Source organism: Deinococcus fonticola, assembly GCF_004634215.1.
Taxonomy (GTDB): Bacteria; Deinococcota; Deinococci; order Deinococcales; family Deinococcaceae; genus Deinococcus; species Deinococcus fonticola.
This window is the reverse complement of record NZ_SMMH01000005.1, coordinates 1-54,262: the sequence shown is the minus strand read 5'-3', so window position 1 is coordinate 54,262 and position 54,262 is coordinate 1. Positions and strand designations below refer to the sequence as shown.

Genomic DNA, 54,262 nt, shown 5'->3' with positions numbered 1-54,262 from the left:
GCGCGGCCGTGCAGCCCCTCCACGTCGTACCTGTTCACGCCGATATGCCGCAAATCGGCAGGGTTCACATGTAGCCCTGTCTCCTCGCGCAGTTCACGCGCCGCCGCGTCGGCCACTTTCTCCCGGGTTTCCACCGCGCCGCCCGGCAGGTTCCACCACCCGCTGGCAAAGCGCGTACTCTCACGTCGCCCCAGCAGAATGCGACCTGCCCCATCCTGAACGATGACCCAGACGATTAAATCCACAGCCATGCGCTTATTAGAGCATTTGACAAAAGAACGCAGTGCTTTTGGCCGAGCAAATCGAGTCAATTCAGACGAGCAGAACCGAGAATGGAGCGCTCTGGGGTGTCCTTCCTCAGAGCGCATAATTCGCAGAACTGCTCTAAACGCCAGGAGCACAAAAGAAAACCGGGACGCTCAGGCTTTCAGAGCTTGAACACGCCGCGTTGCTGTGGGTGAACCAGTTCCGTGTACTCCGGGTGCCTGCGAATGTACCCGGCAATGAAAGGGCACATGGGAATCACCCGCTTGCCCTCGGTCTTCACGTTATCCAGGGCGAATTTCGCCAGTTGACTGCCCAGGCCTTCCCCTTCGTGGCCTTGCTCGATTTCGGTGTGCGGCAGCATGACCGCGTCGCCGACAGGGCGGAATTCCGCAAAACCCACCACCTGCCCGCCTTGCAGGATTTCGTAACGGCTTTTCTCGTCGTTTTTCCTGAGTTCAGTCATGCTTGCTCCTCACGCAGTGTTGAGTTTCTGGCCGCCTTCGGCCTGGAAGCCGTTGCGGTGCGTGCCATCACAGAAAGGCTTGTTGCTGCTGCCGCCGCAACGGCACAGGGCCGCGCGGGTGTCCTTGACCTCACCGCCGGGCGTGGCTGAGTCAGGTGCGGCAATGGTCAGGTCACCCCGCAGGAACAGCGGGCCGTTCTCGCGCGCCTCCACGCTGGTGGGTTCGGGTGACTCGGCGGGGCCGTTCTTCAATTCGTAATGCAGGGCGCCCGTGGGGCAACGGCGCACCACCCCGGCAATCTGCTCGGCTGGCGCAGCGTCCGCCCTGATCCACGGTTTTGCCTTCGGGTTGAACACTTGCGGCAGACCACGCACACACGCGGCAAAGTGAATGCAGCGCCCAGCGTCGTAGTAGACGGTGATGTCGTCGTCCGTGTACGCCTTGCCCCAGTGTGACTTCGGGTCAGTCATGCCGTAGTGTAAACCCCATATAAACCCGGTCATGCCACACAAAATGGAAGGCCTCGGGGAGGCATCAACCTCAGGTGAATTCCCGGCTGGCCCACAGGCCCGTGACCAGCATCAGGGCGGTCAGGGCCAGGTGCAGCAGCAGGGGGGCGTGCCAGCCGTGGGTGAGGTCGTGAACCGCGCCGAACAGCACGGGGCCCGTGGCCGCGAACAGGTAACCGCAGCCCTGCGCCACCGCGGACAGGTTGGGGGCTTCGGCGGCGCTCCTGGCACGGTGCGCGATCAGGTACAGCGCCAGCGGAAAGGCGCTGCCCGAGCCGATGCCCAGCAGCAAGGCCCACACCAGCGGGGGAGCACCCGGCGCGAGCAGCAGGCCCAGCAAGCCGGCCGCCACGCAGGCGCTCAGGGCCACGACCAGCGGGCGCACGCTGGGCAACCTGGACGCCAGAATCGGCACGTACAGGCTGAACGGCAACTGCACGATGTTGCCCACCGATAGCAGCAACCCGGCCTGGGTGCTGCTGAGGCCCTGATCGACCAGCAGGCGGGGCAACCAGGTCATCCAGATGAAGAACACCATGCTCTGCGCGCCCATGAACGCCGTGACCGGCAGGGTGGCCGGGTTGTGCCAGATGCTGACGCCCGCAGCGGTTTGTAAGCCCGACCGCTCCGGGCGACCGCGTACCGCGGGCCACCACGCCGCCGCGCCCAGCACGGCCAGCAGCACCCAGAACCCCAGCGCCGCCCGCCACGATCCCTGAAAGGCGTTTCGCAGCGGCACCGAGGCCGCCGACGCGATGGCCGCCCCGCCCACCACCGCCGTGGTGTACAGGCCCGTCATCAGCCCCAGCCGTTCCGGAAAATCGCGGCGCAGCAGGCTGGGCAGCAGCACGTTCACCACTGCAATGCCCGACCCGACCAGCACCGTGCCCACCAGAATCCACGCGAAACTCGGCCCGGTTCGCAGCAGGGCGCCGGTACCAATGACTGCCAGGCACCCCAGGATGACCGCCTCGGCACTGCGCGAACGCACGAACAGCGGGGCCAGCAGCGCGAAGGCGCCCCAGCACAGCAGCGGAACGGACATCAACAGACTGACCGTCGCCGCGTTCACGCCCAGCTCGGTCTGAATCTGCGCCAGCAGCGGCTCGAACGCCGCGATCACCGGACGCAGGTTAAGCGCCACCAGCAGCACGCCCGTGATCAGCAGCAGGGGAGTGGCGCGGTTGCGGGGCGTCACCACCTCGCCCAGCTACAAATCGACATACGCTCAGGGTAAGCGATTTCACGCGCCCAGACGTGGGTTATCTAAATTCAGCGTTCTGCTGGGCCGAACAGCGCAGGTGAACTTCAGGGCCTTGCCACGGGCCGGGGAGGACGTTCCCCCTGACCGCCAGCTTGAGCACCGTCGAATTCTGGCGGTGTCAAAGGCCCGGGACGGTCTGGTCGGGTCGCCTCCAGCCCTGATGGGAGCGAGCGGCTGCGCCACGACCGTCCTGGCCTCCGCCCCTGAATTGTCAGCCCAGCCGGACACACGCTGACACCCTCTGGTATCCTTCCCATTGCGTCACCTGGGGTGCCTTCTGCAACAAGGGGGCTGAGACCATACCCAAGGAACCTGAACCGGGTTATTCCGGCGGAGGGAGCGTGACCGGGCTGTAAAACGAGTGCCCACACCTCTTTCCTCTCGTGACGCGAGGGGGATTTTTTATGCGTAAACTGCTGTTTTCGGCCCTGCTGATGCTGGGCGTGGCAAGTGCCCAGACGACAAATGCCCAGACGACGAATGCTCAGACGACCCTGACGGTGATCACCCACGACAGTTTCGACGTGGACAAGAAACTGGTGGCGCAGTTTGAGAAGGCGAACAACGCGAAGGTGCGCTTCGTGAAGGGCGGCGATGCCGGGGAACTCCTGAACCGCCTGGTGCTGACGCGCCGCGCTCCGCTGGCCGACGTGGTGTACGGGCTGGACAACAGCCTGCTGGGCCGGGCGAAGCAGATGAACCTGCTCACCGCGTACCAGTCTCCGAACCTGAGCAAAGTGCCGGCCGCCTACCGTCTGGACGAGGCGGGGGCGCTGAACACCGTGGATTACGGCTTCGTGGCCCTGAATTACGACCGGGCGGCCCTGGCCAAAACGGGCCTGCCCCTGCCGAAAACGCTGGATGACCTGAAGAAACCCGAGTACGCGAAACTGACGGTGGTGCAGAGCCCCGCCACCAGCAGTCCCGGTCTGGCGTTCCTGCTGGCGACCGTCAATCACTACGGAGAGGCTGGCGCCTGGTCGTGGTGGCGCGAGGCGCGGGCGAACGGCATGAAGGTCACGCGCGGCTGGAGTGACGCCTATTACAAGGACTTCAGCAGAAACGGCGGCAAGTACCCCATCGTCCTGAGTTACGCCAGCAGCCCCGCCGCCGAGGTGTTCTACGCCGACGGCTACAACCCCGCGAAACTGCCGGCGCAGGCTCCCACCGCCAACCTGTTCCTGCCCGGCAGCACCTGGCTGCAACTGGAAGGCGTGGGCATCCTGCGGGGCGCCAGGCAGCCCGCCCTGGCCCGCAAGTTCGTGGATTTCATGCTCGGCAGCGCCGTGCAGGCCGACATTCCCACCCGCATGTGGATTTACCCAGCGGTGAAGGGCACGAAACTCGACCCGGTGTTCAAGTTCGCCGACGAACCCAGACTCTCCGAGGTGAAGCCGGGCCTGACGAGCAACCCGCAGCGCCTGGTCGACGCCTGGGTAAGTCACGTCCTGCGCGCCCGCTGAACCGAAGTGAAGAAGATGGGGCAGTTCTCCTGCCTCATCTTTTCGTCTGCTGTCCGGCTGTGACGTGCTCCGACCAATCCAGCTCCTTGCCTTCCGGAGCTTCTGAAAGGGGGGCGACGTACACCTTGGTGGTGGAGCTTGTTACACCGTGCTGATGAAGGAGACAGAAGGGCCTGGCTCAGGAGCCGCTGCATCGAATGTCCACTTGAACCTGATCCAGAAAGTAACTTCTTTTCCTATTAAGCTGGGAGAGAAGTCCCGCCTCACCTGCGTGCCCGTCCTTCTCGTCCTGTGGAGGTTCGTATGCCCACCCGTCAACGTGTCCAGTGGCTGGCCCTGTTTCCCCTTCCTCTGCTCCTGAGTGCCTGCATGTATATGAGTGGCCCGGCCACCATGCAGGGGCACTCCAGCATGCAGGCGTCCACCATGCAAGCACAGGGCAGCCCGTCTGCCGCGCCGCCACCCACGGCACCGGCAGCGGGTGGCAATCCGCTCGCGTTGAAGTTCGGGCCTCCTGACGCGGCGCGGGGCAAGGCCCTGCACGAGGGCGCTTGCCAGCAGTGCCACGGGGCGGGCGGCGTGAGTACGAAGGCGGACGTTCCCGGGCTGGCCGGGCAGATCACGCCCTACCTGCACCTGCAACTGGCGGCCTTCCGGGCGAAACTGCGGCCCAGCGCGGTGATGCAGGGCGTGGCGGCCAGACTGTCCGATCAGGACATCGCCGACCTGGCGGCGTACTACACGCCGCTGCAACCCGGCCCGGCCTGGAAGGCCGACGCGGACGCCCGCGCCCGGGGCGAGAAACTGTTCCTGAGTGGCGACGCTGGGCGCAACGTGGTGGCCTGCCAGGTGTGCCACGGCGCAGACGGGCGCGGCGTCAGCGACAACGAGGTCGCCAGCGTCACCAACCTCTCGCCCGGGTACGGCCTGAACATCCTGCACGAATTCCGTGACGCGCCCAGTTTTGGCGGCATCGTCGCGCCCGAAGCCATGCGCATTGTCCTGAAACCCCTTTCTGACGGCGACCTGAAGGACCTGGCGGCTTACCTCAGCAGCATGCGCTGACGCCCAGGCTGTTAGGCTGGTTGCTCCGCCCCCTGCCTGAAGCTGCTGTGGGGGCGGTTTTCTTGTGTGGCAGGCGCGGGGGCCAGTCGGCGGGTGACCTCCCGTGGACGCTGGGCCATCCGTCTTCTTTCGGCAAATGCGCTAGATTTTTTGTACCAGATTCAAAAAATTTGCCCTGTTCGCACAAGGAGACGGCCTTGACCCAGCTCGATACCCTGACTGACCCGCAGCGCCGCACGCTGGCCGCCCTGATGGACACCTTTCTGCCCGCCTTGAACCGCCGCGACGATCCGCACGGGTTCTACGCCCACTCGGCCCGGACGCTGGGCGTGCCGGCCGCCGCCGAGGGCGTGATTGCCGACCTGCCCGCCAGCGACCGCGCGGGCCTGCTGGAACTGCTGGACAAATTGCGCTTCGTTCAAAAGCTGGAGCGCACGCCCCTGAAAGTGCGCGAAGGTGTCCTACGCCTGCTGTCGCGCGACCCCCGCGCTGCCCGTGGCCTGGAGGCGCTGCGTCAATTGACGCTGATGCTGGGCTACGCGCAGGTGGGCGAGGACGGCCTGAACCCCACCTGGAAGCAGTTCGCCTACGCCGGCCCGACCTTCCAGGGCGCACAGACCCAGCGGGATTTGACCGTCACCGTGCCGCAAGCCGGGCAGGACATGCACGCGGACGTGGTGGTGATCGGTTCCGGCGCGGGCGGGGGGGTCATCGCCGGCGAACTGGCCGGGCAGGGCCTGAAGGTGGTGGTGCTGGACAGGGGCCGCCACTTTGCGGATGCCGAACTGGGCCAGTCCGAACTGTGGGCCTACCGCAACATCTACTGGCACGGCGGCTTCACCACCACCGCCGACGGCAACGTGTCGCTGATCGCCGGTCAGGCGGTGGGGGGCGGCACCGTGGGCAACTGGATGAACTGCGTCCCGACGCCCGCCGAGGTGCGCCAGGAATGGGCGGGGGCCGGCCTGAGCGGGCTGAACACCCCGGAATTCGAGGGCGACCTGCGGGCGGTGATGCGGCGGATTCAGGCGAACAACGACTGCAGCGAATCGAACGGCACGCACCAGCGCCTGATCGAGGGTTCGCTGCGCCTCGGGTACAGCTTCAAGCGCGCTTACCGCAACGCCGACCCGCGCCTGCACGACCCGCAGCACGCCGGGCACTGCGGGTTCGGGGACGCCACCGGCAGCAAGCAGAGCACCGCCAAAACGTACCTGAAAGACGCCCAGCAGCGCGGAGCCGTCATTGTCGAGGGCGTGAAGGCCGAACGCATCCTGACCCAGGAAGGCGTGGCCAGTGGCGTTCTGGTCGGGGGGCACGCTGCTGGCGAGTCTTCTGCCGACCGCACCCCGCTGTCCTTCACGGTACACGCGCCGCAGGTGGTGGTGGCCTGCGGCGCGTTGGAGACCCCCGCCCTGCTGCTGCGCTCGGGGCTGGGCGGGCCGGCGGTGGGGCAGCACCTGCACCTGCACCCATGCGGGGCGCTGGCTGGCCTGTTCGACCACGATCAGCGGGGCTGGTGGGGAGCCACGCAGGGCACCATCATGGACGAGTTTCAGGGCCGCGCGGGCGGGTACGGGTTTCTGGTGGAAACCATTCAGTACACCACCGGCCTCTACGCGGTGGCGGCCCCGTGGTTCAACGCCGCCGACCATAAGGAACGCATGGCGCAGCAGGCGAACGCCGTAAGCCTCATTCACCTGACGCGCGACCGGGGGGCCGGGCAGGTCACGCTGGGTGAAAACGGCGAGCCGGTCATCACCTACAGCGTCACCGATCCGGTCGATGTCGACAATTACTGGTTGGGTCAGGCGACGGTGGCCCGTATCCTGGAGGCGGCGGGGGCGCACACCATCTATCCCCTGACCGACCGGGCTGAACCGTGGCGGCGCGGCGAAGACCTGGAAGCCGCCATCGGCGAGTGGCGCACCCTGAACATCGGGCAGGGCGGGCACCCGGTTTTCAGCGCCCACCAGATGGGCAGTGCCCGCCTGGGCCGCGACCCGCGCACCAGCGTGGCCGACCCCAGCGGCGAACTGCACGGCGTGCCGGGCGTATGGATCGGGGACACCAGCGCCTTTCCCTCGGCCAGCGGCGCCAACCCCATGTTGACGGTCATGGCACTGGCCCGGCGCACCTCACGCTTCATCGCGCAGCGGGCCAGCGCCGGGCGCCCGTCAGCTTGACGGCCCGCCGCTTTCTGAGGAAACGTCTCTTTGCTGCTGATGGGCGGCCCAGCGTTCACGCAGCGCCCCGAAGTTGCGTTCCAGCTTCGCCTCCAGCGTCACGTACTGCCCGGTGCGGCCGGTGGCGATCAGGTCGCCCAGTTCGCTGGTGGCGCTGATGGTGCAGGTCAGGCGGCGGCCCTCCACGCTTTCTACCGTCGCCACGTGCGTGACCCGCATGCCCGGCAATGCCGAGGCCAGGTGCTGCACCTCCACGAACGTGCCCACGCCTTCCTCGCCCTCTTCCCGAAAAGGCAGCAGCAGTTTGCGCCCGGCTTCCTCGAAGTGCCGGGCAAGCCAGTAAGTCGAGTACACCGGGTGGCCGGGGCCCTGCCCCAGTTCATGAAAATGGACGGTCATGTCGTCGGTGACCAGGATGTCCAGCGTCACGCTGTGGCCCTCAGGGATGGAATGCATCGACGCCCAGTCTAAGGGAAGCCAGTCTAAGGGAAGCCAGTCTAAGGGAAGCCAGTGTAAGGGAAGAGTCCAAGAGAAGGCCGCGCTTTATGGGGGGTGCGTGAGGGGCCGGTGGGGGGAATTGGGCGGCGGGGCATATACGCCAAATGGCGGACATTGTATATTCACGCTGCTCACTACACGAACCGGTGCACGGCCAGCTCATTGGCCCGTGACATCCGGATTCATCCATAGGAGAAATAAGGATATGAAGAAACTGCTCGTTCTCAGTTCCCTGCTGTTCGCCGGTGCCGCCCTGGCCGCCACGCCCGCCGACACTTACGTCATTCAGTCGGCCGGGGACATCCCCACCCTCGACCCCGAGTCTGCTTACGACACGGCCTCCTCCGGCATTATTGCCAACCTGTACGAGACCCTGGTGTCCTACCCCGGGGCCAGCCTCACCAAGCTGGAGCCCCGCCTGGCGACCAAGTGGAGCATCACCAACAACGGCAAGACCTACACCTTCGACCTGCGCAAGAACGTCAAGTTCCACAACGGCGACACCTTCACCTGCGCCGACGCCGAGTACACTTTCCGCCGCAACCTGGTGATCAACGGCGGCGAGTCGGGCCAGTGGTTCCTGAGCGAAGGCCTGCTGGGCACCCCCAGCAACGGTAAGGACGACAAGAGCGTCACCTGGGCCAAGATCAGCAATGCCGTGAAGTGCAACGCTGCCGGCCAGCTGGTGTTCACGCTGCCCAAGGTCGACCCGGCCTTCCTGGCCAAGCTGGCCTTCCCCGGCCAGGCCATCGTCAGCAAGGAGTACACCACCAAACTGAACGACTGGAGCGGCACCGAGAAGGACTGGCAGTCCTGGGCCGGCAAGGAAATGCAGGGCAGCGACCTGAGCAAGAAGCCCAACGGCACCGGCCCCTACCGCATGGTGCGCCAGGATGCCAATACCATGCTGTTCACCGCGTTCGACGGCTACTGGGGCAAGAAACCCAGCATCAAGAACGTGATCCGCCAGAAGGTGCCCGAACTGGCTGCCCGCCAGCAGGCGCTGCTGCGCGGCGACGCCGACCGCATCGAGGGAGCCAGCCGCACCGTCGACGAAGCCCAGATCAAGGGCAAGCCCGGCATCACCTGGGTCGACGACCTGCCCAACACCTCCGCGCCCGCCATCTTCATGAACTGGAACATCAAGGGCAAGGACTACATCGGCAGCGGCAAGCTGGACGGTAAGGGCATCCCCGCTAACTTCTTCACCGACGTGAACGTGCGCCGCGCCTTCAGCTACGCCTTCAACTACGACCAGTTCGCCCAGGACGTCTACAAGGGCAAAGCCACCCAGCGCACCATGGCCCTGCCCGACAGCTTCCCCGGTTACAACGCCAAGGTCAAGAAGTACGAATTCGACCCCAAGAAAGCCGCCGAAGCCTTCAAGAAGGCCTGGGGCGGCGACGTGTGGAAAAACGGCTTCGTGCTGAACGCCGCCTACCGCGCCAACACCCCCACCTCGCAGATCGCGCTGGAAATCCTGAAGAAGAACGTCGAAGCGATCAACCCCAAGTTCAAGATCAACATCCAGCCCAAGCAGTGGAGCGACCTGCTCAAGGAACGCAACGCGGGCGAACTGCCCATGCTGTTTATCGGCTGGGCACCCGACTACGCCGACCCGGACAACTTCATCAACACCTTCTACGGCAGCAGCGGCTTCTACGCTTCGGGCTCGGCCATCAAGGACGCCCAGATCGACGCCTGGAACGAGCAGGCCCGCACCAGCGTGAACGCCACCATCCGCAACAACCTGTACACCAAGATCGGTAACCGCGCCTATGACCAGGCGCTGTACATTCTGATGCCGGCGCCTGTGGCCTGGATCTTCTACAGTGACCGCCTTAGCGGTGAAGGCCTGACCAAGGCCACCTATAACCCCATGACCGACCTGGAGTGGAGCGGCCTCACGAAGAAGTAAGCCTTAAGAAAGTCTGAGGCTTTAAAAGGCCAGGGCTTCACGACGTAAACTGACGTTTGTCCGCTCAGCGGGCGGGATATTCCGCAATGGGATTGTCCCCCCGCTGAACCCTTGCAAAACCCCATAAAAAGAGAGTGAAATTGAAACCGACATGCTGAATTTCGTAATTCGACGACTGGCGCAGATCCCGCTGGTCATGCTCGTGTTGTCGTTGATCGTCATCGGCCTCACCCAGCTGCTGACGCCCGAGCAACGCGCCGCCCCTTACATCCGCAGTGAGCAGCAGGCCACGCGCATGGAAGCCATCATCAACCAGTACGGCCTGCGTGACCCCTTTCCGCAGCAGTACGCCCGCTGGGCCAGCAGTACCCTGAAGGGCGACCTGGGCTTTAGCCGCGCCAGCGGCAAGGACGTGAACGAGACCATCAAGGAGCGTCTGCCCGCCACCGTGGAACTGACCCTGGTGACCGCCATTCCCATCCTGCTGTTCGGCATCTGGATGGGCACCCTGGCCGCTCTACATAAAGACAGGTTTTTGGATCAACTGATCCGGGTGTTCGTGACCATCGGTTACAGCGTCCCCACCTTCGTGCTGGGGATCGTGCTGCTGGCGGTGTTCTACGCCTACCTGGGCTGGGCACCGGGGCCAGGCCGGCTGGAAACCATGAACGAATTCCTGGTGGGCGACTATGATCTGGGCGGCGCCAAACGCATCACCGGGATGCTCAGCCTGGACGCGGCCCTGCACGGCGAATGGAAAATCACCTTCGACGTGCTGCGCCACATGATGCTGCCGGCCTTGACCCTCATTACGGTACTGAGTGCCAGCATCGTCCTGGTCATGCGCAACAACATGCTGGAAGTTCTGAACAGCGATTACGTGCGCACTGCCCGCGCCAAGGGCCTGGCCGAGCGCATCGTGAACAGAAAACACGCCCGCCGCAACGCCCTGCTGCCCATCGTGACCCAGGGCGGCCTGCTGGTGATCGGCCTGCTGGGCGGTTCCATCATTACCGAGACCATCTTCGCTTACCCCGGCATCGGGCAGTGGTTCGTGCAGTCCGCGCAGCAACTCGACCTGGCCGGCGTGATGGGGTTCACCCTGCTTTCCGCCCTTCTCGTTGTGGTCATGAGTACCGTCGTGGACATCCTGTACGGTCTGGTCGACCCGCGCGTGAGGTTCGACTGATGACCACTGCCCAAAAGCCCGTTTCGCTGCCCAAAGCCGACCGCTGGGCGAATTTCTGGCACAGTCCCGGCATTCGTAAGCTGCGCCGCAACCCGCTGGCCCTCAGTGGCCTGGCGATCATGCTGCTGTTCCTGCTGATGGCTATTTTTGCGCCGCTGATCGCCAAGCCCAGCGGCAACTGCCTGCGTGACCTGAACATGACCAGCGCCAATCAGGTGTACAACCCGCTGGGCGCCCCCTTCTGGAAGGCCGTTCTGGCCCCGCCGCAGAGCTGTTACAAGATGGAGCGCCTCAGCTTTTCGCAGGAACCCAGCCCGCCCAGCCAGCAAGCCATCTTCGGTACGGTCAACGGCTACAACATCTTCTACGGCCTGATCTGGGGCACCCGTACCGCCCTGAAAATGTCCTTCATCATCGTGGGCATTACCCTGCTGGTCGGCATCATCATCGGGGCCATCAGCGGGTATTACGGCGGCTGGGTGGACAATGCCATTCAGCGCCTCATCGACGTGATTTTCGCCATGCCTGGTCTGGTGCTCACGGTCGTCATCCTGACCATCATGCGGGCCAACAACCCTGGCGGAGACCCCACCCTGCCCATCATCGTGGCCTACACCGTGGCCGGTTGGGCTGCCTACGCCCGCTTCATTCGTGGTGATGTGCTGAAGACCCGCAAACTGGAGTATGTGGACGCTGCCCGTGGTCTGGGGGCCAGCGACTGGCGCCAGATCGCCAAGCACGTGATTCCCAACAGCCTGACTACGGTGTTCACCCTGGCGGTGCTTGACCTGGCGACCGTGCCGCTCGGCGTCGCCGCCCTGTCCTTCCTGGGCCTGGGCTTCGAGCCGGGCTTCAGCGAGTGGGGCCAGCTGGTGGACTTTAGCCGCCAGTGGCTCAAACCCGCCTACTGGTACACCCTGACCTTCCCGGTGGTGTTCATCTTGCTGTTCAGCCTGGCCTTCAACCTGTTCGGCTCGGGCCTGCGAGACGCCCTCGACCCGCGCACCCGCTAAACCACTCCGCGCGGCATTCCCCCCTTCTGGGGGGATTTTTCATTTCCTGGGGAGCCTCGCACATCCAGAGGAGTTCAAGAAGGGCCACCTGCTCAGACTTTTGTCTGGAACGCTTTTGCCTTCTCTTCCTGCTGCCTTTGCCCCTTCAGGGCCGCCACACTTACCTGTTTTTCAGCCAGGTGGCGAGGTCGTGAACCCCCAGGGGGGGGGTGAGGGCGTAGCCCTGCGCGGCGTTGACGCCCAGGTCGCGCAGGGCGTCGAGTTGCGCGTAGGTTTCGACGCCGACGGCGGTGACGCTCAGGCCCAGGCTGTGCGCGATGCTGACGGTGCCCTGCACCAGTTTCATGCCCGGGTTGTCGTCGGGAAGTTTGGCGGTAAGGGTGGGGTGGAGTTTCAGGCCGCTGAGGGGAAAGCGCGTCAGGGCGGTGAGGCTGCTGGCCGCGTCGCCGAAATCGTCCACGATCAGGCGTGAACCTTTAGAGCGCAGGCGCTCCAGAACACCCAGGGTTTCTTCGCTGTGGTCCAGCAGGCTGCCGGCGCTGACCTCCACGTCCAGGGCGTTGAGTTTGGTCATCAGGGGCAGCAGGCGTTCGGCGGCGCGGGGGTGGCGCAGTTCCGCCAGGCTGAGGTTGACGCTGGTGCGCCACTCGCCTTTGCGCAGGCTCTCGCGGATGATGGCGCGGCCCCTGCCGGCCTCGCGCAGCACCCACTCGCCCAGCAGCACGATCAGGTCGCTGCGCTCCGCGATAGGCAGGAAGCGGGCGGGGGAGATGTTGCCCAGCGTGGGGTGCGTCCAGCGCAGCAGCGCTTCGGCACCGATGGCCTGACCATCCTTGAGGCTCACGGCAGGCTGGTACAGCAGGTTGAACTGCTCGGGTTGCTGCTCGATGGCGTAGCGCAGGTCGTTTTCCAGCTCGAAGGTGCGGGCCTGTTCATCGCGCAGGCCCACGTTGAACAGTTGCACCTGCCCGCGTCCCTGGCGTCTGGCGTGCTGCAAGGCCATCTCGGCGTCGGTGAGGGCCTGATCGGGCGCGCCGGGGGGCAGGCCGGCGGTGCCGATGGCGAACGTGATGGGCACCAGGCGCTTGCCGACCCGCAGCGGTTCTTGCAGGGCCGCCTGGATCTTCTGAATGCCGACCTCGGCGCTGCCCGGCAGCAAGAGCGCGAAGGCGTCGTCGGTGAGGCGGGCCGCCACCCCGCCGTTGTCGCTGGCCAGGTCGTTCAGCCGCGCCGCCAGTTGAATGAGCAGCAGGTCGCCGGCGGTGCGGCCCAGCGCAGCATTCAGTGCACCGAAACCGTCCACGTCCACGGCAGCCACCATGCCGCCCGCGGCCTCGGGCCGGGTCAGGCGCTGGCGCAGGCCCACGCGGTTGAGCAGCCCGGTGAGCTGGTCGTGGTTGGCGTCGTGCTGCAACTTCGCGTGGGCGCGTTTCAGGGCAGTCTGGTCGCGCAGGGTCAGTAGCAGGCCGGCCTTGCGTCCAGGGGCCTCGGCATCCATGCGGGTCACGCGCATTTCCAGGTGACGGCGCGTGCCGCCGACAGTCACGCTGATGGCCTCCAGCGTGTAGGGCAGCGGCAGGGCTTTGAAGTCCGGCCAGGGCAGGAGGTCGCCATCCGGGGTGTACAGCTTCAGGCCCATCTGGTCCAGGGTGCGTGTCAGGGCCAGGCCGGCCACCTGCGCCGCGTCGATTTCCAGCAGATCGGCGGCCTGAGCACTGATCAGTTGCGCCCGCCCGGCATGATCCAGCACGATGGTCGCGGCCTCACTAAGGCTCAGCACCTGCGACACCATATGCCCGTTCACCTGACTGCCGGTGTACCGTGCCGGGCCTTCCACGATCAGCAGTTCCGGTGCGAAGGCGCTGTGGCGGGCCGCCAGCATCACCGCGCCGCCGCCGGCCAGCGTGACCTCGCTGCTGGCCGGCTGGCCGCCCTGCGCCGCCTGCACCAGCTCTTTAAGGGTGTCCTGGCCTTCCTCGGTAAAGCAGGGCCAGTGCCACAGCGGTGTGCCCGGCAGGGCCGCTTCGGCTGCGCAGGCGGTCAGGGCCTCGAACCCGCGGCTGACCTGCCTGACTTCACCACTCTGGGCCAGCAGGGCCAGCGGCAGGTCGGTGTCGAGCAGCGCCGCGAGTTCCCCGGCGCGGGCGTACTCGGGCGTCACGTCGTAGGCCGTCCACAGCACCCCCGCCGCCGCTCCACCGAAGTACGGTTTGGCGTCCCCGCGCACCCAGCGCCCCTCCGCGCCGGGCAGCCGCTCGTCTCTCAGGTGCACCGAGCGCCCCGAGGACGCGCCGGCCAGTTGCTGCGCCAGGCTCAGGCTGTCCGGCAAGACACTAGCCAGCGCCTGGCCCACCACGTTCTGATCGGTCAGCCCGAACAGTTCCAGGAAAGTGCGGCTCACCTGCCGGAAGGTCAGGTCCGCCGAGAGCCAAGCGGTGGCCGCTGGCAACTGCGTGATCAGCATGTCCGCCTCGCGGCTGCTGCCTTCCTGGCCGGCGGCGGACAGCAGCAGGGTCAGCACCTCGACGGCGCCGGGGGCCACCGGCGCGTCCGGTGACCACAGCAGGCCCAGCAGCGCCCCGTCACGCGTGAGCCAGGCCAGGTCACCGCCGGCCAGCCACTCGTCGGGCGGCACCAGGGCGCTGCCGGGCGTCACGCTCACGGGCGCGTCGGCCCGCAGACTCAGCACCCGTTCCCCCACGGTGGCCAGCAGCGTGGCGTGGGGTGCGTGGGCCCGCAGCAGGTCACGCAGGGCCAGGTGAAGAACAGGATCAGTTGCAGCGGAGATGGACAAAAGACACCTTTCAGAAGAAATTGTGAGGGCCAGGGGGCGGTGGGCCGGGAGCCAGGCGCGGGAGGGGCGCACACCTGGCATGAACTGAGTCCAGGGTGGCACGCGAACTCTTACGGCCTTCATGCAAGCGGCCTTCATCGAGGCCCCGCCGACCCGGCTTCATCAGTGGGGGCGGCAAAGGCCAAAAAGCCTTATACTTTCTCCTTATGACGAAGGAAAAAGTCCCCATGACCCAGCGGGGTTACGACAAACTCCAGGAAACCCTGCACCGCCTGAAAACGGTGCGCCGCGAGCAGATCAGCGAGTACATGGGCAAAGCCATCGAGGACGGGGATCTGCGCGAGAGTGCCGCTTACGACGAAGCCCGCATGCAGCAGAGCGAGAACGAAGCCCGCATTGCCGACATAGAACTGCAACTGGAACGCGCCCAGATCATCCCCGAGGACAACACTGGCGCCATCGGCCTGGGGGCAAAAGTCGTGCTGAAAGATGCCAAGGGCCTGGAGCGCCAGTTCGAGATCGTCGGCACCTACGAGGTCGATGTCCTGAAAGGCAAGGTCAGCGACGCCAGCCCCATCGGCGCGGCCCTGCACGGCAAGCGCGCCGGCGAGACGGTCGAACTTCAGGGGCCCAAAGGCGTCAACAGGTTCACAGTGGTCAGCGTCGACTACGATTGAGGCGCGGTTCAGAACGGTCTGGCTGAAGGCCCCCAGCGCCATGCTCAAAGTGAGGCTGACCTTCCAGGGGTCAGCTTTGCTGTTTTTCGTGCAGGACGCGCAGCACTTCACCCGCGTGACTGGCCGGGTTCACGCTTTTCCAGTGGTGCACCAGGATACCCTGCGGGTCGATCAGGAAGGTCTGGCGGGCCGCCACGCCCAGCAGGCCGTTCAGGCCGCCCAGCACCCCGTAGGCCTGGCAGATTGCCTTGTCGCCGTCGGGCAGCAGCGGAAAACTGAGCTGGCACTGATCGCGGAATTTCGCCTGGCTGGCTTCCGTGTCGGTGCTGACGCCCACCACCGCCGCGCCTGAACGCCCGAACTCCGGCAGGGCCTGCTCGAACCGCTGCGCTTCGATGCTGCACCCCGGCGTGCTGGCCTTCGGGTAGAAGTACAGCACCACCCAGCGCCCGCGCAGGGCCGTCAGGTCGAGGATTTGTCCGTCGTCACTGCGGGCCTGAAAGGGCGGGGCAGGTTGACCAACTCGCGGCGTCATGCCCTGCATGGTAGCGCTTCTATACGTAGCGCTTCTATACACTGCACTGATGTCCCGCGTGCTCCTTGAACCCCTCCAGCCCTTCGTGAATCAGCGGGTGGTCGTCGGCGTTTCCGGTGGGGCGGACTCGGTGGCCCTCCTGCGGGCGCTGCTGGAAGTGGGGGCGGAAGCTGTCGTCGTGCATTTTGACCATGCCCTGCGGCCCGATTCTGCCGGGGACGCTGGGTGGGTACGTGAACTGGCCGCGCGCTTGGACGTGCCGTTTCACGGCGTGCGCGTGGAGGTCGCGGCGGTTGCCCGCAAACGCGGCTGGAACATCGAGGACGCCGCCCGCCGCCTGCGCTACGACTTCCTGACCCGCGTGGCCCGGCAGACGGGAGCGCAGGCCATCCTGACCGCGCACACCCGCCGCGATCAGGCCGAGACGGTGCTGACCCAGCTGCTGCGCGGCGAAGCTGTTCTCAGCGGCATTGCGGCCGCGCGTGAGCGCATTCGCCGCCCCTGGCTCGGCATTGCACGCCAGGACATCGAAACTTACCTGCACGAACTGGGCCAGGACTGGCGCGAGGACGCCAGCAACGCCGACCCCACCTACAACCGGGCCTGGATTCGCCAGGCCGTCATGCCGGTGCTGCGGGCACGTTACCCCGCCGCCGAGGAAGCCCTGAGCCGTGTGGCCCGCTGGAGCGGCGAAGACGACCGCGCGCTGAGCGGCCTGGCCGCGCAGATCAGGGCGCACACGCCACTGGCGCAGGAACCGCCCGCCCTGCTGCGCCGCTGGGTCAAACAGCAACTGGAACGCGCCGGGCTGGAGGCCCATGTTCACCACCTCGAAAGCCTGACGGGCGCCATTCAGCGCGGGGAGACGCGGCACCTGACACTCCCCGGCGGTTCACAGGTCACGGTGAGCGGTGGACAACTGTACCTGAGCCCCCTGCGCTGGGCTGACCCTGACTTCCCCCTTCCAGCCGGCTGGACTTTGCGCCACAAACTGGACGGTGACCGCATCCGGCTGCCGGGCGGCACGCGAAAAGTGAGCGACCTGTTGACCGACTTCAAGATTCCGCGTGCCGAACGCGCCCGCCTTCCGCTTCTCGCCGTGGGCCAGGACGTGAAGTGGCTCGGTCTCGATCCGCCGGTGTGGGCCACCGGGGCACGCCAGGACGCCAGGCAACCCCTCCACCCGCTCGACGCCGCCATGCGCGAAGCCCTGACCCTGGCCCGCCAGGCCGCCGATGCTGACGAAGTTCCGGTGGGGGCGGTCGTCATGGACGCGCAGGGGAACATCATCGGGCGTGGGCGCAACACCAGCCGCGAGCACGGCGACATGACGCGGCACGCCGAACTGGCGGCCCTGCGCGAAGCCAGCACCGTGCACGGCGCCTACCTGATGGACTGCACACTGGTGGTCACGCTGGAACCCTGCCCCATGTGCCTGGGCGCGGCCCTCGAAGCGCGCGTGGGCCGGCTGGTGTACGCGGCCAGCAACCCGCGATCAGGCGCACTGGGCGGCGTGACCGACCTGCTCAGGGCACACTGGGGCCACCGGCTGGAGGTGCGGGGCGGTTACCGCGCCAGCGAAGCCGCGCGCCTCCTGCAAGGGGCATTCCGGAAATGGCGCGAACCCTAGACACCCGGTGACCAAAGCGGATTGCCGCGCCGCCGCAAGCACCTTGAAAGCCCTACCGCCTGGCTTGTTTTCTCCTTCCGAACTGTGTCTGGCCGAGCATCAAGACAGCCCCCTTCTTTTTGCCAAACGCTGTACTGACCGACCTCCCATTTAACGTCAGGCCGACTGAATACGGGAAAGGACGCTATAGTCGGGGGGATGCCTTGCGGCGGCTCAAGCGTTGACGCGCGTCGCCCCGCTCAGGAGACACCGGCGGCCGGCTTTCTCCCATTTTGACTGCTCCGGCGTGAGTTCAGGGACCGTTCCCGAATTCACTCCATGCCGTTCGAGACAGTATTTACTCGCCCTTCTTTCGTCGGCTGAACCCCAGCATGAGCCATTTTTCCTTCAAAGCCGGAACACTTCAGAATTCATGACGTCACCCCACCCCAGCGCCCTTCCCGAAAAGCCTGTTGCCGCCGTTTCCCGGCCGCCCTGGGTGGTGGATACCTTTCGTGGCCTGGCCATCCTGGAAGTCGTGGCGCACCACGCGACCGGCCTGGGCCTGCGTTATCTGGACGCCGGCAGCGCCCTGCACACCGCTCTGCTGGTCGCCAACCGCCTGCTGCACTTCGCGGTGCCCGCCTTCCTGTTCATGGCCGCCCTGCTGCTGACGCGCAGTCTGTTGCGGGCGCCCGACTGGCGGCGCTACTGGCAGCGGCGCGCGACCCGTGGAGCCTGGCCCTACTTTCTGTGGAGTGGCCTTTACATGCTGTGGTACGTCGTGCTGGGCCAGCGTCCCCAGGAGACCCTGAGCGACCCGCAGAAGGTGCAGTTTTACCTGCTGTACGGCAAGGCCAGTTACCATCTCTACTTCCTGCTGGTGGCCGTGCAGGCGTACGTGCTGATTCCGCTGCTGCTGCCGCTGGCCCGCGCCCGCCTGAGCCTCTGGACGGCTATGGGCGTGGGGGTCATCCTGCAACTGGCCGTCTACTTCCTGAATTTTAGCGTCCTGAAGTGGACCTACCCCGGCAGCGTGGTGCTGTGGTACACCCTGCCGCTGGTGCTGGGCGCCGCCGTGGCTGCCCGATCCGAGGAATTCCCGGCGTGGTTCCGGCGTTACCGCTGGTGGCTGACCGCCCTGCTGCTGCTGGCTGCGGGCGCGTACCTGCCGCTGGCCACGGCGGCCATGCAGGGCCAGCCGGTCAGTAACCTTGCCTACAACCTCAGCACCTGGCTGTTCACCTCGCTGTGCACCCTGGTCATCTACGGCGTTTGCCTGGCCTGGAAGGAACGGGCCGTGCAACTCCGGAACCTGGTGGCCTGGTTTGGCCTGGTGAGTCTGCAGGTGTACCTGCTGCACCCGGCCCTGCTGCAACTGGCGGAACTGTGGTGGCCCCCGGCGGGCAACGGGTGGCAACGGACAAGTGCCGCCCTGCTCAGCGGGTATCTTGCCCTGGTAATCTCGGCCCTGCTGGGGCACCTGCTGCTGCGTTCCGCGCCCCTCAGCCGATTCCTGTTCGGAAGGTAACCCGTGAGAAAACCCGCCCTGTCCCGCCTGCTCCCCGCACTGATTCTTTGCCTGACCCCCACCTGGGCCAGTGCTGGCACGCCCGCTGCCGAGCCGGTGCCCGCTCCCGCGCCCGTCAACACCGTGCCCATCACCTGGGCACAGGTCGGGCCGACAAAATCCGCCTCGCTGCTGGCCGTCCCGGATCACTGCCTGTACACCGACTGCGCCCTGATCGTCGTGTCCCACCCCCGTGGGCAGACACCCGAACGCCTGCGCAGCAGCCCGGAGTTCTCGCGCCTGACCCTGACCCTTTTAAAAGGCCGTTTTGCGGTGCTGCTCAGCAGTGACGGCGGCCCGCTGAGCTGGGGGAGCCCGCAGGGCCTGCAAGTCGCCGCCGAAGCCCACCGCCAGGCCAGTCGCCTGCTGGCCTGGAATGGCCGCAGCTACGCCCTGGGCCTCAGCATGGGCGGCCTGATGGCCCTGCGCAGTACCCTGCCCGGCGGCCCTTACCCGGTGGACGGCCTGGCCCTGATCGACCCGTGGGTCAACCTGCAAGCCGCCTGGCACAGCAGCAGAACCCGGCAGCAGGAAATCAAGGAAGCTTACGGAGAAAACGTCCCGCTGGACACCCTCGACCCCCTGCCCCTGGCCCTGCGGGCGCGCCCACTTCCGCTGTGGGTCGCCAGCAGCCCGGACGACAAGGTCGTGCCCAGAAGCCAGAATGCTGCCCTGCTGCAAAAATACGCGCCCCCGCCGTTTAGCCGCAGCATGGCCCTGAACGGCCCACATCTGGGCGGCAACCGCTTCAGCACGCAGGTAGGCGAGCAGCTGCTGACCTTCTTTCAGACGTTGGAGGAACGCACCGAATTCGATCAGGAAGGGAGCAAGTGGCGATAACGCCACAAAGGCCGTTGGGAACCTAGCGGAGTTTGCTGGGCTGGCAACCGGACGAATTGCACTCGCGCAGGCGGTCATTCAGGAAGTTCAGGCGCGAAACGGTCATGTCATGCGTACAGTTCACGTACACGGTGTACCCGTCCACGCAGTCCCGGTCGCGTTTTGCCATCCACGTCCGTTGCGTTTGCCGCAGCGTTTGTTGCTGGGCCGCAGTCAATTTTTTCAGGAGTTTCTGGTAGGCCACGTTCATTTCGGCGTCCGCCTGCAGGGTCACCTTGTTCACGCAATACACCTGATCGAACGTTCCCACAGGAAAATCGCAACTTTGCTGGGCCTGCGCTGAACCCGTCAACCCCAGGAAGGGCAGGCTGATGGAAAACACGCTCAGGGCAATTACTCGTCTTTTCATTTAATCCTCCACTTTTCCCGTTGATCTTAACCCTGATTGGCTTTGTTCATTCATGGTTTTTGTGGCGGTTGTAGGTGCTCGTTGATTCGTTCAGCGCTTACCTTGGTGAACAGGACGTTCAAGGTCAGCTCCTCAATCATGAGTCTCTTGCGGTAGCCAAAGGTGAATGTCGGCCCGAATTCCTGTTGGCCTGTCCAGAGGGGCGTCCAGGTATTCAGGGCGGGCTTGAAGGTACGCTTCAACGCTGGGGCAGGTATGAAGGAGAACGTGCTTTTGTGCGAGCTTGAACTCTCCGTAGAGGTCTTTCCTTGAGCCTGCCGCCACGAGTACCGGACTTCGTTCGGCGTGGCGATCACATGAATGACGAGTTGACGTATCCCGGAGAACACGGTTTGAGGGTGGGTGGTGCCGTCAAAATTCAACACCATAGTTTTCGCTCCGGCTGGCACATTCAGAATGGCCGTGAGTTCCTGCGGGGCACGCACAGGCGCAGCATGAACAGGGCCAAGCGTCAGGGGCAGCAAAAAAAGCAGCTTCCGCATGTGCAGAAGCTACCATCTGAATATCGGTGACTCAGGAAGATTTGTGTTTTAGCCCCGGAATTCGCGGTCGCTGAAGTCGTCGCGCTGGGGGCGCTGGTTCTGCCCGTCGCGGTCACGGCTCCAGCGGCCCTGTCCGCCGCCGTTGCCGCCCCGGTCGTAGCCGCCGCGGTTGCCGTACCCGCCGCCGCGGTTGCCACCACCACGGTAGCCGCCTTCGTCGCGGTAGCCGCGGTTGCCGCCCTGGTAACCGCCTTCGCTGCGGCGTTCACGGGTGGCCTGCTCGAACAGTTCCGGGAGTTCCTGCGCGATTTCGATCTGAATCTCGCCTTCCAGCGGGTTGGCTTTCATGAGCTTCTCGATGTACTCGCTGGGCACGTCGGCGACGGTGCCGCCGCGCCACTGGCGCACTTTGCCCAGGCGACGGGTATCCACGTCGCTGTTGCGGGCCAGCACCGCCACGCTGCGGGCAATGCTGAGGCGCTCACCGTGCAGGATGACGGTGGTCAGTCCTTCTTCACCGGACAGCAGGCTGGCGGCCTTCACGGGCTCGGTCACGCCGCTGATCTTGGCCAGGGCGCGGGCCAGGGCTTCCAGGCCCAGTTCGCTGAACAGGCGCTCGGCTTCGGCCTGGAAGTTCTGGGCCACTGCGCTGTCCACCTTGCGCACCATGTCGGCGCTGGACTTGGCGCTGGCGGCCGCCACCTCTTTGGGCGTGGGCAGGGCGCGTTCCTTGAACTTCACGCCGGTAATCCGTTCCAGACCCGCCACTTCACGGTTTTCGCGGTCACCGAACATGATGATGGCGGTGCCGGTGCGCCCGGCGCGGCCGGTGCGGCCCGAGCGGTGAACGTAACTTTCGGGATCCTGCGGCAGGTGATACTGCACCACCAGATCGACCTCGGGGATGTCGAGGCCACGGGCGGCCACGTCGGTGGCCACCAGCACGCCCACGCGGCCGCTGCGGAAGGCCCCCAGGGCGCGTTCACGCTGGCTCTGGGCCAGGTCGCCGTGCAGCGCTTCGCTCTCGATGCCACGGTGAATCAGTTCGTTCGCCAGTTCGTCCGCCTCGCGCTTGGTGCGGGTGAATACGATGGCCTTCTCAGGGTTGTACACGGTCAGCAGGTCGGCCAGCACGCGGGTGCGGGCGCGGCCCACCTTCACTTTCAGGTGCTCGACGGTCTGCGCGGCCTGGCTCTTACCTTCGCCGACCATGTCGACCAGCTGCGGGTCACGCAGGTACTTGCGGGCCAGGCGGTTGATGTCGTTCGTCAGCGTGGCGCTGAACAGCATGGTCTGGCGCTCACTGGATGTCTTTTGCAGGATGGTCTCGATGGCGTCCGCGAAGCCCACGCTGAGCATCTCGTCGGCCTCGTCCAGCACAGCGAACTCCACGGCGCTCAGGTCAAGGTTGCCGCGCTCCAGGTGGTCGATCAGACGTCCGGGGGTGCCCACCACGACGTCCACCCCGCGCCGCAGCGCACTTTCCTGCGGTCCGTAGGCGGCGCCGCCGTACACCGTCACGGTGGTCAGGCCCACGCCGCTCTTGCTGAATTCCTCGGCCACCTGTTTGGCCAGTTCGCGGGTGGGCGCCACCACGATGGCGCGGGGCAGGCGAGCGCGCTCGCGGCTGGGTTCCAGTTTGGAGATGATCGGCAGGGCAAACGCCAGGGTTTTGCCGGTGCCGGTGCGGGCGCGGCCGATCATGTCCTTGCCGTTCAGGGTCAGGGGCAGGCTCTCGGCCTGAATGGGGCTGGCTTCCGTGATACCGCGCTCGGCGAGACGCGCCGCGAGTTCGGGCGCGATCAGTTGATCAAAGTTCATTTGTAGTCCTTTCGGGAGAAAACCCCTTGAGAACTCCAAACGCCTTCAGATCGCTGTAAGCAGTGAAAGCTCGTCCTGTAAGTGGGGGGACTCTCCGGCCACCGGGTATCTCCCGGAATGGCGCACGAAAAAAAAGTATACTGGAACCATTCAGAAAACGCAAGGGCAGCAGCGGTTCACGGCATGGCCTCCAGGTACAGCTCCTGAAATTCCCGCCAGGTTTTTTCATAGCGCGGCCGGCCGGTGTGCTCCGTCCACTCCCAGTAGGGCGTGTAGAGGCTGCGCGCAGTTACCACTTCATCCCGGAAAATCTCGGCGCTGAGGCCACGGGCCAGCAGACCGCTCGTTTCGAAGCGTGACAGGACACCCGAGCGGTCATACGCGACCCGGCGTAAATCCACGTTCCAGTCGTTCGTACCGGCGGTCAGCAGCAGGTACTGCGCCCGGGGGTCGCCGTCCGCGGGGGAACCCACCGCGCCCGTGTTGATGACCCGCACCTCCCCGAAGTGCGCGTCCGCCTGCCGGTGGATGTGCGAGGCCACCAGCACCCCTGCCCGCGCTTCCTGCGCCAGTTCCTGCACGCGCTCGGGGCGGCTGCGCTCACTCAGGCCCTCGCGGTAATGCTGCGCGGTGCCGTGCGCCAGCAGGACATCCGGTAAACCCGGCAGGCGGAGGCGCTGGGTCATGGGCCAGTCGGCCGGAGCGTGCAGCAGCCCCGCCCGGTCAAGTTGTTGCACGCTCCATTCGGTCGCGCCCCAGAACGGGTCACCGAACCACGCGGCGGGCAGGGTGTCACTGCGTTCATTCCACAGGCGCAGCAGGTCGTCGTGGTTGCCCAGCGTGAAGGACACGTCGTCCCGCGCCAGCAGGGCTTCGAGCACCTGCACCGAGTCCGGCCCCCGGTTCACCACGTCCCCGTTCACGATGAGGCGCTCTGCCCCCTGCACCGCCATGTCCGTCAGCACGGCGCTCAGCGCGTCCGCGTTGCCGTGAATGTCCGCCATGACCGCTACTCGCACCTCCACATTCTAGGCGCGTCCGTCCCGCTGAACGTCAGCCAAACACCCTCTGCGCGCGGCCTTTGTGGGCCGGTTTCCACAGCGGTCATGTTTGCGGGGCGCGATTCAATTCGCTTTCGCCTGACCCGCTACAATTCCAGCCATGTTGTTTCTGTCGGCGTTGCTGCTCGGGGTGGCTTTCCTGGTGGGGAGTCTGCCCCTGGGGCACTGGCTGCTGGCGCGGGCCGGGGTCAGCAGCCGCCTGAACAATGCGCACAACCTGGGCGTGGAGAACGTGCTGCGGCGCGTGGGGCCGCGCCTGGCCATCAGCAGCGCGGCGCTGGACGCCCTGAAGGGCTTCACGGCGATGCTGATGGTGTCCAGCCTGAATAAGCCGGAGGTGACGGTCATGGCGGCGCTGGCGACCTACCTGGGGCACCTCAACCCGCCCCGGCCGCTGTTCGGGCCGACGCCGCCGCGTGGACGCGGCAATCTGGTGTTGCTGGGGATTCTGGCCGGCCTGGTGGTCACGGGCGCTATTCCCTTCTGGGCCGGCCTGCTGCCCGTGCTGGTGTACGCGGGCGTGGCCGGGTACTGGGGCTTTGTCAGTGCCGCCACCCTGGCGGGCCTGGGCGCCCTGGCGGCGGCGGTGGCCCTGCTGCCGTACAGCCCCGCCCCGAAACTGACCACGCTGGCGCTGCTGGTGGCGGCCGCCTGGCGCTTTAAAGAGAATCTGGGCCGCATCCTGGACGGCACTGAGCCGCGGGTGGGCGAGGACGTTCCGGTGGCCGGCAAACGCGACGATCAGGTGGTCGCCGCCTTCATGATCCACCCCATGAACCTGCATGATTTCTGGTCGGCGCAGCGCTTCGGGTGGCTCAAACCCCTGGTGGAAAAAGGGCTGGTCAGCGAGAAGACCGTGCGCCAGATGGCCGACGAGATGCGCCCCATGAAGGTCGGCGAGTTGCGCGGCATCCAGACCGCGCAGGGCAAGGAAATCCGCTGTTACCTGCTGTCCGCGCCGCTGCTGCCGGACCGGTTCCGCGACGACCCGGAACTGGCCACCCGCCGCGCCATCGAGGGCGCGCAACTGGCCCGTGAACTGGGCGCGGAGGTATTCGGCCTGGGAGCCTTCTGGAGTGTGGTGGGCAACAAGGGCGTGGACGTGCAGGAAGCCGTGCCGGAAATCACCATCACCAACGGTGGGGCGTACACGTCGGGCACCATCAAGGCCGCCATTCCCGGCATTCTGGAGCACTTCGCACAGACCGGGCGCGACCTGAAGCAGGCCACCGCCGGCATTGTCGGTGCCAACGGCGTGGTGGCCTTCGGAATTGCCCGCACCATCGCCCCGCAGGTCGGCAAGGTCATCATGATCGGGCGGGACATGGAGAAGCTGGAACGCAGCGCGAACACCCTGCGCCGCGCCAACCCGGACACCGAGATCGTGACCACCACCAGTTACGACACCCTGAACGTTGCCGACCTGATCTTTTCCGCCACCAGCGACCCCAACCCGGTGATTTTCCCCCCGCACGTGAAGCCCGGCGCCTGGATTTTCGACGAGGGCCGCCCCGCCGACGTGGACGAGAGCGTGCGCGACGTTCCTGGCGTGCGCATCATTCCCGGCGGCCTGGTGATTCCGCCCGGCAGCATGACCACCAACATCGACCTGCAATTCGGGGAAGGGAACGTTCCGGCCTGCCTCGCCGAAACCCTGATCATCGCCGCCACCGGCGAACACGGGCGCAAAAGCCTGGGGCCACAGACGCTGAGCGAGAACATCAACTTCTTTGTGGAGGAAGCGCAGAAACTGGGCTTTCAGGTGGTCGACTGAGCCGCTGACTCAGCTGCTGGCTCGGCCACTGACTGAGCCACTTGGCGCATGTCGATTGCAGCCTGTCACGCTATAAATAAGGTGACGGGCCTTGATCTTTTCTCTACCTAAAGGGCAATTGTGCGCTGGAATACTCAGCCCCAGGCAGGCCGCGCACACAATAAGACCATCCGAATGAAGCCTCTCGCCCCCTTCCTCCCCAGCCGACCAGCGGGGAGTACTGCGGCCTGTGCCCTCTGGTCACGGCGCCCAGGACAGGAGTCAACACTTTGACGGACATTACGAACACCGCCGCCCAGACCCCGCCCGCCGCCACCGACAGCGTTACCCTGGCGGATCAACGCGAAGCGTACGCGCTACTGGGAGCCGGTGACGCCAACCTGCGCCGCATGCGCGAACTCACCAAAGCCAAAATCATCGCCCGCGGCGAGACCATCACCGTGACTGGGGACAGCGCCGACGTCGAATACGCGGGCCGCATGATCCGCGACGCGCTCGACGTGGTGCGCGGCGGCGGGGAACTCACGCCCGAAAGCCTGCTGCGAAGCGCCCGCCTGAGCGGCGAGGGCCGCAGCCTGGCCGCCGAGACGCAGGTCACCGGCCTGAGCTTGCCACGCGGGCTGAAACCCAAGACCCCCGGCCAGAAACAGTACCTCGACTTGATCGACAAATCCGACATCACCTTCGGCGTCGGCCCAGCCGGGACGGGCAAAACCTATATGGCCGTGGCCATGGCTGTGCAGGCCCTCAAGAACAAGAAAGTCAAGCGCATTATCCTCACGCGCCCCGCCGTCGAGGCCGGCGAGAAACTGGGCTTTCTGCCCGGCGATCTGCAAGCCAAGATTGACCCCTACCTGCGCCCGCTCTACGACGCGCTTCAGGACATGCTGGATCAGGAGAAATTCGAGTCCTACCTGACCAGCGGCGTCATTGAGATCGCGCCCCTGGCCTTCATGCGCGGGCGCACCCTGAACGACGCCTTCATCATTCTGGATGAGGCGCAGAACACCACCGGCGAGCAGATGAAGATGTTCCTGACCCGCATGGGTTTTTCCAGCAAGGTGGTCGTGACCGGGGACGTGACACAGATTGACCTGCCGCGCCACATCACCTCCGGCCTGGCGGTGGCCAAACGCGTCCTGAGCCGAATCGACGGCATCGGCTGGCACGAGTTCACGGAAGTGGACGTGGTGCGTCATCCGCTGGTCGGACGCATCATCAAGGCCTACGAAGTCGCCGAGGAAGCCGAAGAGGACAGACGCGCGGCGCGGCGCGGCGAGTTCGCCAGCATTCCCGAAGACGAGAAAGACGTCAGGTAAATCAAAACCGAATGGGCCGGAGCTGTATGCTTCGGCCTTTTTGTGTTCATGCAGGAAAAGAATGGTGTATCCCCATTCATGGGCAAACAGCCCGCGGCCTACGCGCCCTGGGCATGCCCCACCACAGAGCCTCCTCGCTTGCGGTTCGGCAGCCGCCTGGACTGTCCAGCCTGGCCGTGACACTCGACATCACGCACGAACAGGAGCGGCCCGCCGGATTCCGGCAGTTAGACGGTGAGACCGTTAGACGGTTAGACTCCCAGCGTGATTGACCTGATTCCCCAAAAACGTCCTCCTGCGGGTTTGCGTCCTGCCTTGCGGGCGAGTCTGGAAGCCGTAATGGAGCATTTCAGCGTGGCTGACAGGGAAGTCACGGTGGTGCTGGTGGGCGATAAGGCCATTCAAGCGTTAAAACTGGAACACTGGGGGGAGGACGCCGCCACGGATGTGTTGAGTTTCCCCACCTGGGAACCCGGCGACCCCTTTATGCCGCCGCACCTGGGAGACATCATCATCAGCCTGGATACGGCGGGTCGGCAGGCCGAAAGCCGGGGGCACAGCCTGACGCGGGAAGTGGCGCTGCTCGCCAGCCACGGTCTGACGCACCTGGTAGGACATGACCACCCGCACGCCGAGGGCCTGGGCTTCGAGGAAGGCGCCACCGGCACGGAATGGCGGGTGTTTCACGACGCCTGGAACGTGGCGAAGGCTGCTCTCCCCGATGAGGTCTGACGGTTCGGCCCTCAGCCTGAAACGCTGGTGGCGCTCGGCGGGCTTCGCCTGGGCGGGGATCGCGCACACGTACCGCACCCAGGCGAACTTCCGCATAGAAGTGGCGGCCGCCGTCATCGCCGCTGCCCTGGCTCTGGCCCTGCAAGCGCCCCTGACGCCCATCGTGCTTTGCTGCACGCTTGTCCTGAGCCTGGAGGTGGTCAACACCGCGCTGGAAGCCCTGACGGACCTTGCCAGTCCCGGGATTCATCCTCTGGCCAAGATCGCCAAGGATGCCGCCGCCGCCGCCGTGCTGATCGCCAGCCTCGGGGCCTTGCTGGTGGGCCTGGCCGTGCTGGGGCCACCCCTGCTGAAACTCGCGGGCCTTCAGCCGTGACGCTGTAGCCCTGACAGCTGTGGCCGTGGCAGCTGTGGCCTGAGCGCTGGTCAGAACACCACGGTCTTGTTGCCGTGTACCAGCACGCGGTCTTCCAGGTGGGCCTTCACGGCGCGGGCCAGCACCTGCCGCTCGACATCGCGGCCCAGACGCATCAGGGTGTCCGGCGTTTCGCGGTGCGTGACCGGAACCACGTCCTGCGCGATGATCGGCCCGGCGTCCAGTTCCTCGGTGACGTAGTGGCTGGTCGCGCCGATCAGCTTCACGCCCCGCTTGAACGCGGCGCGGTACGGGTTGGCGCCCACGAACGCCGGCAGGAAACTGTGGTGAATGTTGATGACCGGCCGCCCGAACTCCCGCAGGAAGTCCCCGGACAGAATCTGCATGTAACGCGCCAGCACCGCGAAATCTGCCCCGGCCTCGCGCATCAGGCGCACCTGCTCGGCCTCCGCCTCCGCCCTGTTCTCCTGCGTGACCGGAATGACATGGAAGGGAAGACCGAACATCTCGGCGTCCCGGCGCAGATCCTCGTGGTTGGAAATGATCAGGGGAATCTCCACGTTCAACTCGCCGCGCCGCTTGCGCCACAGCAGGTCAAGAAAACAGTGGTCGTACCGGCTGACCAGCAGCGCCATTTTCTTCGGCGTCGAGGCGGAGTTAAGCTGCCACGCCATGCCGAACGGCCCCGCGACCACCTCCTGAAAGGCCCGCTCGAACTGATCGCGCGCCACGTCCAGATCTTTCAGGTAGAACTCCATGCGCATGAAAAACGTTCCGCCGCTGGGATCCGTGCTGTGCTGGTCACTGTGAATGATGTTCGCCCCGTGGTTGTGCAGAAACTGCGACACCGCCGCCACGATTCCCCGCTGATCGGCGCAGCTGATGGTCAGGGTGGCGGTGTTCGGAGCGTCCAGAAGCCCGGTGGTGAGCGCAGTCATCCTCGGAAAATACCCCGGAGTCGGTGTTAGCCTGAGCAGGACATGCAAACAAACCTCCTGGCTTATGACCCGGCCAAGCACGCGCAGCTCATCACCCACTACTGCCTGTCGGCGCAGCCGAACGAGCGCCTGCTGGTGGGCGGCAGCACCGCCTCCCTGCCGCTGGTGGGCGAGGTTCACCGCGCCATGCTGCGGGCCGGGGCCCGGCCGGTGCTGCGCCTCACGTACCCCGGCCAGGACGAGGATTTCGCCGCCCTGGCCAGTGACGCCGTGCTGGACAATGTCCACGCCGCCGACCTGGAGGACGTGCGCGGCCTGGACGGTTCCGTGCGCATCATCGTCAGCGAAGACCTGCCGGAAGTCGATCCCAGGCGCCGCGCCCGCCTGCTGGCCGCCCGCGCCCCCCTGCAAAGCGCCCGCGCCCGCAAGAAATGGAGCCTGACGCTGTACCCCACCCCGCACGGCGCCCGGAAAGCCGGCATGACGCCCGAGCAGTACGAGGACTTCGTGATGCGGGCCATGTCCCTCGACCGGGCCGATCCTGTGGCCGCCTGGGGCGAGCTGCGCGAACGGCAGGCGCAACTCATCGAGCGCATTTCCCGCGCCGACCAGGTGCAGATTCAGAGCGCCAACGCCGACCTGACCCTCAGTGTGAAGGGCCGCACCTGGGCCAACAGCGACGGCAAACGCAACATGCCCAGCGGCGAAATCTTCACCGGGCCACTCGAGGACAGCGCCAGTGGCTGGGTGCGTTTCGACATTCCCGCCACGTACCAGGGCGTCATGGTGCGCGGCGCCCGCCTGGAATTCAAGGAAGGCAAGGTCGTGGCCGCCACCGCCGACGAGGGCCAGGACACCCTGCTGGCCGCCCTGGATACCGATCCCGGCGCACGCTTCCTGGGCGAACTGGGCATCGGCACCAATGACGGCATTCAGCAGCCCAGCGGCAACATCCTCTTCGACGAGAAAATAGGCGGCACCGTCCACCTGGCGGTGGGCCGCAGCTACCCCGAAACCGGCGGCACCAACGAAAGCGCCGTCCACTGGGACCTCATCACCGACCTGAGAAACGGCGGCCGCCTGCTGCTGGACGGCGAAGTGTGGCAGGAGAACGGGGTGTTCGTGGCAGGGTAAGCCTGGACAGCTCCCTTCGGCACTTATCCCTCCGCAAGTTCGTTCGGTTCCAGAAAGAAGGCGATATCGGTTTCGTAAGCGTTCGGGTCAGGCGTCTGAGGAACGCTTTTGACATAAATTTCGGCGGTGCTGCCTGTCAACCTTAGTCCCCGGCGCAGGGCTTCCTCGGCCACCCCAGAGTAGGCCGCGCCTGTTTTCTCGTAAGGCCCCACGAAACGCCCAATGAACGCCGGCTGACTTTGAACGTTCTTTACCTCGATCCGGCCTGAGGGGTGCACGTCGCCGGAAACGGGCAGACAGACTTCCACCACACCTGTTTCACCATCACCACCTGCGTGCCGGATGAAGAAACTGGGGGCGCTGACCTCATAGCCCTGGGCTTTTTTGTAGGCCATGAGTTCCTGCAAAGCCTGCGGAATCACCTCGTAATGCGGTGGCTGGAGGGTTTCCCGAATGCTCAGCACCTGCTGGGCGGGAAGATGTTCTAAACGGTAATCCATAACGTTCTCCTTGAGCAGGGCCCGAAGGTTCCGCAACGCCCCTTCGCGCTCCGCGATTTCCGTTCGCAGGCGCCTTTCATGCTGGCTCAGCACCTGCGCGCCATGGTCTGGAGACTGAAGAAGCCGCTTTATTTCAGGCACAGGTAAACCCAGCTGCCGCCAGTGGCGAATGTGAATACCGAGGCTTACCTGCGCCACGCCGTATTGCCGGTAACCGCTGGTCTCGTCGATCCACTCGGGCTTCAACAGGTCAATGTCGTCGTAGTGCCGCAGGGTTTTTGGCGATAAGCCCGTCAGCAGCGCAAATTGAGAAATCAGCAGTCGTCCAGCCATGCACCTTCTACCGTAAGCCTTCCAGCCACCGGAAGGTCAAGAGGTTGGGTGAAGAACAGGGCGACCCTATTTCCGTTCACCGCGTACAATTACCGCTATATGCGTATTCGGCTTGATCCCTGGCCCATCGATACACAGGATGGGCAATTGACCCTGGAGCCGTTCAAGGGCCTTGTTTTTAACGTGGAATCCGACGACTGGCGGGCCATTCCCACGCGCGGCATTCCGAAAAGGGTCACGAAAGTGCTGGTGGTGGACGGCAAACCGCGTATGGAAGCGCGGCTGCTGCTGGAGGACGACGCCGGGAACATGAGCCTGGCGGGCTTCGGGGCGTTCGTGGTGGGCGCGGTGAGCCTGTGCCCGCACGGGTCGCGGCAGGCCGAACTGGTGGACGTGAAGGCCCGGCGGGTGCTGGCCTACAGTGGCGACACGCTGCTGGAACCCACCCGCCTGAGTCCGCGCAACCCGCACACAGGCGTGCTGGAGTACGCGCCGCACGCTTACGCGGGGGCACACGTGGAGGGCGCCAGGAGTGCCGTGCAGAGCCTGATGCTGAATGCCGAGCGGGACTTCAGCCGTGACCTGGCCTCCGAAATGCCGCTGGATGAAGCCGACGAGAACGCCCTGCCCGAAACGCTGGTCTTGCAGGACGGGCCGGTGCGTGTGGGCGAGGCGGGCCGCGCGGTCATCGGGTACGTGAAAACGCTTCACACCGATTACCTGGGCGCCGACCGCATTGGCCTGCTGGCGCAACTGGGGTGCGGTGAGCGCACGCCCATCCTGCGCTTCACGGTGGGTGACTCGGGCGAGGCGGATTACCGGGGTCGCGAGCAGCGCTTCACCTGGTACGTGCGCCTGTGCGACGCGCCCTTCTACCAGCACCCTCTGGCCGGCGTCATGCGCCTGGAAATGCATGCCCCCGAGGACACCGACTTTGTGCCCCGTGCGGTTATCGACGCGGCCAACCTGTCCGGCGCACTCCTCACCCGCCTGGGCAGCCAGCTTCACAAGGACGCCCGCGCCCCCCAGAACCTGATTCCCACCGCCGCGCTGGAACACGCCATGAGCCGTGCCATGGGCAGCCAGGAACTCGTGACCCGCCGCATCCGCACCCACCTGGCCCGCGAACTCCGGGAAGGCGTGCTGGCGTGACCGGCAATCTGAAACTCTCTGCCCCCAACGCCGCGCACATTGGCCGGGTGCTGGGCACCGAGGACGTGACCCCCACGATTTTCTGGTTCGCGGTGTCGGCGGGCGCAAGTGTGCAGCTCGATGACCTGGTGGTGGTGGAAACGCAAAGGCCGGATGGCAAGAAGGTTTCTTTCTACGGCCTGGTAGATAACGTGCGCAAGCGTCACGAGGGCGTGGCCTTCGAGTCGGATGTGGAGGACGTGGTGGCGGGCATTCTGCCGGCGTCCGTGAGCTACGCGGCGCGGGTGCTGGTCACGCGGGTCGACCCGGAGAATTTCATTCCGCCGCAACCCGGGGACACTGTGCGCCACGCGCAGGGCGCGGAATTGAGTATGGCCCTGAGCGCCGACAAGATGGGGGAGGCCGCCTTTCCCGGCGGGCTGCTGGCCGATGGACAACCGCTGCCGCTCAATTTCCGCTTCGTGAACGGCGAGAGTGGCGGTCACATCAACATCTCGGGCATTTCGGGCGTGGCGACGAAAACCAGTTACGCGCTCTTTCTGCTGCACAGCATCTTTACCAGTGGCGTGATGGATCAGGTGGCGCAGGCGTCGGGCGGGCAACTGGCGGGCACGGCGGGCGGACGGGCCATCATCTTCAACGTGAAGGGCGAGGACTTGCTGTTCCTGGACAAGCCGAACAAAAAAGTCGAGGAGAAAGAAGCCAAAGCTCAGGCAGAAAAGGGCCTTGGCCGCGAGCGTTACGCTCTGCTGAACCTGCCGCGCCAGCCGTTCAAGGACACGCAATTCCTGGCTCCGCCCCGCGCCGGGGGGCGAGGGGACGCCATCGTGCCGCACACGGATCAGCGCAGTGAGGGCGTCACGCCGTTTATTTTCAGCCTGCGCGAATTCTGCGCCAGAAGAATGCTTCAGTACGTCTTTTCCGACTCCGCTGGCAGCTTGAACCTTGGTTATGTCATTGGGAACATCGAGGAAAAGCTGTTCAGGCTGGCGCAGGCGCAGCAGGGGCCGGGAACACATCTGCTCGTCACGGACTGGAAAGTAGAGGAGAGCAGCGAAGTTCCTGAAGAACTGGATTTTGGCGATCTGGGCGGCATTCAGATTCAGACCTTTGACCACCTCATTTCCTATCTGGAATACAAATTGCTGGACGAGAACGATGGTCAGGGCGACAAGAAATGGGTCTTGAACCAGGCCCAGGGCACGCTCCGTGCGTTCACCCGGCGGTTGCGTGGCGTGCAGAAGCACCTCACGCCCCTGATTCGCGGTGACCTGACCGAAACGCAGGCCGAGAAGTACCGCCCGAACCTGCTGCGCGGCGCACAGCTCAGCGTGGTGGACATTCACAACCTGTCCGGCCCGGCGCAGATGTTCGTGGTGGGCGTGCTGCTGCGTGAAGTCTTCGAGCACAAGGAACGCTACGGGCGGCAGGACACGGTGTTCGTGGTGCTGGACGAGCTCAACAAGTATGCCCCGCGTGACGACGGCAGCCCCATCAAGGACGTGCTGCTGGAAATCGCCGAGCGTGGCCGCAGCCTGGGCATCATCCTGATCGGCGCGCAGCAGACCGCCAGCGAGGTCGAGCGGCGCATCGTGAGTAACGCCGCCATTCGCGTGGTCGGTCGACTGGATTTAGCTGAAGCCGAGCGCCCCGAGTACCGTTTCCTGCCGCAGAGCTTCCGCAGCCGCGCCGGAATCCTGCAACCCGGCACCATGCTGGTCAGTCAACCCGACGTGCCCAATCCCGTCCTCGTGAATTACCCCTTCCCCGCCTGGGCCACCCGCAAGGACGAGGTAGACGACCTGGGCGGCAGGAAAGCCGAGGACGTGGGAGACGACTGGCTGCGGTAAGACTTTGGATTGATGCTGGTGCTACCGCTGCGCCCTAGCCTGAACCTGTGAAGCCTTCCGTGCGTCTGACCACCTGGGCGCTGCTGTGTCTGCTGGCAGCCCCGCTGCTGTATGGCGTGTGCTGGCTGGACACCGCGATGGCCGGTCAGAGCTGGTCGGACGCCGATCCCTTTCCGTATGAGCAGGCTGATTCGGTACGCTTCGGGCTTTCCGGCCTGCGTTACCTGTACCGGGGCGACCTGCTGACCGGGCCGCACATCGGCTATCCGCTGGTGCTGGGCGTGCTGGCCCTGAATACGCTGCTGCTGTGGCTGGCGCGGGGCTGGGGTGAGCGGGCGCGACGGATGCTGCGGGTCAGTGGCCTGGCGCTGCTCTTGACCCTGGGTCTGGGCGGCCCTCTGCTGAAAGTGGCGCAGTGGAGCCACAACCGCCTGCTGGAACAGAGCGACGTGCTCGCGGTGCGCGCCATGCCAGCGTTCTTCCATGAAACAGGTGTCTGGAACGCGAAGCCGCTGGGCGTTGCCTTAAGCACGAAGCCCTGACCCTGCCCAACCCGACCGCCTGGGGGGTGCTGGGGCTGGCCCTGACGGGCGCGGCAGGCTTGCGGCGCCCGTGTTAACCCCAGCGCTCGGGCGTGAATACCGCTCCGCTGCTACCGGGCTGAGCTTTTCACCACCAGCTCCATTCCCTGAGCCAAAAAAACTCCCCCACCTTGAGGGCAGGGGAGGGTGGCGTTTGTGGGCGTTCAGCTCAGGACGCGGCGGGCGCCGATGTAGCGGCTGGCCCAGTACTTGTTGCTGAACAGCGGCTCGATGACGGTGCGGCCCTGGTAGCTGTTGGCGTTGGCCATCATGCCGTTGCCGAGGTAAATACCCACGTGGCTGGCGGTGCGTCCGGTGGTGTTGAAGAACACCAGGTCGCCGGCGCGCAGGTTGCGGCTGCTGACAGCCACGCCGCTGCGCCACTGGGCGTAGGCGGTGCGGGGCAGGTTGATGCCGAGGGTACGGAAGACCTGCAGGGTGTAGCCGCTGCAATCGATGCCGCGTCCGCCGGTGCCGCCCAGCACGTAGCGAATGCCCAGAAAGCGGTTGGCGGCGCTGCGGATGTAGGCGCTGCTGCCGCTGGGGGTCACGACGGGCGCGGTGCTGGTCTTGGCGACAGGTTTGGCCGAGGTGGCAGGGGTTTTGGGGGCATTGACGACCGTCTGGGGGGCCGTGGGGGCCGCGGTGGGGGTAGTAACAGTGGCCTGGGCCTTGGCAGGTGCAGCCTTGGCAAAGGCGGAGGGAGTGAGGTTCAGTTTCTGGCCGACTTGCAGGGTGGTGCTGGTCAGGCCGTTGAGTTTCAGAACGGTGGCGGGCTCCATGTTGGCCTTCTGTGCCACCGTGGCCAGGCTGTCGCCGGGTTGAACGGTGTAGTAGGTGGCGGCGCTGGCGGTGGTGCTAAAGGCCAGGGTGGTCAGGAGTGCGCGGATGACGTTCATTGACCCAGCTAGTTTACTCCAGCTTTATTTATTCGACCTTAATCCTTAGGCGAAGTGACAACTTTTATGCGTGTATACGACCACTATGCGCGAAAATTTGCGGTATTTGCGGGGGCGGCCTTGCTGTTCCCCTCAGTCTTCTCAGGAAATGACTCATTACTTACTCTTTTACAAAAAGAGCGCTGAAAACACTCTTTTTGCATGATGATGAAAAAAGCACATTCTCATTTTTCACATCTTAATGTCAGGCGGGGTTGGTCGCTCATGCGACTGGGCCAGCTGGACGTGGCCCTTCACCCGCCTTCAGGGAGCCGCCTATACTTGCCAGCAACGTGATCGCCCTGCCCTTCCCCCATTTCCCCAGACCGGAGCTGCCATGAAAGAACTCCTCTCCACCGAACAGATCCTCCAGGGCCTCAAGCACTACCGCCGCATTGCCCGCCAGGACATGCTGCGCGCCGCTGAAACCCCCCACCCCGACGCTTTTTTGAAGCACGCCGAGAGCCGCCGGGAAATCTACGCCAACCTGGGCGATTACGCCGGAGGCCACGCCGCCGACGAGGTGCTTCACCACGCCCTGGAGCTGTACCAGAAACTGCCCTTTGTGACAGGCAGCGCCGAGCACGAATTCCCTGAGATCAAGGGCCAGGAAAACGCGCTGGAGAACTTCTTCCTGCTGATGGGCCTCGACCCCAAGACCCGCCGCGAGGCCCGCAGCAAACGCCCGAAACTGAACGAAGCCTGAAGTGCGCCGCCCCGAACCGCCACGTCCGGCGCCGGGCGTGGCGGTATTTTTGCCTTCATGACGGATCTTGGTGCGGCGCTGCTTGACCTGGAGGCACGCAACCGCGCCTGCACCGCCTGCCGCCTGCGGGCCGGGTGCCTTCAGGTGGTGGTGTCGGACGGCCCCGTGAATGCCGAGGTGGTGATCGTGGGCGAGGCTCCGGGCGGCGGGGAAGACCTGGAGGGGCACCCCTTCGTGGGGCCAGGCGGACAACTCCTGGACCGCATCCTGGGGTCGGTGGGCCTCAGCCGCGAGGCGTGTTACATCACGAACGTGGTGAAGTGCCGCCCACCGGCCAACCGCGACCCGCAGCCGGACGAGATAGACACCTGCACCACGCTCTGGCTGGGCGCGCAACTGGGTTTGCTCAGGCCAAAAGTCATCCTGACGCTGGGCAACACCGCCACCCAGACCCTCCTGCAGACGCGCCAGGGCATCACCAAACTGCGCGGGCAGTGGTTCCCGTTCGTGCAGGCGCTGCCGGGCGGCCACAAGCACACTGCCTGGCTGATGCCCATGCTGCACCCCGCCTACCTGCTGCGCGTCGACACGCGCGCTCCCGGCGGCCCGAAAAGCCTGACCTGGCGCGACATTCAGGAAGTCGCCGCCGTGCTGCGCGGCGAACACCAGCCCGTGACTCACCCCCCGGACACCTCCCAACCCCGTCTGCTCTGAAACCGCGAGAAAATCACCTTGCCACGGTTCATGGTTGTCCCAGGGTCGTCAGGCCATGATCCGACTCTAGAATTCCGGCCATGACTGCGCCGCTGATCACGTCCCTGCAAAACCCACAGGTCAAACGCCTGGTGCGCCTGCGGACACGCCGCGCCCGCGAGGAAGAGGGCGTGATCCTGATCGAGGGGGCGCGGGAAGTCAGCCGGGCGCTGGGGGCGGGCGTCCAACTGACCGAGGTGTTTCTTTGCCCGCCCCTCTTCAGCCCGGAGGCCGCAGCACTGCGTTTTGAGGAGGGGCAAGTCACGCGCCTGACCCCGGCGGCCTTCGAGAAAGTCAGCCTGCGGGAGCACCCGGACGGTGTGCTGGCGGTGGCCGCCACGCCCCAGCCGCAGCTGGCTGACCCGCCTCCACAGGCCACCGTGGTGGTGCTGCACGGGCTGGAGAAACCCGGCAACGTGGGGGCCATCCTGCGCACCGCCGACTCGGTGGGGGCGCACGCCGTGCTGATCCTGGGGCGCGGTGCAGACCCCTACAGCCCCAACGTCATCCGCGCCAGTCAGGGCAGCGTGTGGCAGGTGCCGACCGTGCCCATCACGGAAGACGCGGCGTGGGCCTGGCTGGCCCGGCACGGCTTTCGCAGCGTGGCCTGCACGCCGGACGCGCCGCAGGTGTACTGGGACGCGCCCCTGACGGGCCGGGTGGCCCTGCTGCTGGGCACCGAGCACGAGGGCCTGCCGGAGTCGTGGCGCCGCACCGATGAGGCCGTGCGGATTCCCATGCAGGGCGGCGCCGACTCGCTCAACGTCGCCACCGCCGCCGCGCTGGTGCTGTACGAGTGCCTGCGGCAACGGCGCCCGGTGGATAGCTCGGTAAACAGTGATGCGTAGATCGTAAAGAAAGTACGGCTGGGTGCGTCTTTTCTCCTGATGTCAGGCGCGCAGGAGCGCCACACCCGCCCACCCCGGCGCCAGCGCTGGGGGCCGCCGCTGACGCGCTCACCCTTCACGGCGCACGGTATTTTTCGGGGGCGGGCCGCTTTCTTACGCCATACTGTAGGGCATATATGACCAAATCCGCGCCTCCCAAAGACCCGTATCGTGATTGGCTCAGGCGCAGGCTGGGGCAGGAACTGGGGGTGCGCGAGGCCGAGCAACTCGTGCAGGGAGCGGTGCAGCGCCGGGGCTGGCCGGCCATGCGTCCACTGGGGCCGCGTGAAGTGGTGGGGGTCTTGCAGGACGTGTACAAGACCATGTCCGAGAACATCGGTGAGGGCCGCGCCGACCGCTGGTTGCAGGAAGCGTCCATCGAGTTGCACCGCCTGGCCGAGACCGTTCCCACCCCAGTGGAAGCGCCCGCGCCGGACAGGTCGCCGAAACCCCCGACCAAGCCGGCTATGTGGGGCCGCCGCGCCCATGACCTGCCCCTGATGCTGGCGCGGGTGCACGCCGAGATCGCTACGCGCAGCCTGGGCACCATCCGGCACGACCCGGTGCTGTCGCGCCTGGAACGCGCCGCCGAGTGGGACGTGCAGGCCACGCAGGCCGAGGTGCGCCGCTGGCAGACCGAGGATATGCTCTCCAAACTGCGGGCCGATCACGCGCGGGCGGAGGTCGCCGATCAGGCAGCGTCGGCCCGCGCCCAGGCCGAGGTGCTGCGCCTGACGGTGGCGGAGCTGAGCGCCCTGCCGCGTTCCGATCAGGCCAGCGCCGCGCAACTGGCGCACACGCAACTGCTGCTGACACAAACCACCTCCTTCCTGGACGTGTTCGGGCCGCTGGTCACCGAGCAGGAAGCGGACGCGCCCCTCACCACGCTGCACATGGACTTGCAACACGCCCACTACTCGCTGGGCATTCCCCTGCACCCCAACGTGCTGCGGGCGCGGCACGGCCTGAACTTCGCGCTGTGGCAGGCCGGTGACCAGGGCGAGGAAGCGCCCGCCGTGCAGGAGGCCCGCCGCGCCCTGCAGCAGGCCGAGCAGGCAGCCGGCACGCAACTCAAGGCCACACTGGATGCCGCGCGTGGGCACCAGGCGGCCCTGAGTAGTCTGGCCCGGCAGGTGGAGACCCTGGAGGCCCGCGCCCTGAAACTTCAGCGGCTGGGCGGCGATCCCCTCAGCCTGGCCCGCCTGCGCCTGGAGTGGCGGCAGGCCCGCGCGGCGGCGCGCATCCAGTCGCACCGCATGGAGGAAGCCGTGCGGCTGCTGGAGGCCCTGATCAGTGACGACGCGAGCCTGCCCACGGAGAAGGCATGAACCTGCTTCAGGCGTCGCTGCTGGGCGGCGCGGCCTTCCGCGAGGTGCCGGAACTGCTCGCCGACCTGACCTTCGCCCAGGCATCCCAGACCGTCCCGGGCCTGCCGTACACGCTGGGCGCGCTCCTGAGGCACTTGCAGGTGACCATGCGCGTCAGCCTCGACCTGATGACCGGGAAGCTCGACGCCTGGCCCGAGAACCTGAACGTGTGGCCTGACCCGCCCCAAAGCGACACCGAACTGCACGCCCTGCTGGACGACCTGAATCTGATGCTGGCCGAAGCCAGGCTGCTGTCGGCCGACCCGAGCGGCGTGACCCGCGACATTCTGCTCGACCTGGCGGTGCATAACGCCTACCACTGGGGGCAGCTGGCCCTGATTCGCCAGCAGCAGGGCGTCACTTTTCGGCCTGCCAGTGAAACCTGACCTGCGCCTGTACCTGGGCCAGCGCGTGCGCGTGGTGGTCGATCGCCCGCTGGGTTCGGCCCACCCCCGCGACCCGCGCCTGATTTACCCCGTGAACTACGGCGAGTTGCCGGACACCCTTTCCGGCGACGGGCACCCGATTGACGCCTACCTGCTCGGCTGGCCCCAACCCCTCACTGAAGGGCGGGGAACGGTCGTCGCGGTTCTCGTGCGCGCCGACGACCACGAGGACAAACTGGCGGTGGCGCGTGACGGCACGCCCTGGACGGCAGAGACGGTACGGCAGGCGGTGCATTTTCAGGAGCAGTACTTTCAGACCACGGTGGTCATGGCCCGTGAGTAAAGCCACGAAATTCAGCAGCCCCATGCTGAGCGGCGTGACTGTAAATGGATTGGTGAAGCCAGGCGAACTGACCCGTATGAAACTCCGAGAGGCGACGGGAGTGGTTCTCCTAAGCGTGCAGGCGGCGCCTCAGGACGTGGGGGAACCGCTTGCCTTCAGGGAATTCTGCCAATTTTCGCCAGCACACAACCTCTCGCCAGACGGCTTATCCATCTTCAGATTTTTCTTTTCATCCCTGCCTACTCAGCGGCCTATTCTTCCTGTATGACTGAATTGAACCGGGCGGCCTTGCTGGTGGTCACGCCTCACTCGTCGGGGGCCGTACCGGCCGACATTCTGCGCGACATGCTGGGCGACGACCTGTTCGATACCCCAAAACGTGAGGCGCTGCTGCGGCGCCTCTTTCTGGATGGCGACCCGTACACCGACCTGATCTACGCCGTGCCTGGAGCGCGGCTGCTGGCGGCGCCCTGGAGCCGTTTCGCCGTCGACCTGAACCGGGAGCGCGGTGACCAGGCCGAGAACGGCGTGCTGAAACTCACGACCTTCGACCGTCAGCCGCTGTACCCGCCCGGTTTTCAACTGTCCGGGCCAGCGCGTGAAGCGCGGCTCCGCCGCCACTGGGACACTTTCGACGCCCAGCTTGCGGCGGAATTGCCAGCCACCCGCCTGATGATCGTGGGGCACTGCATGGCCCCGCAAGGCCCGCAACTGGGGCCGGATACCGGGACGCCCCGCCCGGCCATCTGCCTGATGACCGGCACACCGGACGCCCCGACCTTCCCGAGACAGCACTGGGAGGCCCTGCGGCAGCACTGCGCCGACGCTTTCGCACCCCTGATCGAGGCCAGCCCCTACCGCGACGTGTCTGTCGGAGTGCCCTGGACGACCGATACCCTCAGCGCCTCCCACCATGCCCGTAGCGGTGTGGCGGCCTTCGGCATCGAACTCAACTCCGGCCTGTACCTGAACAGCCAGGCCGAACCGCTGGATGAGGTGATTCGTGGCCTGAATGCCAGCTTCGCCCGTTTCGCGGACGCGGCGCTGGCCCTCCTTGAACCGTGAAGGTCGCCTGGCATTCTTGTACATAAAAGAAGCATCCCCGCCCATTGGGCGGGGATGCTTGATTTGGTTGCAGGGACAGGATTTGAACCTGCGACCTCCGGGTTATGAGCCCGACGAGCTACCAGACTGCTCTACCCTGCGTTACTCTGGTGTCCTGCACTTGATACCTTGCGCGCTTGGTCAGCCGGAGCGAACTTTCACGCTCAAAAATATTAGCGTGGCTCCGCTGGACTGTCAACCCCCAGCGGCCCCGTCGGGGTCACCTGGATGGTCGTGTCCCTGGGTGTCCCAAGACCGTATTGTACTTTCATGACCCATCTGCCCGGCAGTGGAACCTTCACTCCGTCAACCGCCACTCCCCAGCACCGCGCTGCCGGGCCTGAGGTGATTCGCGCCGTGATCCTGACCATCAGCGACACGCGCACGGCCACGACGGACACCAGCGGTCAGTACCTGAAAAACGAGTTGCAGCAGGCCGGGCACGAACTGGTCGAGTACCTGATCGTCAAGGACGACGCGGTGGAGATTCGCGCGGCCCTGACGCGCCTGGTGCACCGCGCCGACCTGATTCTGACCAGCGGCGGCACCGGCATTGCCGGGCGCGACGTGACCATTCCCGTGGTGGAATCCATGCTGGTCAAACCCATTCCAGGCTTCGGTGAACTGTTCCGCATGCTTTCGTACCAGCAGGTTCGGGGCGCGGCCATGCTGTCGCGCGCCACCGGCGGCCTGACGCGCGGCGCCCTGCTGTTTGCCATGCCCGGCAGCCTGAACGCCGTGCAGACCGCCTGGGAAAGCATCCTGAAAGACGAACTGCGGCACCTGGTCTTCGAGGTACTGCGCCAGGGGCAACCTGGAAGTGCCAGCCCGCCCCTTCCCGCCACCATGGCGGGGCCGGCCGCCGCGCCTGCCATGCCGCCCACTCCTGCTGGCACGCCACCCGTCCACCCGGCTCCGGCCGCCCCAGGGCTGCTCAGCACGCACATCAATCAGGGGGCGTCAGCGGGTATCGGCCGGCATGCCGGGGTCATCGGCAGTGACCCTCTGGTGCACGGTGCGGCGGGCCTCGGGCGGCACGCGGCCACAGGCGAGCACGGCGCCCTCAAAGACCCATCCAAGGACACAGTGAAGGACGACCCCCAGCGCTAAACTGCGGGCGTGTCGGACGCCCTGTCACTCACCAACGCGCCTTTTCTCAGCCTCAGCGTGCCGCGAGTGACGTCCCTGTACGCCCTGACCCTGCTGGCCGTCACGCTGTACTGGTGGGGGCGCGTGTGGCGAGAAGGCCGGGCGGGCCGGGTTCCCCGCGTCGCGTGGTGGAGCCTGCCGGGCCTGCTGCTGCTGCTGTTCGCCCCGATTCTGGAGCAACCCACGTTTTTCGCGCTGGGCGCGTTCCTGCTGCTGCTCGGCGAATTCTGGCCGCGCGCATACCGCCGCGCCCCGGGCCGCCCGGGCTGGTGGTGGCCGCTGCTGGGCGGCCTGCTGGGCGCGGCGCTGCTGCTGAGCGTGACCCGGAGTTTGGAGGCGCAGCGGCCCGCACTGGCTGCCGCACTGGCGCTGCTGCTCGGTGGCGGGGCGGGACTGGCCTCTGCACTCTCCTGGCCGCGCCGCGCCACGCCCTCCACCCTGCCCGGCTGGCCCCGCTGGGTCGACGTGACTGTGCCGGAATGGCCCGACCTGAGCCTGACCCTCACCGGCAACGGCGCGGAACTGCGGAACGTCTCCGCCTCCGCCCTGAACGTATCCGGCTGGTCGCCCGCCCGCACGAACGGCTGGCTGCTCGTCCGCAATACGCGCGGCGAACCGGTTCGTACCCTCGCGGCGGGTGAGGCCGCCTGGCTGCCCATCGAGGCCCACGCTTCGGGCGTGCGTGTCTGGTACAACGTCGGCGATGACCAACAGGAACCGCGCCTGTTCCGGGCCGACTGGACACCCCCTACCCAGGGGCAAAGCCGCGTCCTGAACTGAAAGAGGTCAATGCAAGTGATGAATAAGGAAGGGCTGTCCTGGCACCGGCTCTTTCACCAAAAAGAAAACCACCCGGGCGGGTGGCTTTCTTCATCTGGCTGAGTTTACTTGGTGGGCACCTTGATGCTGCCGCTGATGATCTTGGCTTTCACACCTTCGAGGCGCACCACCTGACCGCTGGGGATCAGGGCCTTGTTGTACTGGTCGACCGCGTAGCCCACGCCGCCTTCCTTGAGGCCGAAACGGCGTTCGCCGCCCTTGAACTTGTCGTCCTTCACGTCGCGGATCAGCGCGTACACGGCGTTGTCGACGCGCTTGAGCATGCTGGTCAGGCCGTGGTTCATGGTGGCGGGGTTCTTGTCGAAGTCGCCCAGGTAGTTCTGGTTGCTGTCCACGCCGATGAAGAACATGGGGCGGGTGTTGCCGGCGCAGGCCTTCTGGTAGCTGGCGCTCTTCTTCACGCTGGCAAAGGCGTTGCTTTTGAAGGTCACGCCTTTGGGCAGCTGGCTGGCTTTCAGGCACTGGGTCTGTTTGATGTAGTCGATCAGGCCACCGCCCGAGCCGCCGGCTGCGGCAAAGATGATGTCCGCGCCGCGTCCGCGCATGCTGGCGGCAATTTCCTTGGCCTTACCGGGGTTGTTCCAGGCGTCGGGGGTGGTGCCGACGTACTGGGGGACCACCACGGCTTTGGGATTGGCGGCTTTCACGCCTGCGGTGTACCCGGCCTGGAACTTGTGAATGAGGGGAATGTCCATCCCGCCGATGAAGCCTACCACGCCGGTGCTGCTGTTCATGGCGGCCAGGTAACCGACCAGGTAGCTGCCCTGTTCTTCGTTGAAGACCAGGCTGGCGACGTTCTTCTCGGGAGACACGTCGTCGACCAGGCCGAAGAACAGGTCCGGGTTCTCCTTGGCGACCTGGCTGATGCTGGCGTTGTTGGCGAAGCCTACGCCGACGGTCAGGTCGAAGCCTTCCTTGGCGAACGAACGCACGCCCTGAATGATCTGGCTGGGGTCGCTGGGTTCAAAGTCCTTGACCTGCAGGCCGAAGGCCTTGGCAGCGCGCTGGCTGCCTTCGTAGGCGCTCTGGTTGAAGCTCTTGTCGGCTTTGCCGCCGGCGTCGTAGGCCATGCCGACGCGCATGGTCTGGGCGCTGGCGACGGTGGTGGCAAGGGCAAGGGCAACGGTCAGAAATTTCTTCATGTGGTTCTCCTTGAGAGGTGTTGAGTGTTGAAGCTAATGCAGAGTATACGGAAAAACCGGGGTGTCTAGACTCCGTTCACTGTTACTTTTAAGGATGCGGTCAGAAGGGCAAATTTCGCTTTTGACTGGGTTCTGCGGAGGGCCGCAACGCAGCGGAAAATGAGAGAAGGATTGACAGCGATGCGCCGCTGCGGTGAGGAGAGGTAAGAGGTGCTGACTACTTTGCGTGACCCTTCCTGCTGATTGGCTATGAAGCAAATTAGATAGAATGATTTTGTACTCAGGCGAATCGGTGGGGGTGCTACGCTGAACGCATGACCGATGCAGGCCACGCCGACCTGAAAACCCGTTACCTCGCGCTGCGCGAGGAAATCGCTGTGCATAACCGCGCCTACCATGAGCTGGACGCCCCCACCATCCCCGACAGCGAATACGACCAACTGGTCCGGGAAATGCGCCGCATCGAGGCCGAATACCCGCAGTGGGCGGAAACCGACAGCCCCGCCCAGGCAGTAGGGGGCGCACCCAGCGCGGCCTTCCAGTCGGTGACGCACCCCATGCCCATGACCAGCCTGGATAACGTGTTCAGCGACACGGAACTCGCGGACTGGCAGGAAAAACTGGCCCGCTCTCTGAACCTGCCGCCCGAATACGACGACTTCACGTTTACGGGCGAACTGAAAATCGACGGCCTCAGCGTCAATCTGTACTACCTCGACGGTGCCTTGCAGTGGGCCGCCACGCGCGGCAACGGGCGGGTGGGGGAGATGGTCACCGCACAGGTGCTCACCATCCCCGGCATTCCACAAAAAATTGAGGGCCTGAAAGGCGAACTGGAGGTGCGCGGCGAAGTGTATATGTCGCGCGCCGACTTCGCCGCCTTCAACGAGCAGGCCGAGGAACTGGGTACGCCCCTGCTGAAAAATCCCCGCAACGGCGCGGCCGGCGCCCTGCGACAGAAAGACCCGGAGGTGACCCGCACCCGCAACCTCAAGGTTATTCTGTACGCCCTGGGCAAACGAGACGGCGTTCCGGCCCGCACGCAGTGGGAAGTGCTGGAATGGCTGCAAAGCCAGGGATTCCCGACCAGCCGTTACTCCGAGCATTTGCGCGGCCTGGCAGCCGCCGTGGACTACCACGCCCGCATGATTGGCGCGCGCGCGGACTTCGAGTTTGACGCCGACGGCACCGTGCTCAAGCTCGATTCGCTGCGCCTGCAGGAGGAGGCCGGGTTCACCAGCCGTGCCCCGCGCTGGGCCATCGCCTACAAGTTTCCGGTGGAGGAAGTCGAGACCACGCTGGAAAGCATCAGCGTGAATGTCGGCCGTACCGGGAAACTCGCGCCGCTGGCGCACCTGTCTCCCCGGCTCATCGAGGGCAGCACCGTCAGCAAGGCCACCCTGCACAACGAGGACTACATCCGCGACATGGATCTGCGCGTCGGGGACACGGTGGTGGTGCGCAAGTCCGGCGGCGTCATCCCGCAGATCATGCGCGTGGTGACCGAGAAACGCCCCGCCGACGCCGCGCCGTTCGAGTTCCCGAAAGTGTGTCCCACCTGCGGCCAGCCGGTCACGCGGGCAGAAGGCGATGCCAACACCTACTGCCTGAACCCTGCCTGCCCCTCGCAGACGTACCAGCTCATTCAGTACTTCGTGGCACGCGGCGCCATGGATATTCAGGGCATCGGCGAGAAACTGATCACGCAGGTGCTGGAAGCCGGACTGGTGCACGATCCCGCGGACCTCTACCAGCTCACCGCCGAGCAACTCGCCGGCCTGGAGCGCGGCGGCGAGAAGAAAGCGCAGAACATCCTGAAGGAACTGGAGGAAAGCAAAACCCGCCCGCTGTGGCGCGTCATCAACGCCCTGGGCCTCGACCACGTGGGCGAACGCAACGCGCAGGCGCTGGCCCGCGCTTTTGGCACGCTGGACGCCCTGCTGGCCGCCACACCCGAGCAGATCGCGGACGTGCCCGGTTTCGGCAAGAACACCGCCGCCAGCGTGGCCCTGGCCCTGCAGGAGGAGCACACCCAGAACCTCATTCGCAAACTCCGCGCTGCGGGCCTCAACCCACAGGAAGAAGAAACGGTGCGTACCGACCAGCTCGCGGGCCTGAACTTTGTCATTACCGGCACCCTTTCGCGCGCCCGCGATGAGATCAAGAACCAGCTGGAAGCCGCCGGGGGCCGCGTGACCGGCAGCGTCACCAAGAAAACCAGTTACCTGATTGCCGGGGAAGAAGCGGGCAGCAAGCTCGACAGGGCCACCGAACTGAACATCCCAGTTCTCGACGAAGCGGGGCTGGCGGCGTTTCTGTCCGAAAAAGGCGTGAACTGAGGCACCTCCCCCCGTTTTTTCACGGTTCACCATGGACACGCCGGGGGCCGCTTCTGTACCCGGTGCAGTGAACCTTATAAACTGTCCGGTACTGCTGCGCCCTTTTCCGGGCGCACCCTGGAGGCCCCACGCATGGCGACACCCGCGAATTCCCCCGAAGTTGAAATCAGCAAGAATGTCCTGATGGATATTGCCACGACCACCCTGGAAGGCATTGAAGGCACCGAGATTGCCAGTGCACCCCTGAAAGTCGGCGAGGTGCTGCGTAACCAGCAGAGCGCCCGCAAGCCCCGCGCCCTGAAAGTCACCCGTGAGGGCAACGAGGTCACAGTAGACATCGGCTTGAACGTCGATTACGGTCTGAATCTGGTGAAGGTCTCGCAGCACGCGCAGCGGGCCGTGTGCGAGAACATCGAACTGATGACCGGCCTGAAGGTGCGCAGCGTGAATGTCTCGGTGCAGGGTGTATGCCTGCCGAAAGGGCAAGCGTCTTGAGGGCCGCCTGGACAGCAGCGACCGCCTCTGTGCTCCGTAAGACAGCCCTTGGCACCGGCTCACCTCGTTCGGGGCTGCCCCCGGAGGTTGTATGACCCGTCGCCGTGAAAAGGCCAACCAACCCGTCGGCACGCGCCGGGCCGCCCGTGAATTTGCCTTCCGGGTGCTGTTCGAGGCCGACCGGGGCGACCTGCCGCTGGACGCCGTGTTTACGCGCGTCGAGGGCAACATGCGCGAGGGTGACGATACCTTTGCATCACTGAACGCTGAGGCGCTGGCTTTCGCGCAGGAACTGACGCGCGGCCTGGGCCAGCACCGCGCCGAAATTGACACGTTGCTGCGCCGCACCATTCGTGGCTGGAGTTTCGAGCAGATGGCCCAGACCGACCTGAATGTGCTGCGCCTGGCCGCCTTCGAGATGACGCACACGCCCGAACCACACCCACCCGTGATCGAAAGTGCCGTGCGCATTGCCCGTAAGTTCGGCGGCGACGACTCGGGGCGCTTCGTGAACGGCGTGCTGGCAGGCCTGTCGCGCCAGTTGCAGGCCGAAGCGGAGCAGCGCGACTGACGCATGAGCTGGTGGGAAGCCCTTCTCGGTAACCGCTGGTTGTGGACGGCCATCGTGGCCTCCACCACAGCGCAACTCATCAAGGTGTTGTTGATCCTGCTGCTGACCGGGCGCTGGCGACCTGCGGCGTTCATGGAAACGGGCGGCATGCCCAGCAGCCACAGCGCCATGGTGGGGGCCATCTGCACGGGCACCGGCATCACGCAGGGATTCGAAAGCCCCCTGTTCGCGGTGGCAGCAGTGTTCGGGGCCATCGTCATGTACGACGCGACCGGCGTGCGGCACAGCAGCGGCGTGCAGGCCAAACTCCTGAACGAACTTATTCAGGAGCTCAAAGATGTGGTGCGCGAGGGTTTTGCGCCGCAGCCCATCAGGGTACTCCTGGGCCACACCTACCTGGAGGTGCTGGTGGGCTTCCTGATCGGAATCGGTGTCGGCCTCGTCTCTTTCAAGCTACTGCACTGAAGAACCGCCCAAAGCCAACCAAAGCAAAAGCCCCTGCACGTGGCAGGGGACTTCGTTTAGTCTTGTTTGATTTACCAGCGGTCGTCGCGGCGGCGGTCGTTGTTGTACGCGGGCGCCGGGGCGGCCTTGGTCACAACGATGTTCTTGGCCTGGGGGCCTTTGCCGTTCTGACCGGGTTCGATTTCGAACTCGACTTCATCGCCTTCGTTGAGCTTCTTGAAGCCCTGGGCGTTGATGGCACTGAAGTGCGCGAACACGTCGGCACTGCCTTCCGTCTCGATGAAACCAAAGCCCTTCTCTGCGTTGAACCACTTTACTCTACCTGTAGCCATCTTAATTCTCCTTGCTCTTCCAGCATTGAGCGCGTAACCCTGTAGATCGAACCCGGTTTACCCGTCAACCGCATGCTGGAGTCGAACCTGTCCAAGATACGGGGGGACGAGTGTCCTGAACGAAATTTAGATTACAATTCAATCTTCATGATTGTGAAAAAGCTTGAAGACTAAGCCATTCTTATTACCCGGCTCATATTGACGGCTCTATTTTATCCGGGTAATATCCAGGCATGACGGACTCGTCCACTTTTACCGTATTTCTGGGCCAGCAGCGCCTGGTCACCGCGCCTCTGCGCGATACCCTCAGCTACCTCAAGCAGCACCTGGGCAGCCAGGCACGCCATCAGCCCCTCGTGATCTTCAACGACCAGACCGGCAAGGTGGTGGACTTCAACTTGCAAGGCACGCTGGAAGAAGTCCTGGAACGCGAGGCTCCCCTCCCAAAAACTGGCCCAGGGCGCCCGAAACTCGGGGTGGTGTCGCGCGAAGTCAGCCTGTTGCCGCGCCACTGGGACTGGCTGGAAGCGTGGCCGAACGGCGCCTCTGCCGCCCTGCGCCGCCTGATCGACGAGGCCCGCAAAGCCGACCCTGTTGCCGAACGCAAGCGCCAGGCCACCCTGCCCACCGACCGCTTTTTGACCGTCATGGGCGGCGACCTGCCCGGCGCAGAGGACGCCAGCCGCGCCCTGTACACCGGCGACAGCGCGACCTTCCGGCAGATCGTGCACACCTGGCCCGAGGATATTCGCCATCACGTCCTGCACCTGTCCGCCGGGGCATTCGAGGAGAGCGCGGCCGGGGAGGAGCCATGAGTGACCCGCGCAAGTACAAGGATTTCACGCCCCGTATGGGCATCTACCGCGTGACACACCTGCCCACGGGACGCACCTTGCTGGGCCAGAGTACGCACGTGGAAGGGATGCTGAACCGCCTACGCTTCCAGTTGCAGGCGGGTGGGCATACCAACAAACCCATGCAGCGCGACTGGAACGCACACGGCCCGGACAGCTTCACCTTCGAGGTCGTGGACGAACTGAAGCCCCAGACTGCCGGCGAGGAACCCGTGGACGAACTGAAGGAGTTGCTGGCCTTATGGCAGGAGAAACTGAACATTCCCCCGAACCAACAGTATTAAGGCCCGGCAGTACGGCCTCTGAACTGAGTTTCCTGGCGGTTCATGGTGACGCGCCGGTGCGCGCCGCAGTGGCCGCGCACCCCAACACGCCCGCCGAACTGCTGGGCCAACTCGCGGCCGAATTTCCGGCTGAAGTGCTGGGGAATCTGGCCTGGCCTCTCCTGCGGCTGGCGCAGCCGAACCTGCTGAAAGCCTGGCCGGAGGCGGCTGTAATTGCGCTGCTGCGGCTGCCCCAGGCCCCCGAGTGGTTCCGTCACCACGCCGCGAAATCTGACTCGCTCGAGCTGCAGGTGGCCCTGGCCCGGCACCCGGCGCTCAGCCCAGCCGAGATCGATCAACTGGCGCGGCATTCTGCGTGGGTGGTGCGTGCCCGGATTGCCGCCCGAACCGACGTGAGTGCCGAACTTCTGCACACTCTCGCCCACGACCCGGATTACGGTGTGCGTCTGGCTCTTGCCTCACGGTCAGACCTGCCCGCCAGCAGTGTGGCTGCCCTGCGCCGCGACCCTTCCCACTTCGTGCGGCAGGTGATCGAGCAAACCCAGCGGGCCAGCCTCAGCGCCTTGCTGTTTCTGCTGTGCCTGTGGCCGGGCTGAAATCAGCGCTTGAGAGCAACACGAAAAACCCCCAGCCACGCGGGCTGGGGATGCATTCCGGTCAGGGAAGCTTATTTCAGTTCGACTTTGGCGCCGGCTGCTTCGAGCTGGGCCTTCATCTTGTCGGCTTCGTCCTTGGCCACGCCTTCTTTCAGAACGCCGCCCTTCTCGCTCATGTCCTTGGCTTCTTTCAGGCCCAGGCCGGTGATGGCGCGGATTTCCTTAATGACGTTGATCTTGCTGGCGCCAGCGTCGACCAGCACGACGTCGAATTCGGTCTTCTCTTCAACGGCGGCGGCGGGGCCGGCGGCAGCGGGACCGGCGGCGACGGCGGCGGTCACGCCCCAGGTTTCCTTGAGACCGTCGATCAGGTCAGCAAGTTCCATGATGGTGAGTTGGCCGAGTTGGTCGATAAGCGCTTGTTTGTCGTAAGCCATGATGTGTTCCTCCGGAGTTGAAGTGGGGTCTTGCTTCTCGGTTCAGGCGGGCGCTTAAGCGCTCTGGCCTTCGCCTTCGAGTTTTTCTTTGTACGCTTCGAGGATGCCCACGAAGTTGCTGAGGTGCGCGCTGAGCACACCGACCAGTTCGGCCTGCAAGGTGGTCTTGCTGCCGAGGCTGGCGAGGCGTTCCACGACCTTCACGTCGACCTTGTTGCCTTCAACAAAGCCGCCCTTGATGGCGGGAATGCCCTTGTCGTTGCCTTTGGCGGCGTCGCTGAGGGCCTTGGCGACCCCGGCGGGGTCTTCCTGGGCCAGCACCAGGGCTGAAGGCCCTTTCAGGGCGTCGGTGAAGTCCTTGCCGCCGTCTTGCAGGGCCAGGTTGATCAGGGTGTTCTTGGCAACGATCAGTTGCCCACCCTTCTCGCGGATGTCTTTACGCAGTTTGCTCAGTTGCCCGGCGGTCAGGCCCTGGTAATCAACGACGTAGAACGTCTCGATGCCCGAAAGGCTGTCCTTGAGGTTGCTGAACGTCTGCTGGTTCTTTTCGTTCGCCACGCGGTGAACCTCCTAGGTGGGAACAAGTTCAGGTGCAGTTCTCGCATGCTTGATGCCTGAAAGCTCTTGCAGCCTGACAACTCGGCGGGATCTTTAAACGTGGCTGAGGCGTCCCCGCTGTCTTTGATGCCAAAAAGAGGGCTTATTGGAAGGGTGCGAGGTGCACCGGAATGCCGAGAGAGAGGGGAGGACAGGCAGTGTGTTGACGCTCTGCCCTCCCTGCGCTTTAGGCGCTGCTGCTGCTGAGGGTCAGGGGAATGCTCGGCCCCATGGTGGTGGTCAGGTACGCGCTGCGCACGAACACGCCCTTGGCGCTGCCGGGCTTGGCGGCTTCCAGAGCAGACACCAGGGCGCCGAAGTTGGCGCTGAGGTTGCCGGACTCGAAGCTGGCCTTGCCGATGGGAGCATGAACAACGCCGGTCTTGTCGTTACGGAATTCGATCCGGCCCGCTTTCAGACCCTTAACCATGCCGGCCACGTCGGGGCCGACGGTGCCGCTCTTGGGGTTGGGCAGCAGACCGCGGGGCCCGAGCAGACGGGCGAGTTTCTGACCGACAGCGGCCATCATGTCGGGGGTGGCCACCACGGCGTCGAAGTCCATGAAGCCACCGGCGATGCGTTCGATCAGCTCATCGCCACCGGCCACGTCGGCGCCGGCCGCTTCGGCAGCTGCCACGTTTTCACCCTTGGTGATGGCGGCCACGCGGATGGTGCGGCCCGTGCCGTGAGGCAGGGCGACCGTGCCGCGCACGTTCTGGTCGCTCTTGCGGGGATCGATGCCCAGGCGGAAGTGAACTTCCACAGTCTCGTCGAATTTGGCCGTGGCAATTTCCTTCACCAGGGCGGCCGCTTCGTCGATGGTGTACTGCTTGTTGCGATCCACTTTGCTGACCAGCGCGTTGTAACGTTTGCCGTGCTTAGGCATTGGGGGCCCCCTCGATGGTGACGCCCATGCTGCGGGCCGTACCCGCCACGGTGTTCGCGGCGGCTTCGAGGCTGCCGGCGTTCAGGTCGGGCATTTTGGTCTTGGCGATTTCCAGCACCTGATCCCAGTTCAGTTTGCCCACCTTGTTCTTATTGGGGGTGCTGCTGCCCTTGCCCACGCCTGCGGCCTTGCGGATCAGGTAGCTCATGGGGGGGGTCTTGGTGATGAACGTGAAGCTGCGATCTGCGAAAATGGTGATTTCCACGGGAATGATCGCGTCACCTTTGTCCGCCGTCTGGGCGTTGAAGGCCTTGGTGAACTCCATGATGTTCGCGCCGTACTGACCCAAGGCCGGGCCGACGGGCGGGGCCGGCGTGGCCTTGCCTGCCGGGAGTTGCAGTTTGACAATCCCTGTCACTTTCTTCATTTCAAATCCTCCTTAGCTCCCCCAGCCAGGAAAACCCGTGTGGTCTGGGGTGCTGACGCTAAGTTCCGTCAGTCTGTAACTGACAGCAACTTTCCAATTTTACACAGTGCAGGCCCGGTTGCCAAGAGCTGGGCTGTGCTTACTTCGTGACCTGCGAGAAATCCAGTTCCACCGGCGTTTCGCGCCCGAAGATGCTGACCAGCACCTTCACCTTGGACTGGGCCATGTTGACCTCGCCCACCACGCCGCTGAAATCCGCGAACGGGCCGGAGGTAACGCGCACCATGTCGCCCGCCTTGAAGTCCACCTTGATTTTCGGGGCTTCCTCCACGGCCGGCTGGGCCGCCACGCCGACCGAAGCCAGCAGGCGCTGCACTTCCTCCGGCGACAGCGGAACCGGGCGGGTGGCGGTGCCGACGAAGCCGGTAACGCCGTTGGTGCCGCGCACCACTTCCCACGATTCGCCCAGTTCGCCCGGCGCGTCGTCATCCTCAACGTCCATCTGCACGAACACGTAACCGGGGAACAGTTTGCGTTTCACGGTGACTTTCTTGCCACCTTCCTGGAGTTCCACGGCCTCTTCTTCCGGCTGAATCACCTGGAAGATCTTGGTGTAGAACATGCCCAGTTTCTTCGCCCGATCCATCAGTTGTTCCTGCACGCGGTCTTCCTGACCGACGTAGGTGTGAACGGCGTACCACTCGATGCTCATGCTTGCGCTCCTGCGCTCTACCTGAGCGCCGCTTGAATGCCGAGGCCGAAAATCGTGTCCATCAGCCAGACAATTAAGGTCAGGGCCACCAGAAAAATCAGCGTCGCCTGCGTTCCCTCAATGACTTCCGTGCGGGTCGGCCACGTCACACGGGCCAGTTCGGCGCGTGCGTCGCTGAAGTACTTGAAGAGATTCATAACGTCACCAGCAATGGAAAAAGGTCAGGCCGCCAGCGGGCAGTCTCAGACCTTTTTCTCCTTGAAGACCACGTGCTTCTTGGCCACGGGGTCGTACTTGCGCAGTTCCATTTTGGCCTGCGTGTTGCGGCGGTTTTTGGTGGTGGTGTAGTAGAAGCCAGTGCCTGCACTGCTTTCCATCTTCACGATGATCCGGGGGCCGTCTTTCGCCATAAGAACTCCTTTTCGCAAGCGCCGCTCACTGTCTTTTGACCGTGGGTTTTGCTGCTCCCAGCGCCCGCCGGGGCGGATTGTGTAACGCTGGTAAAAACCCGCCGTCTGGCGGGCAACATTCCAAGTATAAGCATTTCGCCCTGCCGTGTCCACCCCGAAAACACGTTTTCTTACAGCAAGTGGGGCCTGGTGCGCCTGCGGGCTTCTTGCTGCACGAACCGCGAGGTGTCGGTCAGGAATGAGTACAGGAACTCCCTTGACAGGTCAGGTCGTGAAGCCACCGCCAGCCGCACCGCGTCATGCCGATCCCGGCTCAGGTCGGCAAGCAGGGCAGGGGAGAGATCAGTTCTGGCCGCAATTCGGGCGCGAACCAGCCAGGCTTGATGGTGAGCCAGTGTTTGCATTTCCTGCGTGGTGAGGTTCGGATGACTGGCGAGAGCCACCTGAAGTTCTGTTCTGGGGTATGTGAGGGTTTGCCTCCTCAACCAGGCTGGGGCTTGAGGCTGTCTGACCAGAGCCAGCAGCGCCGAAACAGGCCAGCGTTGCGTGAGGCGCGGATCAGCGAGGCGCAGGAGCGGTAAGGCGGGGTTCATCAGCACTTCAGCAGGAAATTCAGTGGCCAGTATTCCCAGCATGCAGGGCGCGGTATTGGGATGTGTGGCGACGGCAGCCCTGATGTGGGCGTCCGGGCTGAGCGAGAGGTTTGCCAGTTCCGCCGCGGGCAGGTCAGCCGCCAGAGGAAGAATGCTCGACCCGTTCATGCCTCAATGCTAAGGCGCGACCTGTGGTTGTCCCTAAAGTAGTACTAAACCGAGGCCAAAAAAAGAGAGGCCCGAAAGCCTCCCCTATAACTTGAAGT

Annotated in this window: 58 protein-coding genes, 1 tRNA gene and 1 riboswitch (1 of these 60 cut by a window edge); of the genes, 34 read left to right on the top strand and 25 right to left on the bottom strand. The window is 65.1% G+C overall.

Annotated features, from left to right (window positions below; translation table 11 throughout):
* The 4 genes from E5Z01_RS04505 to E5Z01_RS04485 form a co-directional block, all read right to left on the bottom strand.
* Window positions 1–251, bottom strand: the 5' portion of a protein-coding gene (locus tag E5Z01_RS04505; RefSeq protein ID WP_135228284.1) for an NUDIX domain-containing protein. 184 nt of this gene lie to the left of the window's left edge; 251 of the gene's 435 nt are visible here — the first part of the coding sequence; the start codon lies at window positions 249–251; its stop codon lies beyond the left edge, outside the window.
* A gap of 176 nt (window positions 252–427) precedes the next feature.
* Window positions 428–730: a GNAT family N-acetyltransferase gene (locus E5Z01_RS04495; RefSeq protein ID WP_135228282.1), complete on the bottom strand. Its 303-nt coding sequence runs from the start codon at window positions 728–730 to the stop codon at window positions 428–430.
* A 9-nt stretch (window positions 731–739) separates the two neighbouring features.
* On the bottom strand, window positions 740–1,201 hold the full coding sequence (locus E5Z01_RS04490) for a (4Fe-4S)-binding protein (protein WP_135228281.1): 462 nt from the start codon (window positions 1,199–1,201) through the stop codon (window positions 740–742).
* Between the two features lie 70 nt (window positions 1,202–1,271).
* Window positions 1,272–2,438, bottom strand: coding sequence for a CynX/NimT family MFS transporter (locus E5Z01_RS04485; protein WP_135228280.1), 1,167 nt, complete (start codon window positions 2,436–2,438; stop codon window positions 1,272–1,274).
* Between the two features lie 322 nt (window positions 2,439–2,760).
* Window positions 2,761–2,861: riboswitch (TPP riboswitch) on the top strand.
* A gap of 47 nt (window positions 2,862–2,908) precedes the next feature.
* Here E5Z01_RS04485 and E5Z01_RS04480 point away from each other — a divergent pair.
* The 3 genes from E5Z01_RS04480 to E5Z01_RS04470 all read left to right on the top strand — a co-directional run bounded on the left by E5Z01_RS04480 (window position 2,909) and on the right by E5Z01_RS04470 (window position 7,218).
* Window positions 2,909–3,967 carry a thiamine ABC transporter substrate-binding protein gene (locus E5Z01_RS04480; protein ID WP_135228279.1) on the top strand — a complete coding sequence of 353 codons (1,059 nt, stop codon included), beginning with the start codon at window positions 2,909–2,911 and terminating at the stop codon, window positions 3,965–3,967.
* A gap of 303 nt (window positions 3,968–4,270) precedes the next feature.
* Complete coding sequence (locus tag E5Z01_RS04475) at window positions 4,271–5,032, top strand: c-type cytochrome (protein WP_240738184.1); 762 nt, start codon at window positions 4,271–4,273, stop codon at window positions 5,030–5,032.
* Window positions 5,033–5,229: 197 nt separating this feature from the next.
* Complete coding sequence (locus E5Z01_RS04470) at window positions 5,230–7,218, top strand: GMC family oxidoreductase (protein WP_240738183.1); 1,989 nt, start codon at window positions 5,230–5,232, stop codon at window positions 7,216–7,218.
* Here E5Z01_RS04470 and E5Z01_RS04465 read toward each other — a convergent pair.
* Window positions 7,210–7,674 carry a thioesterase family protein gene (locus E5Z01_RS04465; RefSeq protein WP_135228278.1) on the bottom strand — a complete coding sequence of 155 codons (465 nt, stop codon included), beginning with the start codon at window positions 7,672–7,674 and terminating at the stop codon, window positions 7,210–7,212. The genes E5Z01_RS04470 and E5Z01_RS04465 overlap by 9 nt on opposite strands.
* 247 nt (window positions 7,675–7,921) lie before the next feature.
* On the opposite strand from E5Z01_RS04465, the gene E5Z01_RS04460 reads away from it, so the two are divergent.
* The 3 genes from E5Z01_RS04460 (at window position 7,922) to E5Z01_RS04450 (ending at window position 11,836) form a co-directional block, all read left to right on the top strand.
* On the top strand, window positions 7,922–9,634 hold the full coding sequence (locus E5Z01_RS04460; protein ID WP_135228277.1) for an ABC transporter substrate-binding protein: 1,713 nt from the start codon (window positions 7,922–7,924) through the stop codon (window positions 9,632–9,634).
* Window positions 9,635–9,785: 151 nt separating this feature from the next.
* Window positions 9,786–10,823 (top strand): ABC transporter permease, encoded by a 1,038-nt coding sequence (locus E5Z01_RS04455; protein ID WP_119763293.1) that lies wholly within the window; start codon window positions 9,786–9,788, stop codon window positions 10,821–10,823.
* Window positions 10,823–11,836, top strand: a complete 1,014-nt coding sequence (locus E5Z01_RS04450) for an ABC transporter permease (RefSeq protein ID WP_119763291.1) — start codon at window positions 10,823–10,825, stop codon at window positions 11,834–11,836. The genes E5Z01_RS04455 and E5Z01_RS04450 overlap by 1 nt, the downstream gene beginning before the upstream one ends.
* A 160-nt stretch (window positions 11,837–11,996) precedes the next feature.
* Here the strand turns inward: E5Z01_RS04450 and E5Z01_RS04445 are convergent, their stop codons facing one another.
* Window positions 11,997–14,630 carry an EAL domain-containing protein gene (locus E5Z01_RS04445; protein WP_240738182.1) on the bottom strand — a complete coding sequence of 878 codons (2,634 nt, stop codon included), beginning with the start codon at window positions 14,628–14,630 and terminating at the stop codon, window positions 11,997–11,999.
* 206 nt (window positions 14,631–14,836) lie between these two features.
* Between E5Z01_RS04445 and E5Z01_RS04440 the strand changes: the two genes are divergently transcribed.
* The gene (locus tag E5Z01_RS04440; RefSeq protein ID WP_135228275.1) at window positions 14,837–15,307 is read left to right on the top strand and encodes a transcription elongation factor GreA; all 471 of its coding nucleotides are present in this window, start codon (window positions 14,837–14,839) and stop codon (window positions 15,305–15,307) included.
* A 70-nt stretch (window positions 15,308–15,377) separates the two neighbouring features.
* Here E5Z01_RS04440 and E5Z01_RS04435 read toward each other — a convergent pair whose 3' ends face one another.
* Complete coding sequence (locus tag E5Z01_RS04435; protein ID WP_135228274.1) at window positions 15,378–15,842, bottom strand: peroxiredoxin; 465 nt, start codon at window positions 15,840–15,842, stop codon at window positions 15,378–15,380.
* Window positions 15,843–15,891: 49 nt separating this feature from the next.
* Between E5Z01_RS04435 and tilS the strand changes: the two genes are divergently transcribed.
* The 3 genes from tilS to E5Z01_RS04420 all read left to right on the top strand — a co-directional run bounded on the left by tilS (window position 15,892) and on the right by E5Z01_RS04420 (window position 19,861).
* Complete coding sequence (tilS, locus tag E5Z01_RS04430; RefSeq protein ID WP_135228273.1) at window positions 15,892–17,472, top strand: tRNA lysidine(34) synthetase TilS; 1,581 nt, start codon at window positions 15,892–15,894, stop codon at window positions 17,470–17,472.
* Window positions 17,473–17,884: 412 nt separating this feature from the next.
* Complete coding sequence (locus E5Z01_RS04425; RefSeq protein ID WP_135228272.1) at window positions 17,885–18,982, top strand: acyltransferase; 1,098 nt, start codon at window positions 17,885–17,887, stop codon at window positions 18,980–18,982.
* A 3-nt stretch (window positions 18,983–18,985) separates the two neighbouring features.
* Window positions 18,986–19,861 carry an alpha/beta fold hydrolase gene (locus E5Z01_RS04420; protein ID WP_240738181.1) on the top strand — a complete coding sequence of 292 codons (876 nt, stop codon included), beginning with the start codon at window positions 18,986–18,988 and terminating at the stop codon, window positions 19,859–19,861.
* A 22-nt stretch (window positions 19,862–19,883) separates the two neighbouring features.
* On the opposite strand, the gene E5Z01_RS04415 is transcribed toward E5Z01_RS04420, so the two are convergent.
* The 4 genes from E5Z01_RS04415 to E5Z01_RS04400 all read right to left on the bottom strand — a co-directional run bounded on the left by E5Z01_RS04415 (window position 19,884) and on the right by E5Z01_RS04400 (window position 23,652).
* Window positions 19,884–20,270 carry a lysozyme inhibitor LprI family protein gene (locus E5Z01_RS04415; RefSeq protein WP_135228271.1) on the bottom strand — a complete coding sequence of 129 codons (387 nt, stop codon included), beginning with the start codon at window positions 20,268–20,270 and terminating at the stop codon, window positions 19,884–19,886.
* A gap of 50 nt (window positions 20,271–20,320) precedes the next feature.
* Window positions 20,321–20,755 (bottom strand): hypothetical protein, encoded by a 435-nt coding sequence (locus tag E5Z01_RS04410; RefSeq protein WP_135228270.1) that lies wholly within the window; start codon window positions 20,753–20,755, stop codon window positions 20,321–20,323.
* Between the two features lie 105 nt (window positions 20,756–20,860).
* The gene (locus E5Z01_RS04405) at window positions 20,861–22,633 is read right to left on the bottom strand and encodes a DEAD/DEAH box helicase (RefSeq protein WP_135228269.1); all 1,773 of its coding nucleotides are present in this window, start codon (window positions 22,631–22,633) and stop codon (window positions 20,861–20,863) included.
* A gap of 176 nt (window positions 22,634–22,809) precedes the next feature.
* Window positions 22,810–23,652, bottom strand: a complete 843-nt coding sequence (locus E5Z01_RS04400; protein ID WP_240738180.1) for a metallophosphoesterase family protein — start codon at window positions 23,650–23,652, stop codon at window positions 22,810–22,812.
* Window positions 23,653–23,794: 142 nt separating this feature from the next.
* Here E5Z01_RS04400 and E5Z01_RS04395 point away from each other — a divergent pair, with 142 nt between their 5' ends.
* The 4 genes from E5Z01_RS04395 to E5Z01_RS04380 all read left to right on the top strand — a co-directional run bounded on the left by E5Z01_RS04395 (window position 23,795) and on the right by E5Z01_RS04380 (window position 27,895).
* Window positions 23,795–25,468: a glycerol-3-phosphate acyltransferase gene (locus E5Z01_RS04395; protein WP_135228268.1), complete on the top strand. Its 1,674-nt coding sequence runs from the start codon at window positions 23,795–23,797 to the stop codon at window positions 25,466–25,468.
* Between the two features lie 269 nt (window positions 25,469–25,737).
* Complete coding sequence (locus E5Z01_RS04390; RefSeq protein ID WP_135228267.1) at window positions 25,738–26,787, top strand: PhoH family protein; 1,050 nt, start codon at window positions 25,738–25,740, stop codon at window positions 26,785–26,787.
* 264 nt (window positions 26,788–27,051) lie between these two features.
* Window positions 27,052–27,519, top strand: a complete 468-nt coding sequence (ybeY, locus tag E5Z01_RS04385) for an rRNA maturation RNase YbeY (protein ID WP_135228266.1) — start codon at window positions 27,052–27,054, stop codon at window positions 27,517–27,519.
* Entirely contained in the window at window positions 27,509–27,895 is a 387-nt protein-coding gene (locus E5Z01_RS04380) for a diacylglycerol kinase (RefSeq protein WP_135228265.1), read from the top strand. Before ybeY ends, E5Z01_RS04380 begins: the two co-directional genes overlap by 11 nt.
* Window positions 27,896–27,945: 50 nt before the next feature.
* Here E5Z01_RS04380 and purU read toward each other — a convergent pair whose 3' ends face one another.
* Window positions 27,946–28,833 (bottom strand): formyltetrahydrofolate deformylase, encoded by an 888-nt coding sequence (purU, locus tag E5Z01_RS04375; RefSeq protein ID WP_135228264.1) that lies wholly within the window; start codon window positions 28,831–28,833, stop codon window positions 27,946–27,948.
* 42 nt (window positions 28,834–28,875) lie between these two features.
* Between purU and E5Z01_RS04370 the strand changes: the two genes are divergently transcribed.
* On the top strand, window positions 28,876–29,967 hold the full coding sequence (locus E5Z01_RS04370; RefSeq protein ID WP_135228263.1) for an aminopeptidase: 1,092 nt from the start codon (window positions 28,876–28,878) through the stop codon (window positions 29,965–29,967).
* 23 nt (window positions 29,968–29,990) lie between these two features.
* Here E5Z01_RS04370 and E5Z01_RS04365 read toward each other — a convergent pair whose 3' ends face one another.
* Window positions 29,991–30,800 carry a MerR family transcriptional regulator gene (locus E5Z01_RS04365; RefSeq protein WP_135228262.1) on the bottom strand — a complete coding sequence of 270 codons (810 nt, stop codon included), beginning with the start codon at window positions 30,798–30,800 and terminating at the stop codon, window positions 29,991–29,993.
* Between the two features lie 99 nt (window positions 30,801–30,899).
* On the opposite strand from E5Z01_RS04365, the gene E5Z01_RS04360 reads away from it, so the two are divergent.
* From E5Z01_RS04360 to E5Z01_RS04350, 3 genes are read left to right on the top strand one after another with little or no spacing between them, the layout of a single operon-like run.
* Complete coding sequence (locus tag E5Z01_RS04360; RefSeq protein ID WP_135228261.1) at window positions 30,900–31,952, top strand: DNA double-strand break repair nuclease NurA; 1,053 nt, start codon at window positions 30,900–30,902, stop codon at window positions 31,950–31,952.
* A complete protein-coding gene (locus E5Z01_RS04355; protein WP_135228260.1) occupies window positions 31,949–33,802 on the top strand; it encodes an ATP-binding protein in 1,854 nt (617 codons plus the stop codon). Before E5Z01_RS04360 ends, E5Z01_RS04355 begins: the two co-directional genes overlap by 4 nt.
* A 47-nt stretch (window positions 33,803–33,849) precedes the next feature.
* A complete protein-coding gene (locus tag E5Z01_RS04350; protein WP_135228259.1) occupies window positions 33,850–34,344 on the top strand; it encodes a hypothetical protein in 495 nt (164 codons plus the stop codon).
* 203 nt (window positions 34,345–34,547) lie between these two features.
* On the opposite strand, the gene E5Z01_RS04345 is transcribed toward E5Z01_RS04350, so the two are convergent.
* The gene (locus E5Z01_RS04345; protein WP_135228258.1) at window positions 34,548–35,282 is read right to left on the bottom strand and encodes a C40 family peptidase; all 735 of its coding nucleotides are present in this window, start codon (window positions 35,280–35,282) and stop codon (window positions 34,548–34,550) included.
* A 376-nt stretch (window positions 35,283–35,658) separates the two neighbouring features.
* Between E5Z01_RS04345 and E5Z01_RS04340 the strand changes: the two genes are divergently transcribed.
* The 7 genes from E5Z01_RS04340 to E5Z01_RS04310 all read left to right on the top strand — a co-directional run bounded on the left by E5Z01_RS04340 (window position 35,659) and on the right by E5Z01_RS04310 (window position 40,828).
* Entirely contained in the window at window positions 35,659–36,027 is a 369-nt protein-coding gene (locus tag E5Z01_RS04340) for a hypothetical protein (protein WP_135228257.1), read from the top strand.
* A gap of 57 nt (window positions 36,028–36,084) precedes the next feature.
* Window positions 36,085–36,741 (top strand): uracil-DNA glycosylase, encoded by a 657-nt coding sequence (locus tag E5Z01_RS04335; RefSeq protein ID WP_135228256.1) that lies wholly within the window; start codon window positions 36,085–36,087, stop codon window positions 36,739–36,741.
* Window positions 36,742–36,821: 80 nt separating this feature from the next.
* Window positions 36,822–37,628, top strand: coding sequence for a TrmH family RNA methyltransferase (locus E5Z01_RS04330; protein ID WP_135228255.1), 807 nt, complete (start codon window positions 36,822–36,824; stop codon window positions 37,626–37,628).
* Window positions 37,629–37,804: 176 nt separating this feature from the next.
* Window positions 37,805–38,995, top strand: a complete 1,191-nt coding sequence (locus E5Z01_RS04325) for a hypothetical protein (protein WP_135228254.1) — start codon at window positions 37,805–37,807, stop codon at window positions 38,993–38,995.
* On the top strand, window positions 38,992–39,420 hold the full coding sequence (locus E5Z01_RS04320; protein ID WP_135228253.1) for a damage-inducible protein DinB: 429 nt from the start codon (window positions 38,992–38,994) through the stop codon (window positions 39,418–39,420). Before E5Z01_RS04325 ends, E5Z01_RS04320 begins: the two co-directional genes overlap by 4 nt.
* Entirely contained in the window at window positions 39,410–39,763 is a 354-nt protein-coding gene (locus E5Z01_RS04315; RefSeq protein ID WP_135228252.1) for an inorganic diphosphatase, read from the top strand. The genes E5Z01_RS04320 and E5Z01_RS04315 overlap by 11 nt, the downstream gene beginning before the upstream one ends.
* Before the next feature lie 264 nt (window positions 39,764–40,027).
* Entirely contained in the window at window positions 40,028–40,828 is an 801-nt protein-coding gene (locus E5Z01_RS04310; protein ID WP_135228251.1) for an N-formylglutamate amidohydrolase, read from the top strand.
* Between the two features lie 64 nt (window positions 40,829–40,892).
* Here the strand turns inward: E5Z01_RS04310 and E5Z01_RS04305 are convergent.
* Window positions 40,893–40,969 (bottom strand) — tRNA-Met (locus E5Z01_RS04305).
* 168 nt (window positions 40,970–41,137) lie between these two features.
* Here E5Z01_RS04305 and E5Z01_RS04300 point away from each other — a divergent pair.
* A complete protein-coding gene (locus tag E5Z01_RS04300) occupies window positions 41,138–41,977 on the top strand; it encodes a MogA/MoaB family molybdenum cofactor biosynthesis protein (RefSeq protein ID WP_135228250.1) in 840 nt (279 codons plus the stop codon).
* Between the two features lie 9 nt (window positions 41,978–41,986).
* Window positions 41,987–42,796 carry a hypothetical protein gene (locus tag E5Z01_RS04295; protein ID WP_240738179.1) on the top strand — a complete coding sequence of 270 codons (810 nt, stop codon included), beginning with the start codon at window positions 41,987–41,989 and terminating at the stop codon, window positions 42,794–42,796.
* 104 nt (window positions 42,797–42,900) lie between these two features.
* Here the strand turns inward: E5Z01_RS04295 and E5Z01_RS04290 are convergent, their stop codons facing one another.
* Entirely contained in the window at window positions 42,901–43,998 is a 1,098-nt protein-coding gene (locus E5Z01_RS04290) for a BMP family lipoprotein (RefSeq protein ID WP_135228249.1), read from the bottom strand.
* Between the two features lie 314 nt (window positions 43,999–44,312).
* Between E5Z01_RS04290 and ligA the strand changes: the two genes are divergently transcribed.
* From ligA to E5Z01_RS04270, 4 genes are all read left to right on the top strand, one after another.
* Window positions 44,313–46,337, top strand: coding sequence for an NAD-dependent DNA ligase LigA (gene ligA / locus E5Z01_RS04285; RefSeq protein WP_135228248.1), 2,025 nt, complete (start codon window positions 44,313–44,315; stop codon window positions 46,335–46,337).
* A gap of 132 nt (window positions 46,338–46,469) precedes the next feature.
* Window positions 46,470–46,832, top strand: a complete 363-nt coding sequence (locus E5Z01_RS04280; protein ID WP_135228247.1) for an Asp23/Gls24 family envelope stress response protein — start codon at window positions 46,470–46,472, stop codon at window positions 46,830–46,832.
* Window positions 46,833–46,923: 91 nt separating this feature from the next.
* Window positions 46,924–47,403, top strand: coding sequence for a transcription antitermination factor NusB (gene nusB, locus E5Z01_RS04275; RefSeq protein WP_119763244.1), 480 nt, complete (start codon window positions 46,924–46,926; stop codon window positions 47,401–47,403).
* 3 nt (window positions 47,404–47,406) lie between these two features.
* A complete protein-coding gene (locus E5Z01_RS04270; protein WP_135228246.1) occupies window positions 47,407–47,868 on the top strand; it encodes a divergent PAP2 family protein in 462 nt (153 codons plus the stop codon).
* A 71-nt stretch (window positions 47,869–47,939) separates the two neighbouring features.
* Here E5Z01_RS04270 and E5Z01_RS04265 read toward each other — a convergent pair whose 3' ends face one another.
* Complete coding sequence (locus tag E5Z01_RS04265) at window positions 47,940–48,200, bottom strand: cold-shock protein (protein WP_119763240.1); 261 nt, start codon at window positions 48,198–48,200, stop codon at window positions 47,940–47,942.
* 233 nt (window positions 48,201–48,433) lie between these two features.
* On the opposite strand from E5Z01_RS04265, the gene E5Z01_RS04260 reads away from it, so the two are divergent.
* The 3 genes from E5Z01_RS04260 to E5Z01_RS04250 are packed head-to-tail and all read left to right on the top strand — an operon-like array spanning window position 48,434 to window position 49,934.
* Window positions 48,434–49,015: a DUF2239 family protein gene (locus E5Z01_RS04260; protein ID WP_135228245.1), complete on the top strand. Its 582-nt coding sequence runs from the start codon at window positions 48,434–48,436 to the stop codon at window positions 49,013–49,015.
* Window positions 49,012–49,338 carry a GIY-YIG nuclease family protein gene (locus tag E5Z01_RS04255; protein WP_135228244.1) on the top strand — a complete coding sequence of 109 codons (327 nt, stop codon included), beginning with the start codon at window positions 49,012–49,014 and terminating at the stop codon, window positions 49,336–49,338. The genes E5Z01_RS04260 and E5Z01_RS04255 overlap by 4 nt, the downstream gene beginning before the upstream one ends.
* Window positions 49,296–49,934, top strand: coding sequence for a hypothetical protein (locus tag E5Z01_RS04250; RefSeq protein WP_135228243.1), 639 nt, complete (start codon window positions 49,296–49,298; stop codon window positions 49,932–49,934). The genes E5Z01_RS04255 and E5Z01_RS04250 overlap by 43 nt, the downstream gene beginning before the upstream one ends.
* Before the next feature lie 71 nt (window positions 49,935–50,005).
* Here the strand turns inward: E5Z01_RS04250 and rplL are convergent, their stop codons facing one another.
* The 8 genes from rplL to E5Z01_RS04210 form a co-directional block, all read right to left on the bottom strand.
* The gene (rplL, locus tag E5Z01_RS04245) at window positions 50,006–50,371 is read right to left on the bottom strand and encodes a 50S ribosomal protein L7/L12 (protein WP_119763232.1); all 366 of its coding nucleotides are present in this window, start codon (window positions 50,369–50,371) and stop codon (window positions 50,006–50,008) included.
* A gap of 54 nt (window positions 50,372–50,425) precedes the next feature.
* A complete protein-coding gene (gene rplJ, locus E5Z01_RS04240; RefSeq protein WP_119763230.1) occupies window positions 50,426–50,929 on the bottom strand; it encodes a 50S ribosomal protein L10 in 504 nt (167 codons plus the stop codon).
* A gap of 226 nt (window positions 50,930–51,155) precedes the next feature.
* Window positions 51,156–51,854 (bottom strand): 50S ribosomal protein L1, encoded by a 699-nt coding sequence (gene rplA, locus E5Z01_RS04235; RefSeq protein ID WP_135228242.1) that lies wholly within the window; start codon window positions 51,852–51,854, stop codon window positions 51,156–51,158.
* Entirely contained in the window at window positions 51,847–52,281 is a 435-nt protein-coding gene (gene rplK / locus E5Z01_RS04230) for a 50S ribosomal protein L11 (protein ID WP_119763226.1), read from the bottom strand. Before rplK ends, rplA begins: the two co-directional genes overlap by 8 nt.
* Window positions 52,282–52,420: 139 nt before the next feature.
* Window positions 52,421–52,993 (bottom strand): transcription termination/antitermination protein NusG, encoded by a 573-nt coding sequence (nusG, locus tag E5Z01_RS04225; RefSeq protein WP_119763224.1) that lies wholly within the window; start codon window positions 52,991–52,993, stop codon window positions 52,421–52,423.
* A 17-nt stretch (window positions 52,994–53,010) separates the two neighbouring features.
* On the bottom strand, window positions 53,011–53,190 hold the full coding sequence (secE, locus tag E5Z01_RS04220; RefSeq protein ID WP_135228241.1) for a preprotein translocase subunit SecE: 180 nt from the start codon (window positions 53,188–53,190) through the stop codon (window positions 53,011–53,013).
* Between the two features lie 45 nt (window positions 53,191–53,235).
* On the bottom strand, window positions 53,236–53,403 hold the full coding sequence (rpmG, locus tag E5Z01_RS04215; RefSeq protein WP_022800165.1) for a 50S ribosomal protein L33: 168 nt from the start codon (window positions 53,401–53,403) through the stop codon (window positions 53,236–53,238).
* 170 nt (window positions 53,404–53,573) lie between these two features.
* Window positions 53,574–54,164: a hypothetical protein gene (locus tag E5Z01_RS04210; protein ID WP_135228240.1), complete on the bottom strand. Its 591-nt coding sequence runs from the start codon at window positions 54,162–54,164 to the stop codon at window positions 53,574–53,576.
* Window positions 54,165–54,262: the final 98 nt, after the last annotated feature.

Bases quoted from the DNA above. Each gene is read 5' to 3' on its own strand.
- E5Z01_RS04495 (WP_135228282.1), bottom strand. From the start codon at position 730: ATGACTGAACTCAGGAAAAACGACGAGAAAAGCCGTTACGAAATCCTG.
- E5Z01_RS04490 (WP_135228281.1), bottom strand. From the start codon at position 1,201: ATGACTGACCCGAAGTCACACTGGGGCAAGGCGTACACGGACGACGAC.
- E5Z01_RS04480 (WP_135228279.1), top strand. From the start codon at position 2,909: ATGCGTAAACTGCTGTTTTCGGCCCTGCTGATGCTGGGCGTGGCAAGT.
- E5Z01_RS04475 (WP_240738184.1), top strand. From the start codon at position 4,271: ATGCCCACCCGTCAACGTGTCCAGTGGCTGGCCCTGTTTCCCCTTCCT.
- E5Z01_RS04465 (WP_135228278.1), bottom strand. From the start codon at position 7,674: ATGCATTCCATCCCTGAGGGCCACAGCGTGACGCTGGACATCCTGGTC.
- E5Z01_RS04460 (WP_135228277.1), top strand. From the start codon at position 7,922: ATGAAGAAACTGCTCGTTCTCAGTTCCCTGCTGTTCGCCGGTGCCGCC.
- E5Z01_RS04455 (WP_119763293.1), top strand. From the start codon at position 9,786: ATGCTGAATTTCGTAATTCGACGACTGGCGCAGATCCCGCTGGTCATG.
- E5Z01_RS04450 (WP_119763291.1), top strand. From the start codon at position 10,823: ATGACCACTGCCCAAAAGCCCGTTTCGCTGCCCAAAGCCGACCGCTGG.
- E5Z01_RS04440 (WP_135228275.1), top strand. From the start codon at position 14,837: ATGACGAAGGAAAAAGTCCCCATGACCCAGCGGGGTTACGACAAACTC.
- E5Z01_RS04435 (WP_135228274.1), bottom strand. From the start codon at position 15,842: ATGACGCCGCGAGTTGGTCAACCTGCCCCGCCCTTTCAGGCCCGCAGT.
- tilS (WP_135228273.1), top strand. From the start codon at position 15,892: ATGTCCCGCGTGCTCCTTGAACCCCTCCAGCCCTTCGTGAATCAGCGG.
- E5Z01_RS04425 (WP_135228272.1), top strand. From the start codon at position 17,885: ATGACGTCACCCCACCCCAGCGCCCTTCCCGAAAAGCCTGTTGCCGCC.
- E5Z01_RS04415 (WP_135228271.1), bottom strand. From the start codon at position 20,270: ATGAAAAGACGAGTAATTGCCCTGAGCGTGTTTTCCATCAGCCTGCCC.
- E5Z01_RS04405 (WP_135228269.1), bottom strand. From the start codon at position 22,633: ATGAACTTTGATCAACTGATCGCGCCCGAACTCGCGGCGCGTCTCGCC.
- E5Z01_RS04395 (WP_135228268.1), top strand. From the start codon at position 23,795: ATGTTGTTTCTGTCGGCGTTGCTGCTCGGGGTGGCTTTCCTGGTGGGG.
- E5Z01_RS04380 (WP_135228265.1), top strand. From the start codon at position 27,509: ATGAGGTCTGACGGTTCGGCCCTCAGCCTGAAACGCTGGTGGCGCTCG.
- purU (WP_135228264.1), bottom strand. From the start codon at position 28,833: ATGACTGCGCTCACCACCGGGCTTCTGGACGCTCCGAACACCGCCACC.
- E5Z01_RS04370 (WP_135228263.1), top strand. From the start codon at position 28,876: ATGCAAACAAACCTCCTGGCTTATGACCCGGCCAAGCACGCGCAGCTC.
- E5Z01_RS04365 (WP_135228262.1), bottom strand. From the start codon at position 30,800: ATGGCTGGACGACTGCTGATTTCTCAATTTGCGCTGCTGACGGGCTTA.
- E5Z01_RS04360 (WP_135228261.1), top strand. From the start codon at position 30,900: ATGCGTATTCGGCTTGATCCCTGGCCCATCGATACACAGGATGGGCAA.
- E5Z01_RS04345 (WP_135228258.1), bottom strand. From the start codon at position 35,282: ATGAACGTCATCCGCGCACTCCTGACCACCCTGGCCTTTAGCACCACC.
- E5Z01_RS04340 (WP_135228257.1), top strand. From the start codon at position 35,659: ATGAAAGAACTCCTCTCCACCGAACAGATCCTCCAGGGCCTCAAGCAC.
- E5Z01_RS04335 (WP_135228256.1), top strand. From the start codon at position 36,085: ATGACGGATCTTGGTGCGGCGCTGCTTGACCTGGAGGCACGCAACCGC.
- E5Z01_RS04330 (WP_135228255.1), top strand. From the start codon at position 36,822: ATGACTGCGCCGCTGATCACGTCCCTGCAAAACCCACAGGTCAAACGC.
- E5Z01_RS04325 (WP_135228254.1), top strand. From the start codon at position 37,805: ATGACCAAATCCGCGCCTCCCAAAGACCCGTATCGTGATTGGCTCAGG.
- E5Z01_RS04320 (WP_135228253.1), top strand. From the start codon at position 38,992: ATGAACCTGCTTCAGGCGTCGCTGCTGGGCGGCGCGGCCTTCCGCGAG.
- E5Z01_RS04310 (WP_135228251.1), top strand. From the start codon at position 40,028: ATGACTGAATTGAACCGGGCGGCCTTGCTGGTGGTCACGCCTCACTCG.
- E5Z01_RS04300 (WP_135228250.1), top strand. From the start codon at position 41,138: ATGACCCATCTGCCCGGCAGTGGAACCTTCACTCCGTCAACCGCCACT.
- E5Z01_RS04290 (WP_135228249.1), bottom strand. From the start codon at position 43,998: ATGAAGAAATTTCTGACCGTTGCCCTTGCCCTTGCCACCACCGTCGCC.
- ligA (WP_135228248.1), top strand. From the start codon at position 44,313: ATGACCGATGCAGGCCACGCCGACCTGAAAACCCGTTACCTCGCGCTG.
- E5Z01_RS04280 (WP_135228247.1), top strand. From the start codon at position 46,470: ATGGCGACACCCGCGAATTCCCCCGAAGTTGAAATCAGCAAGAATGTC.
- nusB (WP_119763244.1), top strand. From the start codon at position 46,924: ATGACCCGTCGCCGTGAAAAGGCCAACCAACCCGTCGGCACGCGCCGG.
- E5Z01_RS04270 (WP_135228246.1), top strand. From the start codon at position 47,407: ATGAGCTGGTGGGAAGCCCTTCTCGGTAACCGCTGGTTGTGGACGGCC.
- E5Z01_RS04265 (WP_119763240.1), bottom strand. From the start codon at position 48,200: ATGGCTACAGGTAGAGTAAAGTGGTTCAACGCAGAGAAGGGCTTTGGT.
- E5Z01_RS04260 (WP_135228245.1), top strand. From the start codon at position 48,434: ATGACGGACTCGTCCACTTTTACCGTATTTCTGGGCCAGCAGCGCCTG.
- E5Z01_RS04255 (WP_135228244.1), top strand. From the start codon at position 49,012: ATGAGTGACCCGCGCAAGTACAAGGATTTCACGCCCCGTATGGGCATC.
- E5Z01_RS04250 (WP_135228243.1), top strand. From the start codon at position 49,296: ATGGCAGGAGAAACTGAACATTCCCCCGAACCAACAGTATTAAGGCCC.
- rplL (WP_119763232.1), bottom strand. From the start codon at position 50,371: ATGGCTTACGACAAACAAGCGCTTATCGACCAACTCGGCCAACTCACC.
- rplA (WP_135228242.1), bottom strand. From the start codon at position 51,854: ATGCCTAAGCACGGCAAACGTTACAACGCGCTGGTCAGCAAAGTGGAT.
- rplK (WP_119763226.1), bottom strand. From the start codon at position 52,281: ATGAAGAAAGTGACAGGGATTGTCAAACTGCAACTCCCGGCAGGCAAG.
- nusG (WP_119763224.1), bottom strand. From the start codon at position 52,993: ATGAGCATCGAGTGGTACGCCGTTCACACCTACGTCGGTCAGGAAGAC.
- secE (WP_135228241.1), bottom strand. From the start codon at position 53,190: ATGAATCTCTTCAAGTACTTCAGCGACGCACGCGCCGAACTGGCCCGT.
- rpmG (WP_022800165.1), bottom strand. From the start codon at position 53,403: ATGGCGAAAGACGGCCCCCGGATCATCGTGAAGATGGAAAGCAGTGCA.
- E5Z01_RS04210 (WP_135228240.1), bottom strand. From the start codon at position 54,164: ATGAACGGGTCGAGCATTCTTCCTCTGGCGGCTGACCTGCCCGCGGCG.